61 protein-coding genes and 4 tRNA genes (1 of these 65 only partly in view) are annotated in these 54,933 nt (G+C 68.3%); 29 read left to right on the top strand and 36 right to left on the bottom strand.

Features of this window, described 5'->3' with window-relative positions; all coding sequences use genetic code 11:
• Positions 1 to 175: 175 nt before the first annotated feature.
• The 3 genes from A5705_RS08365 to A5705_RS28960 form a co-directional block, all read right to left on the bottom strand.
• Entirely contained in the window at positions 176 to 550 is a 375-nt protein-coding gene (locus A5705_RS08365; protein ID WP_067883731.1) for a limonene-1,2-epoxide hydrolase family protein, read from the bottom strand.
• A 61-nt stretch (positions 551 to 611) separates the two neighbouring features.
• The gene (meaB, locus tag A5705_RS08360; protein ID WP_067883704.1) at positions 612 to 1,487 is read right to left on the bottom strand and encodes a methylmalonyl Co-A mutase-associated GTPase MeaB; all 876 of its coding nucleotides are present in this window, start codon (positions 1,485 to 1,487) and stop codon (positions 612 to 614) included.
• A gap of 7 nt (positions 1,488 to 1,494) precedes the next feature.
• Positions 1,495 to 1,632, bottom strand: a complete 138-nt coding sequence (locus A5705_RS28960) for a hypothetical protein (RefSeq protein WP_304528554.1) — start codon at positions 1,630 to 1,632, stop codon at positions 1,495 to 1,497.
• 141 nt (positions 1,633 to 1,773) lie between these two features.
• Between A5705_RS28960 and A5705_RS08355 the strand changes: the two genes are divergently transcribed.
• On the top strand, positions 1,774 to 2,643 hold the full coding sequence (locus A5705_RS08355) for a proline iminopeptidase-family hydrolase (protein WP_369803393.1): 870 nt from the start codon (positions 1,774 to 1,776) through the stop codon (positions 2,641 to 2,643).
• A 16-nt stretch (positions 2,644 to 2,659) separates the two neighbouring features.
• On the opposite strand, the gene A5705_RS08350 is transcribed toward A5705_RS08355, so the two are convergent.
• From A5705_RS08350 to A5705_RS08335, 4 genes are read right to left on the bottom strand one after another with little or no spacing between them, the layout of a single operon-like run.
• Positions 2,660 to 3,427: an enoyl-CoA hydratase/isomerase family protein gene (locus tag A5705_RS08350; protein WP_067883703.1), complete on the bottom strand. Its 768-nt coding sequence runs from the start codon at positions 3,425 to 3,427 to the stop codon at positions 2,660 to 2,662.
• Positions 3,428 to 4,525 carry an acyl-CoA dehydrogenase family protein gene (locus A5705_RS08345; protein ID WP_067883702.1) on the bottom strand — a complete coding sequence of 366 codons (1,098 nt, stop codon included), beginning with the start codon at positions 4,523 to 4,525 and terminating at the stop codon, positions 3,428 to 3,430. It lies immediately after the preceding gene.
• Positions 4,512 to 5,417 carry an acyl-CoA dehydrogenase family protein gene (locus A5705_RS08340; RefSeq protein ID WP_067883701.1) on the bottom strand — a complete coding sequence of 302 codons (906 nt, stop codon included), beginning with the start codon at positions 5,415 to 5,417 and terminating at the stop codon, positions 4,512 to 4,514. The genes A5705_RS08345 and A5705_RS08340 overlap by 14 nt, the downstream gene beginning before the upstream one ends.
• Complete coding sequence (locus A5705_RS08335) at positions 5,395 to 6,798, bottom strand: class I adenylate-forming enzyme family protein (RefSeq protein WP_067883700.1); 1,404 nt, start codon at positions 6,796 to 6,798, stop codon at positions 5,395 to 5,397. Before A5705_RS08335 ends, A5705_RS08340 begins: the two co-directional genes overlap by 23 nt.
• Before the next feature lie 104 nt (positions 6,799 to 6,902).
• On the opposite strand from A5705_RS08335, the gene A5705_RS08330 reads away from it, so the two are divergent.
• Together A5705_RS08330 and A5705_RS08325 are read left to right on the top strand one after the other, a co-directional pair.
• Entirely contained in the window at positions 6,903 to 7,244 is a 342-nt protein-coding gene (locus tag A5705_RS08330) for a 2Fe-2S iron-sulfur cluster-binding protein (protein WP_067883729.1), read from the top strand.
• A 19-nt stretch (positions 7,245 to 7,263) separates the two neighbouring features.
• Positions 7,264 to 7,578: a DUF4286 family protein gene (locus A5705_RS08325; RefSeq protein ID WP_067883728.1), complete on the top strand. Its 315-nt coding sequence runs from the start codon at positions 7,264 to 7,266 to the stop codon at positions 7,576 to 7,578.
• Here the strand turns inward: A5705_RS08325 and A5705_RS08320 are convergent.
• Together A5705_RS08320 and A5705_RS08315 are read right to left on the bottom strand one after the other, a co-directional pair.
• Positions 7,575 to 8,345: an LLM class flavin-dependent oxidoreductase gene (locus A5705_RS08320; RefSeq protein ID WP_369803392.1), complete on the bottom strand. Its 771-nt coding sequence runs from the start codon at positions 8,343 to 8,345 to the stop codon at positions 7,575 to 7,577. The genes A5705_RS08325 and A5705_RS08320 overlap by 4 nt on opposite strands.
• 8 nt (positions 8,346 to 8,353) lie before the next feature.
• Entirely contained in the window at positions 8,354 to 9,247 is an 894-nt protein-coding gene (locus tag A5705_RS08315; RefSeq protein WP_067883699.1) for an SDR family oxidoreductase, read from the bottom strand.
• A 166-nt stretch (positions 9,248 to 9,413) separates the two neighbouring features.
• On the opposite strand from A5705_RS08315, the gene A5705_RS08310 reads away from it, so the two are divergent.
• On the top strand, positions 9,414 to 10,328 hold the full coding sequence (locus tag A5705_RS08310) for a LysR family transcriptional regulator (RefSeq protein ID WP_156763062.1): 915 nt from the start codon (positions 9,414 to 9,416) through the stop codon (positions 10,326 to 10,328).
• On the opposite strand, the gene A5705_RS08305 is transcribed toward A5705_RS08310, so the two are convergent.
• The 6 genes from A5705_RS08305 to A5705_RS08280 form a co-directional block, all read right to left on the bottom strand.
• A complete protein-coding gene (locus A5705_RS08305; protein WP_068276737.1) occupies positions 10,314 to 11,354 on the bottom strand; it encodes a CaiB/BaiF CoA-transferase family protein in 1,041 nt (346 codons plus the stop codon). The two genes, A5705_RS08310 and A5705_RS08305, sit on opposite strands and share 15 nt — an antisense overlap.
• Positions 11,351 to 12,307, bottom strand: a complete 957-nt coding sequence (locus A5705_RS08300; RefSeq protein WP_068276734.1) for an LLM class F420-dependent oxidoreductase — start codon at positions 12,305 to 12,307, stop codon at positions 11,351 to 11,353. The genes A5705_RS08305 and A5705_RS08300 overlap by 4 nt, the downstream gene beginning before the upstream one ends.
• Entirely contained in the window at positions 12,292 to 12,723 is a 432-nt protein-coding gene (locus A5705_RS08295; protein WP_068276731.1) for a cobalamin-dependent protein, read from the bottom strand. Before A5705_RS08295 ends, A5705_RS08300 begins: the two co-directional genes overlap by 16 nt.
• Positions 12,724 to 14,301, bottom strand: coding sequence for a methylmalonyl-CoA mutase family protein (locus A5705_RS08290; RefSeq protein WP_068276729.1), 1,578 nt, complete (start codon positions 14,299 to 14,301; stop codon positions 12,724 to 12,726).
• Between the two features lie 74 nt (positions 14,302 to 14,375).
• Complete coding sequence (locus A5705_RS08285) at positions 14,376 to 15,185, bottom strand: methyltransferase domain-containing protein (RefSeq protein WP_068276726.1); 810 nt, start codon at positions 15,183 to 15,185, stop codon at positions 14,376 to 14,378.
• 61 nt (positions 15,186 to 15,246) lie between these two features.
• A complete protein-coding gene (locus A5705_RS08280; protein WP_067883693.1) occupies positions 15,247 to 15,939 on the bottom strand; it encodes a M15 family metallopeptidase in 693 nt (230 codons plus the stop codon).
• A gap of 317 nt (positions 15,940 to 16,256) precedes the next feature.
• Here A5705_RS08280 and A5705_RS08275 point away from each other — a divergent pair, with 317 nt between their 5' ends.
• Together A5705_RS08275 and A5705_RS08270 are read left to right on the top strand one after the other, a co-directional pair.
• Positions 16,257 to 16,709, top strand: a complete 453-nt coding sequence (locus tag A5705_RS08275; protein WP_067883725.1) for a tautomerase family protein — start codon at positions 16,257 to 16,259, stop codon at positions 16,707 to 16,709.
• Between the two features lie 94 nt (positions 16,710 to 16,803).
• Positions 16,804 to 18,498, top strand: a complete 1,695-nt coding sequence (locus A5705_RS08270) for a PE-PPE domain-containing protein (protein ID WP_068276723.1) — start codon at positions 16,804 to 16,806, stop codon at positions 18,496 to 18,498.
• 9 nt (positions 18,499 to 18,507) lie between these two features.
• On the opposite strand, the gene A5705_RS08265 is transcribed toward A5705_RS08270, so the two are convergent.
• The 3 genes from A5705_RS08265 to A5705_RS08255 form a co-directional block, all read right to left on the bottom strand.
• A tRNA-Phe gene (locus A5705_RS08265) sits at positions 18,508 to 18,584 on the bottom strand.
• Between the two features lie 25 nt (positions 18,585 to 18,609).
• Positions 18,610 to 18,686: transfer RNA gene (locus A5705_RS08260), tRNA-Asp, on the bottom strand.
• Positions 18,687 to 18,717: 31 nt separating this feature from the next.
• Positions 18,718 to 18,790, bottom strand: a tRNA-Glu gene (locus A5705_RS08255).
• Between the two features lie 135 nt (positions 18,791 to 18,925).
• On the opposite strand from A5705_RS08255, the gene A5705_RS08250 reads away from it, so the two are divergent.
• Both A5705_RS08250 and A5705_RS08245 read left to right on the top strand, forming a co-directional pair.
• Positions 18,926 to 18,998, top strand: a tRNA-Lys gene (locus A5705_RS08250).
• A 151-nt stretch (positions 18,999 to 19,149) separates the two neighbouring features.
• Entirely contained in the window at positions 19,150 to 19,959 is an 810-nt protein-coding gene (locus A5705_RS08245; protein ID WP_067883691.1) for a TIGR04255 family protein, read from the top strand.
• On the opposite strand, the gene A5705_RS08240 is transcribed toward A5705_RS08245, so the two are convergent.
• A complete protein-coding gene (locus A5705_RS08240) occupies positions 19,949 to 20,857 on the bottom strand; it encodes a class I SAM-dependent methyltransferase (protein WP_068276720.1) in 909 nt (302 codons plus the stop codon). The two genes, A5705_RS08245 and A5705_RS08240, sit on opposite strands and share 11 nt — an antisense overlap.
• A gap of 88 nt (positions 20,858 to 20,945) precedes the next feature.
• On the opposite strand from A5705_RS08240, the gene A5705_RS08235 reads away from it, so the two are divergent.
• The 3 genes from A5705_RS08235 to A5705_RS29140 are packed head-to-tail and all read left to right on the top strand — an operon-like array spanning position 20,946 to position 22,138.
• A complete protein-coding gene (locus A5705_RS08235) occupies positions 20,946 to 21,446 on the top strand; it encodes a nucleoside deaminase (protein ID WP_068276717.1) in 501 nt (166 codons plus the stop codon).
• Positions 21,447 to 21,482: 36 nt separating this feature from the next.
• Entirely contained in the window at positions 21,483 to 21,893 is a 411-nt protein-coding gene (locus tag A5705_RS08230; protein ID WP_067883688.1) for a metalloregulator ArsR/SmtB family transcription factor, read from the top strand.
• Positions 21,894 to 21,934: 41 nt separating this feature from the next.
• Complete coding sequence (locus tag A5705_RS29140) at positions 21,935 to 22,138, top strand: zinc transporter Slc39a7 (RefSeq protein WP_082956362.1); 204 nt, start codon at positions 21,935 to 21,937, stop codon at positions 22,136 to 22,138.
• Between the two features lie 16 nt (positions 22,139 to 22,154).
• Here the strand turns inward: A5705_RS29140 and A5705_RS08225 are convergent, their stop codons facing one another.
• A complete protein-coding gene (locus tag A5705_RS08225) occupies positions 22,155 to 23,165 on the bottom strand; it encodes an oxygenase MpaB family protein (RefSeq protein ID WP_082956361.1) in 1,011 nt (336 codons plus the stop codon).
• Between the two features lie 67 nt (positions 23,166 to 23,232).
• Here A5705_RS08225 and A5705_RS08220 point away from each other — a divergent pair, with 67 nt between their 5' ends.
• The 5 genes from A5705_RS08220 to phoU all read left to right on the top strand — a co-directional run bounded on the left by A5705_RS08220 (position 23,233) and on the right by phoU (position 29,091).
• A complete protein-coding gene (locus A5705_RS08220) occupies positions 23,233 to 23,847 on the top strand; it encodes a TetR/AcrR family transcriptional regulator (RefSeq protein ID WP_067883687.1) in 615 nt (204 codons plus the stop codon).
• A 165-nt stretch (positions 23,848 to 24,012) separates the two neighbouring features.
• Complete coding sequence (locus A5705_RS08215; RefSeq protein ID WP_067883686.1) at positions 24,013 to 25,029, top strand: acyl-ACP desaturase; 1,017 nt, start codon at positions 24,013 to 24,015, stop codon at positions 25,027 to 25,029.
• 18 nt (positions 25,030 to 25,047) lie between these two features.
• Positions 25,048 to 26,181: a tRNA dihydrouridine synthase DusB gene (gene dusB, locus A5705_RS08210; RefSeq protein WP_067883685.1), complete on the top strand. Its 1,134-nt coding sequence runs from the start codon at positions 25,048 to 25,050 to the stop codon at positions 26,179 to 26,181.
• 158 nt (positions 26,182 to 26,339) lie between these two features.
• Positions 26,340 to 28,376, top strand: coding sequence for an LCP family protein (locus A5705_RS08205; RefSeq protein ID WP_067883684.1), 2,037 nt, complete (start codon positions 26,340 to 26,342; stop codon positions 28,374 to 28,376).
• A 58-nt stretch (positions 28,377 to 28,434) separates the two neighbouring features.
• Entirely contained in the window at positions 28,435 to 29,091 is a 657-nt protein-coding gene (gene phoU / locus A5705_RS08200) for a phosphate signaling complex protein PhoU (protein WP_067883683.1), read from the top strand.
• Between the two features lie 30 nt (positions 29,092 to 29,121).
• Here phoU and pstB read toward each other — a convergent pair whose 3' ends face one another.
• From pstB to A5705_RS08170, 6 genes are all read right to left on the bottom strand, one after another.
• Complete coding sequence (gene pstB, locus A5705_RS08195) at positions 29,122 to 29,898, bottom strand: phosphate ABC transporter ATP-binding protein PstB (RefSeq protein ID WP_067883682.1); 777 nt, start codon at positions 29,896 to 29,898, stop codon at positions 29,122 to 29,124.
• Between the two features lie 11 nt (positions 29,899 to 29,909).
• Positions 29,910 to 30,836, bottom strand: coding sequence for a phosphate ABC transporter permease PstA (gene pstA / locus A5705_RS08190; protein WP_067883681.1), 927 nt, complete (start codon positions 30,834 to 30,836; stop codon positions 29,910 to 29,912).
• Positions 30,833 to 31,885, bottom strand: coding sequence for a phosphate ABC transporter permease subunit PstC (pstC, locus tag A5705_RS08185; RefSeq protein WP_067883680.1), 1,053 nt, complete (start codon positions 31,883 to 31,885; stop codon positions 30,833 to 30,835). Before pstC ends, pstA begins: the two co-directional genes overlap by 4 nt.
• A gap of 44 nt (positions 31,886 to 31,929) precedes the next feature.
• Entirely contained in the window at positions 31,930 to 33,054 is a 1,125-nt protein-coding gene (gene pstS, locus A5705_RS08180) for a phosphate ABC transporter substrate-binding protein PstS (RefSeq protein WP_067883679.1), read from the bottom strand.
• 152 nt (positions 33,055 to 33,206) lie between these two features.
• Positions 33,207 to 34,130, bottom strand: a complete 924-nt coding sequence (gene mshD, locus A5705_RS08175) for a mycothiol synthase (protein ID WP_067883678.1) — start codon at positions 34,128 to 34,130, stop codon at positions 33,207 to 33,209.
• Positions 34,127 to 34,903: a response regulator transcription factor gene (locus A5705_RS08170; protein ID WP_067883677.1), complete on the bottom strand. Its 777-nt coding sequence runs from the start codon at positions 34,901 to 34,903 to the stop codon at positions 34,127 to 34,129. The genes mshD and A5705_RS08170 overlap by 4 nt, the downstream gene beginning before the upstream one ends.
• A 176-nt stretch (positions 34,904 to 35,079) precedes the next feature.
• Between A5705_RS08170 and lmeA the strand changes: the two genes are divergently transcribed.
• The 7 genes from lmeA (at position 35,080) to A5705_RS08140 (ending at position 38,982) form a co-directional block, all read left to right on the top strand.
• Complete coding sequence (lmeA, locus tag A5705_RS08165; RefSeq protein ID WP_068276714.1) at positions 35,080 to 35,892, top strand: mannan chain length control protein LmeA; 813 nt, start codon at positions 35,080 to 35,082, stop codon at positions 35,890 to 35,892.
• Positions 35,889 to 36,317, top strand: coding sequence for a thioredoxin family protein (locus A5705_RS08160; RefSeq protein WP_067883675.1), 429 nt, complete (start codon positions 35,889 to 35,891; stop codon positions 36,315 to 36,317). The genes lmeA and A5705_RS08160 overlap by 4 nt, the downstream gene beginning before the upstream one ends.
• Positions 36,318 to 36,345: 28 nt before the next feature.
• Positions 36,346 to 36,435, top strand: a complete 90-nt coding sequence (locus A5705_RS29135) for an Ms5788A family Cys-rich leader peptide (protein ID WP_369803391.1) — start codon at positions 36,346 to 36,348, stop codon at positions 36,433 to 36,435.
• A 104-nt stretch (positions 36,436 to 36,539) separates the two neighbouring features.
• Positions 36,540 to 37,004, top strand: coding sequence for a DUF4395 domain-containing protein (locus A5705_RS08155; RefSeq protein WP_067883674.1), 465 nt, complete (start codon positions 36,540 to 36,542; stop codon positions 37,002 to 37,004).
• A 34-nt stretch (positions 37,005 to 37,038) separates the two neighbouring features.
• Positions 37,039 to 37,872 carry a sulfurtransferase gene (locus tag A5705_RS08150; protein ID WP_067883673.1) on the top strand — a complete coding sequence of 278 codons (834 nt, stop codon included), beginning with the start codon at positions 37,039 to 37,041 and terminating at the stop codon, positions 37,870 to 37,872.
• Between the two features lies 1 nt (position 37,873).
• Positions 37,874 to 38,176 carry a DUF1416 domain-containing protein gene (locus A5705_RS08145; RefSeq protein WP_067883672.1) on the top strand — a complete coding sequence of 101 codons (303 nt, stop codon included), beginning with the start codon at positions 37,874 to 37,876 and terminating at the stop codon, positions 38,174 to 38,176.
• Positions 38,177 to 38,319: 143 nt separating this feature from the next.
• Positions 38,320 to 38,982, top strand: coding sequence for an FABP family protein (locus A5705_RS08140; protein WP_067883671.1), 663 nt, complete (start codon positions 38,320 to 38,322; stop codon positions 38,980 to 38,982).
• A gap of 249 nt (positions 38,983 to 39,231) precedes the next feature.
• Here A5705_RS08140 and A5705_RS08135 read toward each other — a convergent pair whose 3' ends face one another.
• Entirely contained in the window at positions 39,232 to 40,098 is an 867-nt protein-coding gene (locus tag A5705_RS08135; RefSeq protein WP_067883723.1) for an aminodeoxychorismate lyase, read from the bottom strand.
• A 56-nt stretch (positions 40,099 to 40,154) separates the two neighbouring features.
• Between A5705_RS08135 and A5705_RS08130 the strand changes: the two genes are divergently transcribed.
• Complete coding sequence (locus A5705_RS08130) at positions 40,155 to 41,252, top strand: folate-binding protein YgfZ (RefSeq protein ID WP_067883670.1); 1,098 nt, start codon at positions 40,155 to 40,157, stop codon at positions 41,250 to 41,252.
• Positions 41,253 to 41,399: 147 nt separating this feature from the next.
• Entirely contained in the window at positions 41,400 to 41,594 is a 195-nt protein-coding gene (locus A5705_RS27065; protein WP_067883669.1) for a DUF3073 domain-containing protein, read from the top strand.
• Between the two features lie 106 nt (positions 41,595 to 41,700).
• Here the strand turns inward: A5705_RS27065 and purM are convergent, their stop codons facing one another.
• The 3 genes from purM to A5705_RS08115 all read right to left on the bottom strand — a co-directional run bounded on the left by purM (position 41,701) and on the right by A5705_RS08115 (position 44,954).
• Entirely contained in the window at positions 41,701 to 42,795 is a 1,095-nt protein-coding gene (gene purM / locus A5705_RS08125) for a phosphoribosylformylglycinamidine cyclo-ligase (RefSeq protein WP_067883668.1), read from the bottom strand.
• Between the two features lie 95 nt (positions 42,796 to 42,890).
• The gene (gene purF / locus A5705_RS08120) at positions 42,891 to 44,426 is read right to left on the bottom strand and encodes an amidophosphoribosyltransferase (RefSeq protein ID WP_068276712.1); all 1,536 of its coding nucleotides are present in this window, start codon (positions 44,424 to 44,426) and stop codon (positions 42,891 to 42,893) included.
• Positions 44,427 to 44,552: 126 nt separating this feature from the next.
• Positions 44,553 to 44,954 (bottom strand): sterol carrier family protein, encoded by a 402-nt coding sequence (locus A5705_RS08115; RefSeq protein ID WP_068276770.1) that lies wholly within the window; start codon positions 44,952 to 44,954, stop codon positions 44,553 to 44,555.
• A 269-nt stretch (positions 44,955 to 45,223) separates the two neighbouring features.
• Between A5705_RS08115 and A5705_RS08110 the strand changes: the two genes are divergently transcribed.
• Positions 45,224 to 46,822: a stealth family protein gene (locus tag A5705_RS08110; protein WP_067883721.1), complete on the top strand. Its 1,599-nt coding sequence runs from the start codon at positions 45,224 to 45,226 to the stop codon at positions 46,820 to 46,822.
• Here the strand turns inward: A5705_RS08110 and A5705_RS08105 are convergent.
• The 4 genes from A5705_RS08105 to A5705_RS08090 all read right to left on the bottom strand — a co-directional run bounded on the left by A5705_RS08105 (position 46,767) and on the right by A5705_RS08090 (position 51,515).
• Positions 46,767 to 47,720, bottom strand: coding sequence for a phosphodiesterase (locus tag A5705_RS08105; RefSeq protein ID WP_068276709.1), 954 nt, complete (start codon positions 47,718 to 47,720; stop codon positions 46,767 to 46,769). The genes A5705_RS08110 and A5705_RS08105 overlap by 56 nt on opposite strands.
• A gap of 82 nt (positions 47,721 to 47,802) precedes the next feature.
• On the bottom strand, positions 47,803 to 48,414 hold the full coding sequence (locus A5705_RS08100) for a CPBP family intramembrane glutamic endopeptidase (protein ID WP_068276706.1): 612 nt from the start codon (positions 48,412 to 48,414) through the stop codon (positions 47,803 to 47,805).
• Positions 48,411 to 50,705, bottom strand: a complete 2,295-nt coding sequence (gene purL / locus A5705_RS08095; RefSeq protein WP_068276703.1) for a phosphoribosylformylglycinamidine synthase subunit PurL — start codon at positions 50,703 to 50,705, stop codon at positions 48,411 to 48,413. Before purL ends, A5705_RS08100 begins: the two co-directional genes overlap by 4 nt.
• 18 nt (positions 50,706 to 50,723) lie before the next feature.
• Positions 50,724 to 51,515, bottom strand: coding sequence for a helix-turn-helix domain-containing protein (locus A5705_RS08090; RefSeq protein WP_068276700.1), 792 nt, complete (start codon positions 51,513 to 51,515; stop codon positions 50,724 to 50,726).
• 124 nt (positions 51,516 to 51,639) lie between these two features.
• Between A5705_RS08090 and A5705_RS08085 the strand changes: the two genes are divergently transcribed.
• Positions 51,640 to 52,035, top strand: coding sequence for a nuclear transport factor 2 family protein (locus A5705_RS08085; RefSeq protein ID WP_068276698.1), 396 nt, complete (start codon positions 51,640 to 51,642; stop codon positions 52,033 to 52,035).
• Positions 52,036 to 52,043: 8 nt separating this feature from the next.
• On the opposite strand, the gene A5705_RS08080 is transcribed toward A5705_RS08085, so the two are convergent.
• Both A5705_RS08080 and A5705_RS08075 read right to left on the bottom strand, forming a co-directional pair.
• Positions 52,044 to 52,391, bottom strand: coding sequence for a VOC family protein (locus tag A5705_RS08080; protein ID WP_068276695.1), 348 nt, complete (start codon positions 52,389 to 52,391; stop codon positions 52,044 to 52,046).
• A gap of 14 nt (positions 52,392 to 52,405) precedes the next feature.
• Positions 52,406 to 53,662 (bottom strand): M18 family aminopeptidase, encoded by a 1,257-nt coding sequence (locus A5705_RS08075; protein ID WP_068276767.1) that lies wholly within the window; start codon positions 53,660 to 53,662, stop codon positions 52,406 to 52,408.
• Between the two features lie 10 nt (positions 53,663 to 53,672).
• On the opposite strand from A5705_RS08075, the gene A5705_RS08070 reads away from it, so the two are divergent.
• Positions 53,673 to 54,728: a Dyp-type peroxidase gene (locus A5705_RS08070; protein WP_197521248.1), complete on the top strand. Its 1,056-nt coding sequence runs from the start codon at positions 53,673 to 53,675 to the stop codon at positions 54,726 to 54,728.
• A protein-coding gene (locus tag A5705_RS08065; protein ID WP_067883660.1) for a family 1 encapsulin nanocompartment shell protein crosses the window boundary here: on the top strand, positions 54,725 to 54,933 show its start. Its footprint extends 589 nt past the window's final position; the window shows 209 of its 798 coding nt (coding positions 1-209); its start codon is at positions 54,725 to 54,727; its stop codon lies beyond the right edge, outside the window. Before A5705_RS08070 ends, A5705_RS08065 begins: the two co-directional genes overlap by 4 nt.

Below are 54,933 nucleotides of genomic sequence, written 5' to 3'. Positions count from 1 at the left end.
GACAACCGACTCGCCGAACAAGGCTGGACCACCCGCACCAACGCCCGCGGCGAAACCGAATGGATCCCGCCCCCGCACCTGGACCGCGGGCAGCCACGCACCAACAGCTACCACCACCCCGAACGATTCCTCCGCGACGCGGACGACGACGAACCCGATTGAGCCGGGTCCGTTTTCAGCCGAACGCTCTGGTGATGGCTCCCATGTCGAAGTAGTCACGCCACGCGACGATGCGGTCGTTGTGCACCTCGAAAACCCCCATCACGGGCAACGGCACGGCTTCGCCGTCCTTGCGGCGCATCACGTCGGTTCGCTCGTTCATCACCAGCGGCCCGTCGCTGATCTGCCGGTGCACGTTGAAGTCGATCCCGTCGAATGCGGCGAGAAAGCCCGCGATGAAATCCCTTATCGCTTGCCGACCTTGCACGGGCTGCATCGGGATGTTGTGGTAGACGGCATCTTCGGTGAAGTAACCGGCTAGCTCGTCAGGATCGGGTGATGCCCACCGTTTGCAGAATTCGGTTACCAGCTCATCGGCCGAACGTGTCATGTATTCATGCAACACAGCGCTATGCGGCAAATCAAGACCTTAAGGCCGTGGCGGTCTTGAGTTATTCCGGGTCAGGCGTGGGTGACAACAGCTTTGCGGCCGCCGAGTAGGGATCGTCGCGCCCGTCGGCCACCGCCTCGGCGAGCTTGTCGAGCTCCGGCCGGGTCCGCAGCAGCGTTTGCGCCAGCGACAGCATCTGCGCGCGGGCCCGCGCCACCCGGCGCTCCCGGCTGTCGGTGCGATGGTGATCGTCGATCGCGGCCACCAGATCGGCGATGCCCTCGCCGCGGGCGGCGACGAGACTGACTATCGGGGCTCTCGTTTCGGCGCGCAGGTCGCGCACCGTCTGTTCGGCGCCCTCCCGGTCGGCCTTGTTGACGGCCACGATGTCGGCGACTTCGAGCACGCCGGCCTTCGCGGCCTGCACCGCGTCGCCCGCCCCGGGGTTGAGGACGACGATGGTGGGGTCGGCGACGGCGGCGATCTCGATCTCCGACTGGCCCACTCCGACTGTCTCCAGCAGCACCACGTCGTATCCGATGGCGCCCAGTAGCCGGATGGCCGCCGGAACCGCGGCCGCCAGGCCCCCGACGTGACCGCGGGTGGCCACCGACCGGATCAGGACGTCGGAGTCGTTGATGTGGGCCGTCATTCGGATGCGATCGCCCAGCAGCGCGCCGCCGCTGAACGGCGACGACGGGTCCACTGCCAGCACCGCCACCCTGGAGCCGCGCTCGCGGTAGGCGCCGACCAGGGCACCGACCGTCGTCGACTTGCCCGCACCCGGCGGCCCGGTGATGCCGACAACTCGAACCGCCGACGGTCCGATGCTCGCCAGCACCTCGTCGCGGCGTTCGCCTTCCACCAGGCTGAGCAGCCGGCCCGCCGCGCGCGGAGACCCGTTGCGCGCACCCGCGATCAGGTCGGCGATGGTCATGTGCGCATTATGGCGCGGCGACCTCGATGACCGTCGCCGAACCCATTCCACCGCCGGCGCACATCGCCGCGACGCCTAATCCCCCACCGCGGCGGGCGGTGCCGATCGGGGTGCGCAGGGCGGACACGATGACGGCTTCAGACACGGGTCTTCTCCGGGTTCGGGCAGCGCATACTGATGAGAACACTATTCTCTCATTGCGAGAGTGGGAGTTGCAAGGAGCAGGAGCCGTTCGAACCCGCGCGTCACCGGCGCGGGATGGCCACATATTTGCGATGGTGGGGGGATGACCCACGGCATGGTCTCGGTCCCAGGCGGAAAGGTCTGGTTCAAGCGGGCCGGCGGCGGCCCCGGTCTTCCGCTGCTCGTCGTCCATGGCGGCCCGGGTCTTCCGCACAACTACTTGAGTTCGCTCGAACGGTTGGCCGACGAGCGGGAGGTGGTGTTCTGGGATCAGCTCGGCTGCGGAAAGTCGAGACGGCCGTCCAACACCGCGCTTTGGACGATGGAACGCTCGGTCGCCGAGATGGACGCGGTGGTGAAGGCGCTGGAACTCAACCGCTTTCACATCTTCGGCAACTCATGGGGTGGGATGCTCGCGCAGCAGTACGTGCTCGACGTGGCCTCGGGCGCGGTCAGCCTGACGATCTCGAACAGCATCGCGTCGATACCCGAGTTCTCGAACATGGTGGCGCGCTTGAAGTCCGAGCTGGACCCGGCGACGCAATCGGCCATCGACCGCCACGAAGCGGCGGGCACGACCTATTCGGCCGAATACCAGGCCGCCATCCGGACCTGGAACGAGACCTACCTGTGCCGGGTGCGTCCCTGGCCCAGGGAACTCGAGGAAGCGTTCAGGAACATGGGCACGGATGTCTTCGAGACCATGTTCGGCCCGAGCGACTTTCACATCGTCGGCAACATCCGCGACTGGGACGTGTTCGACCGGTTGGGCGAGATCGCCTTGCCGACGCTGGTTGTCACGGGGCGGTACGACGAGTGCGTGCCCGAGCACGCCTGGGAGATGCACCAACGCATCCCCGGGTCACGGTTCGAGTTGTTCGAGTCGAGCGCTCACATGCCCTTCATCGAGGAGCCGGACAAGTTCGATTCGGTGATGCGCGAGTTCCTACGGCACCACGACTCGCGAGCGTAGCTCGCGGCATCAGCGATCAGTTCTTGCCGGCATTCAGCTTGGCGACGATCGTCCGGAAGTCCTCCGTCGTGAACGACTGGTGCTCGGCGGACAGCGCATAATCCAGGCTTGCGAGAACCGCGCGCTCCAAATGGATGTTGAGCACCCGTTTGGTGCTCTCGACCGCCTGCTGGGGCAGCTCCAAAATCTTTTCGGCGCAGGCGATCGCCTCCGCGACGGGGTCGGCCGCCACGTGATTGGCCAGTCCGAGTTCGACGGCGCGCTGCGCGCTGATGCGGGTGCCGGTCAGCGCGTACTCCTTGGCGAGCAGCAGGCTGATGTGCAGCGGCCAGGTCAGCGGTCCGCCGTCGGCGGCCACCAACCCCACCTGCACGTGCGGGTCGGCGAGGAAGGCGTTCTCGGCGATGTACACGATGTCGCTCAGCGCCACCAGGCTGCAGCCCAGCCCGACGGCCGGCCCGTTGACGGCCGCCACCACGGGAATCCGGCAGCGCGCCATCCCCAGCACGATCTCGCGGCCGTCCCGGATGGTCTTGGCGCGCAGATCGGCGTCCTGGGACAACTCGGCGAGGTAGGCGAAGTCGCCGCCGGCCGAAAACGCCTTGCCTGCCCCGGTGATCACCGCGGCGCGGGCCGCGGGATCGTCGGTCAACCGCTGCCATAACCGCGCGAGGCCGACGTGCAGGCTGTCGTTGACCGCGTTGAGGTCGTCGGGGCGGTTCAGGGTGATGATTCGCAATGGGCCGTCGGCGCGGACGTCGATTTCGGCCGGCATGTCGTACATTCAGACTCCCAATCCCAAGATTCGCGACGCGATGATGTTTTTTTGTATCTGTGAGGTCCCGCCCATCACGCTCTGCGCGCGGCTGTACAGGTAGGCGCTGAGCAGGTCGGGGTCACGGGTCCCGGCCACCGCCAGCGCGGCGTGACCGACGGACTGCTCGACCCACGTCATCAGCAGCTTGTCCAGCGACCCCTCGGGGCCGTGCGAGACCCCGTCCAACTGCTCGGACAGCCGTCGCCGGACATGATGCGTCAGCATCTCCGACTCGACTGCCGCCCACGCGAGCTCCTCGGATATGGGGCCTCCAGAATCGCTGTTACGCGCGAACAGGTTTCGGACCAGCTTGCCGTAGCGGGCCGCGTAGCCCAGCGTGGAGGGTTCGCGTTCGTGGCCGACGACCGTCATGGCCACCGCCCAGCCCTCACCGGGCGCCCCGACCATCCGGTCCGCGGGCACGGTGGCGCCGTCGAAGAACACCTGGCCGAACTCGTTGGTGACCCCGTTAATCATGCGTAACGGCCGCTGTTGCACGCCAGGCTGTTTCATGTTGAGCACGAACGCCGACAGGCCCCGGTGGCGCTTGGCCCCCGGGTCGGTGCGGGCCAGCAGGAGACACCAGTCGGCGACGTCGGAGTAGCTGGTCCAAATCTTGTGCCCGTGCACCACATAGGTGTCGCCCTCGAGGGTGGCCGTGGTGGTAAGCGACGCCAGGTCCGAGCCGGCGCCCGGCTCGCTGAAACCCTGGCACCACCGCTCGGTGCCGTTGATGATGCCGGGCAGGAACCGCTTGCGCAGCTCGTCGCTGCCATGGCGACCAATCCCGTACACCAGGTAGCCCACGCTGGGGCGCGGCGGAGCGCCGGCCCGGACCAGCTCCTCGTCGACGATGACGTCGTACACGGGCGCCAACTCCTGGCCGCCGTAGTCGCGCGGCCACGACAGACCGAAGAAGCCGTTGTCGTACAGGTCCCGATGCCAGTCGGCCATGCGCTGCCAGTATTCGTCTCCGGAGCCGGCATATTGCTTGGCGTGCAACGCAAGCCAGGAACGAAGGCGTTCCCGGAAGGCGGCCTCGTCGGCCGAGTCACGAAAGTCCAAAGTCGATCTCCTTCAGCGTCACGGGCCAGAGTTCGGTTGATGTCAGCGCCCGGCGCAGGTAGACGTGGACCAGGCAGTCCCAGGTGTTGCCGATGCCGCCGTGGACCTGTACGGCGGTCTCGCACACCGTGCGGGCGGCGCGTGCGCAGTACACCTTCGCAATCTGTGCGGCCCGGATGGCTTCGGCGGGCGCGAGTTCGTCGACTCCCCATGCGGCGTGACGCAACACGCTGACCGAACCCTCGATCAGCGCAAGGCTTTCGGCCAGCAAGTGCGCGATCGCCTGATATGAACCGATCGTTTTGCCGTACTGTTCGCGGATCTTCGCGTAGTCGCAGGCGACCGCGTGCGCGCCACGGGCGATGCCCACCAGGTCCGCGGTGGTAGTGACCAGCGCGAGGGCCAGCCATCGCGCTGCGACGTCGGGGTTCACCTCGCCGAGCGTGGCCGGCGCTCCCGCCAGCTCCGCCTCGGCTCGCGTCAGGTCGGCGCCGGTGCGCGCCGCCGCCACGCCCGCCGCCAGAACGCCGGTGCCACAGAGCGACAAGGCCCGTCGCGCGCCGCGCGCGTCGATCGCCCGGTCGTCGACCGCGACGGTCGCTCCCGCGCTGTCGGCGCCGACGTGCCGGGTGAGGTCATCGGCCAGCACCGGCCCGAGGAACGGCGCGTCGACCAGCCGGCGCCCGAATTCTTCGGCGACGACGGCCACCTCGACGCCGGAGGCACCGTCGGAGCGCAGCGCCCGCCAGCCGGTCGTCTGAATCTGCTTGTCCAGCCTGCTGATTCGGCCCTCGTCGTCGAGATCCTGCACCGCCCCGAGCCCGAGGTCGTCCGCCAGCTTGGCGGCGGCGTCACGAAGCTGCCGCTGTTCAGACGTCAGACGTACATCCATAGGTCTCCTTCAACGCTCGGCGCAGCACCTTGCCCGAGGACAGGCGCGGTATATCGTCCACGAACACAACGCGGCTCAGGCGTTTGTACGAAGCTAGCCTCTCGTCCACCAGGCCGGTCAGCTCGGCCGCTCGCACCGGACCGTCGGCTGCCACGGCGGCCACGATCGCCTCACCGTTGACGCCGTCGGGAACGCCGAACACCGCACAGTCTTTGACGGCCGGATGGCTGTGCAGCACGGTCTCGATCTCGGCCGGTGCGACCTGGAAACCGCGCACCTTGATCATCTCTTTGAGCCGGTCGGTGATGTGCAGCCAGCCGTCGCTGTCGAGCGCGCCGACGTCACCCGTCCGGTACCACCCGTCGCGCATGGCCTCGGCGGTTGCGGCGGCCGGCAGGTATCCCGCCATCAGCGACAGCGAGCGGGCCTGGATCTCCCCCACCTCCCCCGCGCCGACGGGCCGGCCGGTTTCCGGCGAGACCACCCGCACGTCGACCCCGGGCACGGGGCGCCCGACCGAGTCGAGCCGGGCCCCCTGCACCGGATTGCACGCGATCACAGGCAGTTCCGTGGCTCCGTAGGCCGGCACCCAACCGACGCCGGTCCGGCGGGTCACGGCCTCGGCGACGCTGGGACTCACCGGCGTCGCCCCCCACATGATGAAGCGCAGCGACGACAGGTCGTAGGACTCGAGGGCGGGATGCGACGCGATCGCCAGCGCGATCGGCGCGACCGCCATTTCGACTGTGACGCGGTCTTTTTCGATGCATCGCAGCATCTGGTCGATGTCGAATCGCGGATGCAGCCGCATCCGGGCGCCGGTCCGCAACGCGGTGAGGATGTTGAGCAGCCCGAGTATGTGTGACGGCGGCGTGGCGACTTGAATCCGATCGTGCCGGGTCAGCTGCAGGGCCGCGCGCCAGTGGTCCACGGCCTCGTGCAAAGCGGCGTGGGTGTGCCGCACCGCCTTCGGGAGACCGGTGGTGCCGGAACTGAAGGCGAGCACCGCGTCGGCGCGAGGCGGCAGCGAACCGGAGACCGGCTCCCCGGCCGGGATCGGTTCGTCGAGGCTCAGCATGGGCAGCAGGCCGGCCAGCACCGGATGGTCGCCGACCGCATGCTCCGGATCGGTGAGCCCCAGCGCGTGGTCGACCTCGTCGCGCTTCCACGCGGGGCTGAGCAGGACGGCCGTGGCGCCGAGCCGCCAGATCGCCAGCAGGACGGCCACGAACTCCGGCCGGTTGGACGCCATGACCGCGACCCGGCGACCGGCGGTGACACCGTCCTTGGTCAAGGTTGCGGCCAACCCGTCGGCCATCGCGTCGAGCTGGGACAGGCTGAACCGCCGTTCCTCGAACACGAGCGCCGGCGGCTCGGTCACGTCCGTTCCTTCCAGCAGTCCACCACGTCTGAGAAGACCCTATCGCTCTGTGAGAATAGTATTCTCTATAGTGAAGAATGCAAATGCGAGAGGGGGCGGTCGAGGTGACGGTCACCATGATCATCGAGGAGACTCCACGGGTGGCAGATCCCGCATCCACGGACGGCGCCGAGGTCGGCACGGTGACGATCCACCTCGACCGCAAGAAGGTGACGGTGCCACGGGTTCCCGGCGAGACGCTGTTGGAGAGCGCGCGACGGGCCGGCCTCGAACCGCCCTTCAGTTGCGAGGCCGGCAACTGCGGCACGTGCATGGCCCGGCTCGAGGAAGGCCACGCGACCATGCGGGTCAACGACGCTCTCGACGAGGACGAAGTGGCCGAGGGCTACATTTTGACGTGCCAGGGCGTGCCCGATACGGATTCGGTCACGGTGCGCTACGAGTAGCTACGGAGAGGTGGCCGCGATGGCTAAGGGCATCATGCTTGTGGAGAGTCGGCCCAGTTCGCCCGAGCGCGAGCAGGAGTACAACACCTGGTACGACGAAGTACACATCCCCGAACTGCTGGCGCTCGACGGAATCGTCGCGGCACGCCGGCTGCGGCCGGTAGACGGGCAGGGCCCGTATGTCGCCATCTACGAGCTCGAGGGCGACGACCTGCAGGCCATCCTGGACAACATGATCGCCAACGCCGGCCAGCTGCACATGTCCGATGCTCTGCTGCTGGATCCCGCGCCCGTCCCGCGACTGCTCGAAACGACCATCGAGTGCGGCGGCTAGCGGCCGGGCAGCGCAGCGAGCGCAGGAGCTAACCGCTCGAGTTGCTCTATGCCAGAGCCGAACTCGATTCCGATCGGCGGCAGGAGCGTGACGTGGTCGGCGCCGGCGGTCAGCTGCTCATGCACTTGAGCGGCAATGGCCGCCGAGTCGATCGGGTCGCCGACTACGGACACGCCGACGACCAGGAGCTTGTCCGGCCCCAACGTCCGCCGGGCCTGTGTGGTGAACTGTGCGGGCAGCATGGCCGGCAGCGCCCCGTCGGCGATATCACCCGCCAGCGCAAGCATTTTCGGGCCGTTGGCGGCGATGATCTTCGGGTAGGGTGCGTCGGGCGCCGACGGCCAGGTGGGGCTGTCCATCCGGTTCACGTAGTCGCGCATGGTGGCCAACGGGCTGCCGAAATCCCGGCCGACGCTGGCCGCCTGTTCCGGGTAGCCGACGCCGAGGCCCAGCACGAACCGGCCCGGGTAGGCCTGAGCCAGTTGCGCGGCCGCGGCATGCATGGTCTGCGCCGGGCGGGCCCAGATGTTCGCGATGCAGGTGCCGAACGCCATCCTCTCGGTGGCGGACAGCAGCATGCCCAGTTGCACCAGGGCGTCCTTGCCGATGACCTCATTAGTCCAGACGGCGCGGTATCCGGCGTCTTCCAGCCGGCCGGCGGCCGCACGCTGCAGATCGGCGTGCGGGTTGTCGGTGAAGGAGACCGGGAGGCATACGCCAACCGGTCCCAACGCCGCGCGGGCGGCGTCGACCACGGGGTTAGCCACGGCGCCGCTCACTCGCCGAAGTAATGGCCGGCATCGAGATCCTCCAGCAGACCGGGCCATTCGGGCTTCCAGTCCAGCAGTTCTTGCGTCAACGCGCTCGACGTCGGGTTGTCCAGCGATGCGAAGAGTGCGAGAAAGCCGAAATGGCCGGCTTCTTCGGCGGGGATGCTGACGGCCGGGACATCCAGGTGGCGGGCGATGACGCCGGCGATCTCGCGGAACGGCACTCCCTGGTCGGCAACCCCGTGCAATCGCGTTCCCGCGGGAGCGTTTTCGAGGGCCAGCCGGTACAGGCGGGCGGCGTCGAGCGTGTGCAACCCGGGCCAGCGGTTGGAGCCGTCGCCGATGTACGCCGACTTGCCGCTGTCGCGGGCGGTCTTGATCAGGTGGTGGGCGAAGCCATGGTGGTCCAGGTTGCTGTGCACCAACGGCGAGAGCCGGATGACCGAGGAACGCACCCCGCGCTCGGCCATGGCGATCACCGCGTTCTCCGAGTCGATCCGGGGTCCTGCGGGCAATGTGTCGCGTTCGGTCGCCAGGCGCCCCGGCGCGGTAAAGGAGAGCAAGAGAGTTCCCGAGGTGCTCACGAACGGCTTGTCGGTGCCGACGAGCGCCTCACCCATGGCCTCGACGGCGCAGAGATCGGCCTGGGCGGCGCCCGCGAAGTCATCCCAGGCGTGCTTGAAGGCGAGGTGAATGACGCCGTCTGCCGACGCCGCGGCTTGCCGCAGGCCATCGAGGTCGTCGAGATCGCCCCGGTGCACGCTGACGCCCTTCGCCGCCAACGCGGCGGCGGACTCGTCGGAGCGGGCCAGGCCGGCGACATGATGCCCGGCTTCCAGGAGTTCGTCGACGACGGCCGAACCGATGTGTCCGGTCGCGCCGGTCACGAAGACATGCATGGATGGTCCCTTCGATTGCGTTGACATTCGCGACACCAAGTCAACGACCGGGCCGGGCCGGGCGTCCAAGACCTATTCCGGATGGCGCGATACGGAATAAGCATCACCGCACGTCAATTGGGCAATCGCGGCATTGGACGGGATGCCCGACGGTTACACTGTCGGCATGACCGCGCCGGCATCGCCAATGATCGATCTGGACCTGCGGCTGGTCGGATATTTCGTGGTGGTGGCCGAGCATCGGCACTTCGGCCGCGCCGCGAGCGCGCTGCGCGTCGCGCAGCCGTCGTTGAGTCGCCAGATCCGGCGACTCGAGCAACAGCTGGGTGTTCGGCTGTTGGATCGCACGCCACAAGGCACCCGCCTCACGGAGGCCGGAGAGGTGTTTCTGCCCCGAGCCAGGGCCCTGCTGCGCAGCGCCGCGCAGGCCGCCGCCCAGGCCCGGGCCGCAGGGCAGCCCAGCCGCATCACGATCGGCTACACGACCGGGATGATCGTCACTCCGGCGGTGCGCGAGCTGCGCCGCGAGCACCCGGACGCCGAAGTGCAAGTGTCGCACCTGCATTGGGGCCAGGCCCTCGATGCATTGCTCGGGCATCGGGTGGACGCGGTGGTGACCCGGCTGCCGTTTCCCACCGACGGACTGCACGTGACCATCCTCTACGACGAGCCCCGGATGCTCGCGCTGTCAGTCGACCACCGCCTGGCCGGCCGGGATTTTGTGACTCTCGACGACATCGCCGATGACCCGATGCCGCGGGTCCGCGATTCCGACCCGGCGTGGAGTGCCTTCTGGCGCATCGATCCCCGCCCGGACGGGCGCCGAGCGCCCGATGGGCCGTTCATCGACGCGCTCGAGGACAAGTTCGAAGTCATCGCCTCCGGGCAGGCGGTAGCCATCACGGCCGGCTTCCACGGCAACGCGTTGCGGCCTGACATCACCACGGTCCCGTTGAAGGGCGTCGAGCCCTGCCATGTCGTTCTGGCGACGCGCGCCGGCGACCGTGGCCGTCTCGTTTCGGCTTTTCGCAAACTCGCCGAGGCCCACCTCACCGGGCCGCCCGCTTCAGCCCTCGGCTAGTTCCGGCGGGGGCCGGTAGTCGGGCTCGTAGCCCGACACGCGGATCGGGCTGCCGACCAGGCGGAAATCACCCGCGGTCACAACCACTTCCGGTGTCGCCTTCAGCGCCTCGGGCAGCGTCCTGACGGCCGCGGCCGGAACGCCCAGGGGGCGCAGTCGCCGTTCCCAGCCGGCGGCGGTGTCGGTCGCCAGCATCGCCGTGACGACCGCCAGCACCTCGTCGCGGCGGGCAACCCGTTCGGCCATGGTTTCGAATCCGCCGATGCCCGCCTCGGCGGCGAACGACTTCCAGAAACCGTCGTGCGTGATGAACAGCGCCAGATACCCTTCCGCGGTGGGAAAGAGCTGTGCCGGAACGTAATACGAGTGAGCCCCGTTGGGCCGGCGCTGTGGCTCGACGCCGTTGTTGAGGTAGGCCGACGCGTGGTAGTTGAGCTGCGAGAGCATCACGTCGCGCAGCGACACGTCCACCTGGCCGCCAGTGCCGGAGACAATCTTGGCCAACAGCCCCAGTGCGGCGCACATTCCGGTGGAATTGTCGGCCGATGAATAGCCGGGCAGTGTCGGTGGGCCGTCCGGGTCGCCGGTCAGGGCGGCGGTGCCGACTCCCGCCTGAACCACATAATCGAAAGCCGGGTCGTCGCCGCCGTACAGGCCGAACCCGGTGATCGCAACGCAGACGATGCGCTCGTTGTGCCGTCGTAGCTCGTCGTAGGTGAGGCCGAGCCGCCGGATGGCCGACGGCTTCAGGTTCACCAGCAGCGCGTGCGATTCGGCGACCAGCTCACCCAGCTTTCGCTGTCCCGCTTCGGAATTCAGGTCCAACGTGACGCTGGACTTGTTGCGGTTGAGGCTGGCGAAGTAGCTGGCGCCGACGCCGCGGGAGATCTCCCCGCCGCGCGGCTCGATCTTGGTGACTTCGGCGCCGAGGTCGGCGAGCAGCATGGTGGCGTACGGACCCGCCAGCATGGTGCCGACCTCGAGGATGCGTATCCCCGCGAGCGGCCCGGTGTTGCTGCCAGTCAACGCAATTCCGCGGCAAGCGAGGCGATCATTTCGCGGGTGCGGCGCTTGGAAGCGACCAGCTCGTCCCGGTTGTCACCGATGGGCAGTAGCCGCACCGACAGGTCCGTCACCCCGGCGTCGGCGAAGCGGCGCATCCTGGCCAAGATGGCCTCCTCGTCACCGGCCGCACACAGATCGCCGACATCGCGGGCGTCGCCGCGTTCCAGCAGGCGCTGATAGTTGGGCGACACCTCGGCCTCGCCGAGGATGCGGTTGGCCCGCTGCTTGGCCTCGTCGACTTGTGCAGGCGCACAGAGGCATACGGGGATGCCCGCGACGATCCGCGGCGCGGGACGGCCGGCATCCGCGGCGGCCTTGGTGATCTTCGGCGCGATGTGATCACCGATCGCGCGCTCGTCGGCCATCCACAACACGGTGCCGTCGGCGAGTTCACCGGCAAGCTGCAGCATCACCGGGCCCAGCGCGGCGACCAGCACCGGCATCGGGCTGTCGGCGCCGATCGCCAACGGGTTGTGCACCGTGAACGAATCGTTCTCCACGTCAACCGGTCCCGGCCCGGCGATGGCGGCGCCCAGCACCTGCAGGTAGTCGCGGGTGTAGGCGGCCGGCTTCTCATAGGGCAAACCGAGCATGTCGCGGATGATCCAGTGGTGCGACGGTCCGACGCCCAGCGCCAACCGCCCGCCGGCCACCGCGTGCGTCGAGAGCGCTTGGCGGGCAAGGGCAACGGGATGCTGGGCCTGAAGCGGCACCACCGCGGTGCCGAGCTCGATGCGCGAGCTGTGCGCGGCCATCAGCGAGACCATGGTCAGGCAGTCGAAGTCGTCGGGCACCTGCGGCATCCATGCGGTGTCCAGACCCGCGGCCTCGGCCCATTCGATGTCAGACACCAGCTTGTGCACCTTGCGGGCCATGTCGCCACGCTCGGCGCCGATCATCACTCCGACGCGCACTGTTCCTCTTTTTCCGCAACGGGTTCGGGGGTGCCGGTCAGTGCGCGGATCTCGTGCACGAGTGCGTCGAGCGGTGTGCCGGTGGGGAACACCGCGGCGGCGCCGGCGGACAGCAGCTTGGGCACGTCGGCGTGCGGAATGGTGCCGCCGACGACGACGGCGATGTCGGCGGCGTCGGCGGCGCGCAACGCCTCGATGGTCCGCGCGGTGAGCGTCAGGTGCGCACCGGACAGGATGCTCAGCCCGACGACGGCCACGTCCTCCTGGACGGCGATCGAGGCGATGTCTTCGATGCGCTGCCGGATGCCGGTGTAGATCACCTCGAAGCCGGCGTCGCGCAGGGTGCGCGCGACGATCTTGGCGCCGCGATCATGACCGTCCAGGCCCGGCTTGGCCACCAGGATCCGCACCGCCATCTAAAACACCACCGGTTGCTGGAATTCGCCCCACACCCCTTTGAGCGCGGAAACCATCTCACCGACGGTGCAGTACGCATTGGCACAGTCGATCAGCTTGTGCATCAGGTTGTCAGTTCCTGCGGCGTCCCGCGACAACTCCGCGAGCGTGGATCGCACTGCGCTCGAATCCCTTTCGGCCTTCACCTTGGCGAGCCGCTTGAGCTGCAGGTCGCGGCCCTCGGCGTCGAGCTCGTAGCTGACCACGTCGGGTTCCGGTTCGTCGGTCACGAAGCGGTTGACCCCGACGACGGGGCGGGTGCCCGCCTCGATGTCCTGATGCACGCGGAAGGCCTCGTCGGCGATCAGGCCCTGCAGGTAGCCGTCCTCGATCGCGCTGACCATGCCGCCGTGGCGTTCGAGGTCGTCCATGATCTCGACGATGCGGGCCTCGGTGGCGTCGGTGAGCGCCTCGACGAAGTAGGAGCCACCCAGCGGGTCGGCGACGCTGGCGACACCGGTTTCGTAGGCCAGGATCTGCTGGGTGCGCAGCGCCAGCGTGGTGGACTCCTCGGTGGGCAGCGCGAACGGTTCGTCCCAGGCCGCGGTGAACATCGACTGGACGCCGCCGAGCACCGCCGCCATCGCCTCGTAGGCGACCCGAACGAGGTTGTTCTGCGCCTGGGGGGCATACAGGGAGGCGCCGCCGCACACGCAGCCGAAGCGGAACATCGACGCCTTGTCCGTCACCGCACCGTAGCGTTCCCGCACGATCGTCGCCCAACGGCGCCGTCCCGCACGGTATTTGGCGACCTCCTCGAAGAAGTCGCCGTGGGTGTAGAAGAAGAACGAGATCTGCGGCGCGAACTGGTCTATGGTCATCCGGCCGCGTTCGACCACGGTGTCGCAATAGGTGACGCCGTCGGCCAGGGTGAACGCCATCTCTTGCACGGCGTTGGCCCCGGCGTCGCGGAAGTGCGCCCCGGCCACCGAGATCGCGTTGAACCTGGGCACCTCGGCCGCGCAGAACTCGATGGTGTCGGCGATGAGCCGCAGCGAAGGCTCCGGCGGCCAGATCCAGGTCCCGCGCGAGGCGTATTCCTTGAGGATGTCGTTCTGGATGGTCCCGGTGAGCTTCGCCCGCGGTATCCCTTTCTTCTCGGCGGCGGCGACGTAGAACGCCAGCAGGATCGCCGCCGTCCCGTTGATCGTCATGCTCGTGCTGAGCTTGTCCAGTGGGATGCCGTCGAACAAGATCTCGAAGTCGGCCAGGGTGTCCACCGCGACGCCGACCCGGCCGACCTCCTCGCCGAAGTCCGGATCGTCGGAGTCATATCCGCACTGGGTGGGCAGGTCGAGCGCCACTGACAGCCCCGTCCCGCCCTGGTCCAGCAGGTATCGATACCGGCGGTTGGATTCCTCGGCGGTGCCGAAACCGGAGTACTGCCGGAAGGTCCACAACTTGCCCCGATACCCGGACGCGAAGTTTCCCCGGGTGAAGGGGAACTCCCCGGGCGGCGGTGGTTCCGCGGTTCTGTCCGCCGGCCCGTACACGGGCCGCAGCGGGATGCCCGACGGTGTCTGAGCAGCGTTATCCATCGATGAATAACGTACTTGCAAAAAAAGAGAATGCCAATACCACTTGCCTGAGCTGGGAAAACGGCGTTGTCGCCCTACGCTCGGCAGAGAATTTCGCCGTGGGGCATGGACAGCCAGCCGTCCCGGGCCGCCGCCCACGCCCGCCACGCCGCCGCAACCTCCTCGAGCTGGTCAGGAGTGGCCAGCCCCAGGGTCAGCAGGTCGCGGGCCACATTCGAATGCAGGATCCGGTCGGCCCACATGCCGCCCCACCAGTCGCGGGTTTCGGGCGTCGCGTAGCACCAGACGCTGCCCGTCGGCGTGACGTCGTCGAACCCGGCCGCCAGCGCCCACGACAGCAACCGCCGGCCGGCATCCGGTTCGCCGCCGTTGGCGCGGTGCACCTTGCCGTAGAGATCGAGCCATAGGTCCAGCCCGGGGATCCGCGGAAACCAGATGAAGCCGGCGTAGTCGGCGTCGCGGGCCGCGACGATTCCGCCGGGCCGGCACACGCGGCGCATCTCGCCCAGCGCCCGGACCGGATCGGCCACGTGCTGCAGAACCTGGTGCGCGTGGACGACATCGAAGGTGTCGTCGGGAAACTCGAGCCGGTGCACGTCGGCGGTCGCGAACGCGACGTTGGAGAGCTTGCGGCGCTCGATCTCGGCGCGGGCCACCTCGAGGACGTCGGTGGATTGGTCGACGGCCAGCACCGTTCCCGGCGCCACCCGCTCGGCGAGGTCGGCGGTGATCGTGCCGGGGCCGCAGCCGATGTCGAGCACCGACAACCCCGGCTTCAGGTGCGGCAGCAGGTAGGCCGCGGAGTCCTGCGCCGTGCGCCGCTGGTGGCTGCGCAGCACCGACTCGTGGTGCCCGTGCGTGTACTTGGCCGGCGGTGCGTTCATGACCCGAAGCTTAACCGGCTGACTCATGATATGAAACCGCTGTCTCGAAATATGAGAACAGCTAGTCCACCGGGACGTTGAGGATCGGTCGGTCGACGCCCGCACCCGGGCCGTCGAAATGCCACCACTCCCCCGAATACGGCGACAGCCCGCCGTACTTCATGGCGTCCCGCAGCCGTGCGCGGTTCGCCTGCGCGTCGACGCCGACGCCCTGCGTCGCGTATGCCGTTGCGCGCGAGGAGAAATCGTCGAAGTCGGTGCCCATGTCGGCCAGGCACAGCCCGTCGACTTGCCGCTCCGCCGAGCACTGCTCCTGCACGCTGGTGAACGTCACGTCCACCGAGCGCCCGGACTCGTGACTGTGCGCATACGGGCCGGGCCGGGCCACCCAGGCGGGATTCGGAACCGCGTTGAACAACGCGACCTGCACGTCGTGCGGCCGGTAGCAGTCCCAGAAGACCAGCACGTGGCCCTGGGGCCGCAGCGCCGTCGCGGCCGTCGCCAGCCCGGGAGCCATCGACTGATGGACCAGGCATCGGGCGTCGGAGGGATACAGCTGCGTGTGGGTGAAGTTGTTGGTCGTCGCGTAGCGCAGGTTGATGACGGCGTCGGGGACTACGGTGCGGACGTCGACGAATCCTGCCGCGCGCGCCGCGTCGCTGACCGGCGGCACGTCGGGACCGGCCTGCGCGGTGGCGGCGCCGACGAGCGCTCCGGTGAGCAGGAGCGGAGACAACAGCCGGAGGCGACGCATTCGATCATTGTCGCGGTGCGCCGGGTGGGATCACACGAGCCACACCAGCCACGGCAACAGTTTCTATGACTTGTTCCGTAAAGCGGTATCACCGGCGCTACCACTTTGTGGAGCGGTGACGACGCCATTGATGGACCGCGAGGCGTCATCTATCGTCCGAGTAGCCGATCGACTAGCCACTGGCCGGCGGCCCGAAGGAGCGACCACGATGCCGGTCTCGGAGTGGACGTCGTGCACCACGCGATCAATTCGGTTCCGCCGCGGTCGATGTGGGCGATCCCAATATGTCGCTGCAATTCCGGAACGAGGGTTTTGCCATGCCGATGATTGACTTGACGTTCGTGCGCGGCTCGCTGGCCGAAGAAGTGTTGAGCCGGCTGGCCGACGAGTTGGTGACCGTGCTCCTGCGCGCCGAACGCGCCCCGGACACAACGTTTTTGCGTGACAACACGTGGGTGTACCTGCATCCGATCGAGGCGGGCGAGCTCTCGGTGGGTGGCCGCGGCCCGGGCGCGCCGCGGTTCAGGGTCGACCTGACGGTCTTCCAGGGAGCGCTCGACCGGCACCGCAAAGAACGGCTCGTCGCCGACGTGCAGGACGCGGTGTGCGGCGCGGCGGGAATCGAGCCGCAGGGCTCCCGCGCGTTTCACGTGTGGACGCTGATCCATGAGATCCCCGAGGGCGACTGGGCCGGTGGCGGGAGGATCATCTACTACCAGCAGGTGAAAGGGATTGTGGCCGAGGATATGCCCGACGAACGTCTCGCCTGAAGGAGCGTTCGGCCGAAGGGGCCGCCCACCCCCGGTAGATCGCATTATGCTGGCCGGGAGCAGGTGGGGATGCTCGTCGTGAGGGGGAGACCGGATGCAGTACGTGCTAGCGCAGCCCCGGGTGATGGTGACCGCGGCCGCGGATGTGGCCGCGATCGGATCGGCGATCGACGAGGCCGGTGCGGCCGCGGCGGGCAGGACGACCGGTGTGGCGGCGGCCGCCGCCGACGAGATATCCGCCGCGGTCGCCAATCTGTTCAGCGCATACGGCCAACAGTGCCGGGCGCTGATCGGGCGGGCGGCGGCGCTGCACGGCGAATTCGCCCAAGCGCTGGCGGCGGCCGGCAACGCCTACGCCAACACCGAGGCCGCCGGCGTGGCCGCGCTCGCCGCGAACGGCGGTTCCACGACCGCGGCCCTGCAGAGCGCGGCGGACCCGCCCGTCACCTTCGTCCTGGGCGGCAGCGGAATGCCGTTCCCTCCGCCGGACTTCGTGACCAACGTCGTCAGCAAGTATGTCGCCCCCAATTTCCCCGTGGGCCTCGTCCAAGCCCTGTTCATGCCGGCGGGAGAATATCCGGACAGCGGCATCAAGGACCTGATGCAGAACATTTCGATAGCCCGCGGCGTCACGGCCCTGAACAACGCAATACAACAGCAACTTACGGCCGGAAATACCATCAACGTATTGGGCTACTCGCAGGGCGCCAACATCGCCGCGCTGGAAATGCAGTTTCTGGACCCCGCCGGCACGCCCAGCAATCTACCGATAAACTTTGTGCTGCTTGGCAATTCGATGAACCCCAACGGCGGCTGGGACGCGCGCTTTCCTGGTCTGAGCCTGCCGACGCTGGGCTTTTCGACCCTCGGCCCGATGCCGACCAACGACTTCCTGACCAAGGTCTACACAATCGAGTACGACGGCTGGGCCGACTTCCCGCAATACCCGATCGACGTCTTCTCCGACTTGAATGCGCTCGCGGGCATGGTGACTGTGCACACGAGCTACGACACCCTCAGTTCCAGCCAGATCAATTCGGCGGTCACATTGCCGACGCAGGGTGCCACCCAGACCACCTTCTACATGATTCCCAACCCGAACCTGCCGCTGTTGGATCCGGTGCGGTTCATCCCGTACATCGGGAACCCGATCGCGGATTTGGTGCAACCGGTTTTGACGCCCCTGGTCAACTGGGGCTACGGCAACCCGGACTTCGGCTGGTCCACCGGGCCGGCCAACGTGACGACCCCGTTCGGATTCCTGCCGCCGCTCAGCGACACCACCGCCCTGGGGCCCGCGCTGGTCAGCGGGATGCACCAGGGAATCGGCGCCGCGATCGCCGACTTCTCCGCCGAGGGACCCCCGCAGTTGCCGTCGCTGCAGGGCGTAACCGGGGCGCTGACGTCACTGACGTCGGGGCCGGGGACACTGGCGCTGCCCGCGGGGCCTCCCACGGTGACAGACCTCCTCATGGGCTTGGAGGCGGCCAACACCCAGATCGTCGGCACCGGGACGACGGCGTTCTCGACCGCCTACTCGACGCTGCTACCGACGGCAGATATCACGACGGCCGCCCTGGTCTCCCTGCCGTCGTACGACGTCAACCTGTTCCTCAACGGGATCACCCAGATGGTCAACGGCCAGCCCCTCGGCGGGCTGATCAACGCGTTCGGCTACCCCGTCGCCGCCGACGTCGGATTGCTCCCGATGCTGGGCGGTTTGGAAGTCGCGGTCCTCGGGGAGGCGGGTTATTCGATCCTGACGGGCGCGCCGTACGGGAGTTTCTGATCGTTCTGGTGGTGGCCAGGGGCGGGATCGAACCGCCGACCTTCCGCTTTTCAGGCGGACGCTCGTACCGACTGAGCTACCTGGCCGGAAGGCATGACTGCCTCGCCGTGCTGGCGACCCTGACGGGACTCGAACCCGCGACCTCCGCCGTGACAGGGCGGCGCGCTAACCAACTGCGCCACAGGGCCTCGCTATCGCTCCGCGTCATTGCGTCGCGCGTACCCCCAACGGGATTCGAACCCGTGCTACCGCCGTGAAAGGGCGGCGTCCTAGGCCACTAGACGATGGGGGCCAGAACCGAATCACTTCGGGGGCACTCGCAACGCAGTTACCGTTGGGAGCCACGTCAGCTTAGGTCACCGCAGGCCCAATCCTCAAACGAGCGCCGGTCGGGCGGTGTTCCGAACGCAGTATCCTGAACCTTCGCGCCCCTATAGCTCAGTTGGTAGAGCTACGGACTTTTAATCCGCAGGTCCTAGGTTCGAGTCCTAGTGGGGGCACCGAAGATGGCCCTGAAAATGGACGTTACCTCCCGAAACGGCGTCGGCACGGCCGCACCGTCGGCCGGAGTCGCCCTGCCCGACCCGGTGCGTTACGCGCGCCGGCCATCGCACGGTGTGGCCCTCGTTCGGCCACGGAACGGCTTGGCTTATGCTTCGGACTGTGAGTGTCGATGCGGCCTACCCCAACGCGCCCGTAGCCCTGGTAACCATGGAAATCCGTCACCCGGCAACGGATTCCCTGACCGATGCCTCGGCCAGCGAGCTCAGACGCCTGCTCGCGGACCTGCTGCCCATCGAACGCCAGGCTCAGGACGTGGCGTGGGCGATGGGCGCCGGCGGGAGTCCGCAACCGACCGCCGAGCGCTTCGTCCGTTACGTCAACCGGGATAACACCGTTGCCGCCTCGATGAAGACACAGGCGGTGGTCGTCGAGACCACCGCGTACACCAACTTCGAGTCGCTGGTCGACTTGGTGATGCGGGTCATCGACGCCCGCTCGCAGTTTTCGCCCATCGTCGGGGTGGAGCGCCTCGGCCTGCGCTACGTCCTCGAGATCCGGGTGCCCCAGGGCGTGGACGGCCGTATCGAATGGGCCAACTGGATCGCCGAGCCGTTGCTCGGCCCGCAACGCATCGCCCCCGCCGGCCTGACCCTGACCGAATGGCAGGGCGCCGCGGTCTACCGCGAGGCGAACCCCGGCAAGTCGATGATCGTGCGCTACGGCCCGGGCGTGGGCCAGGCGCTGGACGCCAGCTACCACCTGCGCCGGACGATGCCGGCCGCACAGGGACCGTTCTTCCTGATGGACATCGACAGCTTCTGGACTCCCCTCGGATCCATCCCCGAATACGACCGGAACGCGGTGCTGGCGACTTTCCAGGACCTCTACGACCCGGCCCGCACCGTGTTTCAGGAGATGCTCACCAACCGCCTGAAGGACGACCTGCTCAGCCGGTAAGCCCGGCGAACACAGCGCTGCTGTAGGTCACGTCGGCGAAGGCTTGGGCGATGTCGTCGTCGGGATAGAGGAAGCCGTTGGCTGCGTGCAACTCCTTGACGGTTTGCGACGACGTCCGCCAGCCCCGCTTGTTCAGATAGTCGAGGATGTGGCTGCGCCGGCCGTGATAGACGAGGTCGTTCAAGTCGATCTCGAACCCGAGTTCGCTCATCCGGTCATGGTGTGCGCGCCAGCGCTCGTCGGCGAAAACCGCGGTGTCGGGGACGAATTCGAAGGCCAGGCGGCTGCCCGGGGCGCTCAGCGCGGTGATGTGGTCGAACAGGGCGTCCTGGGCTTCGTCGGGCAGATAGACCAATAGGCCCTCGGCACTCCACGCCGCCGGCGCGTCCGCATCGAAGCCCGCCTGCTGCAGGGCGGCGGCCCAGTCGTCGCGCAGGTCGATGGCGACGGTGCGCCGCTCGGCGGTCGGCTCCGCGCCCAGGTCGCGCAGCGTCTCCGTCTTGAACTCGATCACCTCCGGCATGTCGACCTCGTAGACGACGGTGCCCGCGGGCCATGGCAGGCGGTACGCGCGCGCGTCAAGTCCCGACGCGAGGATGACCACCTGGCTGACGCCACCGCGTGCCGCGTCGAGAAAGAACCGGTCGTAAAACCTGGTGCGGCAAGCCATCCCGCGCGCCATCCGGCGCGGGTCGAACTCGGATTCGCCGCCGACCGGAATCTGGCCGTTCACCAACCGGACGTAGACGTCGATGCCCACCGCACGCACCAACGGGGCCGCGTAGGGATCCTCGATCAACTTTTCCTCGCTGGACAGCGCCCGCTGCGCGGCGACCATGGTGGCCGTCGCTCCGACACTGGTCGCCAAATCCCAACGATCACGATCGGTGCGCGCCATGGTGGTCCCTCATCCCGAGCCGAAAATATAGACTGTCTAGTTACTAGCACAGCGCGAGCTGCCGACCCGCGGCGCTACCCTCCGAGTTGTGACCGACTTCGCCCAGCGCACGATCGAATTGGCCCGCCAAAACGTCGCCGCGGGCGGTCGCCCGTTCGCGACGGTGATCGTCAGGGACGGCGACGTCCTCGCCGAGAGCGCCAACCAGGTGGCCCAGACGAACGATCCGACGGCACATGCGGAAATCCTGGCCATCCGCGAGGCGTGCCGGAAACTGGGCACCGAGCACCTGGTCGACAGCACCATCTACGTGCTGGCCCACCCGTGCCCGATGTGCCTGGGCTCGCTGTACTACTGCTCTCCCAGGGAAGTCGTCTTCCTCACCACCCGGGAGTCCTCCGAGCAGTACTACCTCGATGACCGCAAGTACTTTGAGGTTTCCACGTTCTACGACGAATTCGCCAAGCCCTGGGACCGCCGTCGTCTCCCGATGCGCTACGAGCCCCACCAGGCGGCCGTAAAGGTGTACCGGCTGTGGAACGAACGCAACGGCGGTCGGCGCGCATCGACCGTCGTACCCCCGGGTTGACTCAGCGGCATCGCCGCGCAGGGCTACTATTTGCGTATGCATGCAGATAATGGCGAAAGCCGCTTGCCCGACGACCAGGCAGGTCTCGTCGTCGAGGTTTTCCGGATGCTGGCCGACGCCACCCGCGTGCAAGTGCTCTGGTCGCTGAGGCATCGCGAGATGTCGGTCAACGAACTCGCCGAGCACGTGGGAAAGCCTGCGCCGTCGGTTTCCCAGCACCTGGCAAAGCTGCGGATGGCACGACTGGTGCGCACGCGCCGGGACGGAACCAGCATCTTCTACAGCCTGGAGAACGACCACGTCCGGCAGCTGGTCATCGACGCGGTCTGCAACGCCGAGCACGCCGGCCCCGGGGTTCCCCGTCATCACCGCGGCGAGAGCGATTTGAGGATGGCCGCCGGGTCGGGGTCGGGCAGGGGCGCGCGATCCCGTCGCGGTCAAGCCTGATCACTTGGAGCACAACACATTTCACGTCGAAAGGCGACACGATGACCGATCAGCACAGCTATGCGGCACCACACGCGCACGAACACCACCACGGCGACAGGGCCCACTCACACGCGCACACCACCCACCAGCACGACCATCTCAGGCACGAGCACCCGCATGCCCATGACGACGGAACCGAGCACACGCACCAGCACGTGCACCAGTCCGACCTCGAGGGCGCGCACAATCACGCCCACGGTTAGGGTGCTCCGCGCGGCCTCAGCGCACCTGCGGGCAATAGTGTTTCGGATTGTCGCGCTCGTCCAGCGGCGGCAGGTTGCGCGCAGGCGTTTGCACCAGCGGTGCGTCCGACGGGATCCGGCCGGCGACGCGGTCCCAACCGGCGCGTGCTCGGGGATGTTTACGGTATCGCCTTGGCACGCAAGCGAAGACGCCACGGACGAGGTCGCCGAAACGCCGGTGCAGCCACTCGTCGCGACGCGACCACGTGTAACCCATCAGGTCGCGCACCGGCGGATCGTAGAGACCGACGGTGAGCCACACAAAGAAGGGGGCCAGCAGCCTGCGCTGGGCGGCCCACAGCGGGTCCGGAAGCCATTGGGCGAAAGGCGGTTTGGGCAGCTCGGTCAGGTCGAGGACCGCGCGGGCAGCCCAGTTGTCCTCTAAGACGTTGCGGCACATGTGGTCCCAGTACACCTTGAAGTCCTCCCAGGACGCCGGCACCGGTCGCATGCTCATGCCGTACATGCGATACCACTCGACGTGCTCGTCGAAGAGCCGGCGCCGCTGCGCCTCGGTCAGACCCCCGCAAAACCGCTCGGCCACATGGATGGTGCCGACGAAGAAGGTGGCGTGGGCCCAGTAGAAGACGTCGGGATTCAGCGCGTGGTAGCGCCGGCCCTGTTCGTCGACGCCCTTGATGTCGGTGTGGTACTCGCGCACCTCGGCGCCGGTGACCGGGGCGCGCTCGCCGTCGAACACGACGCCGCCGATCGGGTACAGCGAGCGCAGCAGACGGGGCCACCGCTCCCGGAAGAAGGTGGAGTGGTCGATGACCGCCGCACCCAGTTGCGGATGCATGTTCTGCATGGACCCCGCCCACGGACCTTGCAACATGCCGCGCCAGTCCCCGAAGTAGCGCCAAGTCAGGGATTCGGGGCCGAGCGGTACCGGCGGAGCCTCGTAGCCCAGCGGCGACACCGGGCAGCCGTCGGCCAGGCCGTCGGAGCCGCTGGTCAGCGAGCGGGGTGCGGACGTATGTTGGGTCACTATTGGATTCCTGTAAGTTTCGACAAGTTTGACTACACGTGTTGTCAATTTAAAGCTTAGGAGCGATGTGCAGACCGGTCAACGACGGGGCCGTTGGACCGGCGTCCCCCTAGAGAGCCGACACGCCCTCCGTCGCGACAATCTCATCACCGCCGGCGTGCAGTTGCTCGGCAGCGATCGCGGTCCCGCGCTGACCGTGCGTGCGGTGTGCCGCAAGGCCGCGCTCACCGAACGCTACTTCTACGAAAGCTTCTCCGACCGTGACGAATTCGTGCGCGCCGTCTACGACGATGTCTGCACGAAAGCGATGAACACCCTCACCTCGGCGAAGACGCCGCGCGAGGCCGTCGAACAATTCGTCGAGCTGATGGTCGACGACCCCGTGCGCGGTCGGGTGCTGCTGCTGGCGCCCGCGGTGGAGCCGATATTGACCCAGTCCGGCGCGGAGTGGATGCCCAACTTCATCGATCTGCTGCAGCGCAAGCTGTCCCGGATCGGCGATTCGGTGCTGCAGAAAATGATCGCCACCAGCCTGGTCGGCGGCCTGACGAGCCTGTTCACCGCCTACCTCAACGGCCAGCTCGGGGCCAGCCGCAAGCAGTTCATCGACTACTGCGTCAACATGCTGTTCGCGGCGGCGGCGCCGTATGTGACCCCGGCCGAGCAAGCGAAATTCGAGTAGCGGTGCCCGGCCGCACCGCGCCGGCCAGCCCTGAGAAGCGGGGTTTCACACACCGGCGGTTTCACCTGACAAAAGGCGACGGCGCGCGGGCTGGAGAAACTTGATGCTACCGGCGGGCACAGATATATTGACTGCAACCCGTAGACACAGATAACTGGAGGGACTATGTCAGCCCAGCTGACCGACCGACAGCTGCTGCACGAGCTGGAGCCGGTGGTCGAGAAGTACCTCAATCGGCATCTGAGCGTGCACAAGCCCTGGAACCCGCACGACTACATCCCGTGGTCGGACGGTAAGAACTATTACGCTCTCGGCGGGCAGGACTGGCACCCCGAGCAGAGCAAACTTTCCGACGTCGCCCAGGTGGCGATGGTGCAGAACCTCGTCACCGAGGACAACCTGCCGTCGTACCACCGCGAGATCGCGATGAACATGGGCATGGACGGGGCCTGGGGGCAGTGGGTCAACCGCTGGACCGCCGAGGAGAACCGGCACGGCATCGCGCTGCGCGACTACCTGGTGGTGACCCGCGCGGTCGATCCGGTCGAACTGGAAAAGCTGCGCATCGAGGTGGTCAACCGGGGCTTCAGCCCGGGCCAGAACCACCAGGGTGAGTACTTCGCGGACACCCTTTGCCACTCCGTCCTCTACGTCAGCTTTCAGGAACTAGCCACCCGGATTTCGCACCGCAACACCGGCAAGGCCTGTAACGACCCCGTCGCCGAGCAGCTGATGGCGAAGATCTCGGCCGACGAGAACCTGCACATGATCTTCTACCGCGATGTCAGCGAGGCCGCGTTCGATCTCGTCCCCAACCAGGCGATGCAGGCGTTACACCTGATTCTCAGCCACTTCCAGATGCCCGGCTTCCAGGTGCCCGAGTTCAGGCGCAAAGCCGTGGTCATCGCAATGGGCGGCGTCTACGACCCGCGCATCCACCTCGACGAGGTCGTCATGCCGGTGCTGAAGAAATGGCGCATCTTCGAGCGCAACGACTTCACCGGAGAGGCAGCAAAGCTGCGCGATGAGCTCGGCGTGCTGGTCAAGGAGCTCGAGGCGTCCTGCGACAGGTTCGAGGTGTCCAAGCAGCGTCAACTGGACCGGGAAGCACGCACCGGCAAGAGGACCACCGCCTACGAGTTGCACAAGACCGCGGGCAAGCTGGCGATGAGCCGCCGGTAGTCCGGCTCGGGACACCAAGTGCGCATCGGTCCGATCACGCTCGCCAGCCCCGTCGTGCTGGCCCCGATGGCCGGCGTGACCAACGTCGCGTTCCGCACGCTGTGCCGTGAGATCGAGGAGGCCAGGGCGGGAACCGTCAGCGGCCTCTACGTCTGCGAGATGGTGACCGCGCGGGCGCTCGTCGAGCGGCATCCGGTCACCATGCACATGACGACGTTCGCGCCCGACGAGTCGCCGCGCTCGTTGCAGCTCTACACCGTCGACCCGGCGACGACCTACGCGGCCGCCAGGATGATCGCGGACGAGAACCTCGCCGACCACATCGACATGAACTTCGGCTGCCCGGTGCCCAAGGTCACCAAGCGCGGCGGCGGGGCGGCGCTGCCGTTCAAGCGGCGGCTGTTCGGCCAGATCGTCGCCGCGGCCGTGCGGGCCACCGAGGGCACCGGAATACCGGTGACCGTCAAGTTCCGCATCGGCATCGACGACGAACACCACACGCACCTGGACGCCGGCCGTATCGCGGAGGCCGAGGGGGCCGCCGCGGTCGCGCTGCACGCCCGCACGGCGGCGCAGCGTTATTCCGGCACCGCCGACTGGGAACAGATTGCGCGGCTCAAGCAGCGGGTGGGGACGATCCCGGTGCTCGGCAACGGCGACATCTACGACGCCAGCGACGCGCTGGCGATGATGGCCAGCACCGGATGCGACGGCGTGGTCATCGGCCGCGGCTGCCTGGGCCGGCCGTGGCTGTTCGCCGAGCTGTCGGCCGCCTTCACCGGCAGGCCGGCGCCGACCCCGCCCACGCTGGGGCAGGTCGCCGACATCGTGCGCCGGCACGGCCGGCTGCTGGCCGCGCATTTCGGCGAGGACAAGGGCATGCGCGACATCCGCAAGCACATTGCCTGGTATCTGCACGGCTTTCCCGCCGGATCCGAACTGCGCCGCGCGCTGGCGATGGTCAGGACCCTGGATGAACTCGACGCGCTGCTCGACCGGTTGGACCGGGCGGTGCCGTTCCCCGACGCCGCGACCGGCCCCCGCGGCCGGCAGGGCTCGCCGGCCCGCGTGGCCCTTCCCGAAGGCTGGCTGACCGACCCGGACGACTGCACAGTGCCGGCCGGAGCGGACGTCATGCATTCGGGTGGCTGAGCCTTAACACTCTCGAAATCGCATCGACGCGGATAACTCAGTACGATGTGGACCTTGCTGCATTGCGCTTCGGTGGGGGACCGTTCGGTGCCGCTGCAGGAGCGCCTCGAGATTGCGCAAGAGCACCTGTAACGCCGAGCTTCGGAGGCCGATAGGACATGAGTGATGGCGGCACTGACGCCACTCTTGACCATCGGCGCACCCCGCAGGCCATGCCCGGCTCCGCCCCGTGGGAACGGTTCGCCGAGCCGCCGGCCCGTCGCGGCGTTCACCGGTGGCAGGCCGAACCGGCCGTGATCGAGCCCGCCATCGCCGAGGCCGAGCAGGCCGGTTGCCACGCCGACGGCGGCCTCACCGTCGCCGATTTGATCGCCAAGGTGGGGGCCCCGACCGCCGCCCGGCCCAGCCACCATCGCGCCGCAGCAGACGAAGAGCCGCCGGACTCGGTACCGGGCCTGCCGGTCGAGTTGCAGGACACGCAGGTGATCCCGGCCTATTCGCTCGACGCCACCGCGGAGCTGCCCGACCTCGAAGCCGCCAACTATCCGAACGACGACGAATTCGACGCCGCTGAACCCGCGGCGCCGACGCGCGCGCCCAAGACGCGCGAGCCCAGGCCGAGGCCCCGCCGGCGGCCGATACTCCTCGCCGCGCGCTCGGCGGCGGCGTTTTCCGCCGTGCTGGCGCTGGTCCTGACCGGTGGCGCGTGGCAATGGAGCGCGTCGAAGAACAACCGCCTCAACATCGTCAGCGCGCTCGACCCGAACTCGAGCGACATCCGAGATCCCGGCGGGCAGTACGGCGACGAAGACTTCCTGATCGTCGGCATCGACTCGCGCGCCGGGGAAAACGCGGACATGGGCGCCGGCACCACCGACGACGCCGATGGCGCGCGATCGGACACGGTCATGCTGGTCAACATCCCGGCGAACCGTAAGCGCGTCGTCGCGGTGTCGTTCCCCCGCGACCTGGCGATCACCCCGATCCAATGCGAGGCCTACAACCCCGACACCGGCAAGTACGGGCCCATCTACGACGAGAAGAAGGGGACCTGGGGCCCTAAGACGGTCTACACCGAGACCAAGCTGAACTCCGCTTACGCGTTCGGCGGCCCGAAGTGTCTGGTCAAGGAGATCCAGAAGCTGTCCGGCCTGAGCATCAACCGGTTCATCGCGGTCGACTTCGCCGGCTTCGCCAAAATGGTCGACGCCCTCGGCGGCGTCGAAGTCTGCAGCCGCACCCCGCTGCACGACTACGAACTGGGTACGGTCCTCGACCACGCGGGACGCCAGGTCCTCGACGGCGCAACCGCGCTGAACTATGTGCGGGCCCGCCAGGTGACAACCGAGACCAACGGTGACTACGGCCGCATCAAACGCCAGCAGTTGTTCTTGTCGTCGCTGTTGCGATCGCTGATCTCCGAGGACACGTTGCTCGACCTCAACAAGCTCAACAACGTCGTCAACATGTTCATCAGCCTGACCACCGTCGACAACGTCAAGACCAAAGACCTGGTGCAGCTGGGTCAGTCGTTGCAGGGCATGGCGGCCGGGCACATGACGTTCGTCACCGTGCCGACCGGCGTCACCGACCAGAACGGCGATGAGCCGCCGCGGATGGCGGACATGCGGGCGCTCTTCGACGCCATCATCAACGACGATCCGCTGCCCGAGGAAAACGACCAAAACGCCAAACCGTTGGGCGGGACGTCGGCAACCTCGACGCCGACGAAGGCGCCCACCACCAAGAAAACGCCGACGCCGACGCCCGAGGCCCAGCACCAACAGGTGACGACCACGTCGCCGCAAGAGGTCACGGTGCGGGTGTCCAACGCGACGACGCAGAGCGGCCTGGCGGCCACCGCGACCAAACAGCTGAAGAACAACGGCTTCAATGTGATGACGCCCGACGACTACCCGAGTTCGGTGAACACGACGACGGTCTTGTTCTCGCCCGGCAATGAACAGGCCGCCGCCACGGTGGCGTCCTCGTTCGCCAACGCGAAGGTCCAGCGGGTCTCGGGCTACGGGCAGGTCATTCAGGTGGTGCTGGGCCCGGACTTCAACTCCGTCGCCACTCCCGCGCCCACGGGCTCGTCGATCAGCATGCAGATCGAACGCGGTTCGGGCAACGCGCCGACACAGCTGCCCGACGACCTGACGGTGACCAACGCGGCCGACACCACCTGCGAGTAAAGAATTTTGGCGGGACGGCAGCACCCGTTTCCTGCGTCGAGAACGTAGGCTGGGCAGCATGCGGACGGCCTACCATGAGCAGCTCTCGGAGTTGTCCGAGCGCCTCGGCGAAATGTGCGGGCTGGCGGGGATCGCGATGGAGCGGGCAACCCAAGCCCTGCTGCAGGCCGATCTGGTGCTGGCCGAACAAGTGATTTCCGACCACGAAAAGATAGCGGCGCTCAGCGCGCAGGCCGAGGAAAGCGCCTTCGTGCTGCTGGCCCTGCAGGCGCCGGTCGCCGGCGACCTGCGGTCCATCGTCAGCGCCATCCAGATGGTGGCCGACATCGACCGGATGGGTGCGCTTGCGCTGCACGTCGCCAAAATCGCCCGCCGACGGCATCCCCAGCATGCGCTGCCCGAGGAAGTGAACGGGTATTTCGCCGAAATGGGCAGGGTCGCAGTCGAATTGGGCAACAGCGCGCAAGAGGTGGTGCTGTCCCGCGACCCGGAGAAGGCCGCCCAGATCGCCGAAGAAGACGACGCCATGGACGATTTGCACCGGCATTTGTTCTCGGTCCTGATGGACCGCGAATGGAAGAACGGCGTAGCGTGCGCCGTCGACGTGACCCTGCTGGGCCGGTTCTACGAGCGCTTCGCCGACCACGCCGTCGAAGTCGCGCGGCGCGTCATCTTCCAGGCGACCGGCGTCCTGCCCGAGGAAGACAAGCGGTAGGCCGCCCCGGCCTGCCGCCGACCGGCCGGGCTAGCCGAAGCGGCCCGAGATGTAGTCCTCGGTCGCCTTCTCGGTCGGGTTGGAGAAGATCTTCTCGGTGTCGTCGATCTCGATCAGCCGGCCGGGTTTTCCCGTCGCTTCCAGGTTGAAGAACGCCGTATGATCGCTCACCCGGGCGGCCTGCTGCATGTTGTGGGTGACGATGACGATGGTGTACTGCTGCTTCAGCTCGCTGATCAGGTCTTCGATCGCCAGCGTCGAGATCGGATCCAGCGCGGAGCAGGGCTCGTCCATCAGCAACACGTCGGGTTGCACGGCGATCGCCCGCGCGATGCACAACCGCTGCTGCTGCCCCCCGGACAGTCCACCGCCGGGCTTGTCCAGGCGATCCTTGACCTCATTCCAGAGATTCGCGCCGCGCAGTGAGTGCTCCGCCGTCTCGTCGAGCATCTTGCGGTTGCGCACCCCCTGCAGCTTCAGGCCGGCGACCACGTTGTCACGAATCGACATGGTGGGGAACGGGTTCGGCCGCTGGAACACCATGCCGATCGAGCGGCGCACCCCGACCGGGTCGACCCCCGGGGCGTAGATGTCCTGATCGTCGAGCAGCACGCTGCCCTCGACCCGGCCACCCGGGATCACCTCGTGCATCCGGTTGAGCGTGCGCAGCACGGTCGTCTTGCCGCAGCCCGACGAACCGATGAACGCGGTCACGCTGCGGGGCAGGATCGACATCGTCACATCGGCGACCGCTTTGAACGACCCGTAGTAGATGTTGACGGATTTGAGGTCCAACCGCTTGGCCACTGATCTCCTGACTACGCCTTCTTGGGGGCCTTCTTGGGGGCATACCTTCTCGCGATCACCCTGGCCCCGACATTGATGACCGCGATCACCAGGATGAGGGTTAACGCCGCACCCCACAACCGATCCGTGGGCGCCGGGCTGATGCCCGCCCCCGCCGCTGTCTGGTTATACATCATGCCGGGCAGCGACCCCATGAACCCGCGGAAAACGTTGAAGTTCATCGACTGTGCATAACCGACCAGGATCAGCAGCGGCGCCGTCTCGCCCATCACCCTTGCCACCGCCAGCATGATCCCGGTGACGATGCCGGACAGCCCCGTGGGAATGACCACGCTGGCGATCGTCTTCCACTTCGGGATCCCCAGCGCGTAGCTGGCCTCACGGAGGTCGATCGGAACGATTCGCAGCATCTCCTCGGTGGCGCGCACGATCACCGGAACCATCAGGATGACGAGGGCCAACGACACCGCGAACCCCGACCGGGGCAGCCCAAGCGTCGCCACCCACAGCGAGTAGACGAACAACGCCGCCACGACCGAGGGCACCCCCGACAGGATGTCCACCATGAACGACGCGAGCCTGCCCAGGGGGGTGCCGCCGCCGTACTCGACGAGGTAGATCGCCACCAGGATGCCGATCGGGACCGAGATGACGGCGCATACCAGGCCCAACAGCACCGTGCCGACGATCGCGTGGTAGGCGCCGCCGCCCGCCACGAACGTCGTCATGCCCGCCTGGGAATGCGTCCACCACGCGGTGGAGGTGATCACCTTGAACCCCTTGGCAACAACCGAGTAGAGCACCAGCAGCAGCGGTGTCACCGCGATCGCCACCGACAACGTCACCAGCGCGGTCGCCAGGTTGTTCGCCAGCCGACGACGCCGGCCGAGCTCCGAGAAGCCCCGCGTCTTGAGCGGACGGTCCAACATCGAGGTCATCGGCCGGCCCGTCCGCTGCGTGCGCCGACGCCCCTGGTGGCGCCGCGCGCCAGGGCGTCGACGAGGAAGGTGAGCAGGAACAGGACCAGTCCCGCCGCGATATAGGCGCCCGCCTTGTACCGGTCGTCGAGTTCCGAGGCGGTGGCCGCGATCTTGGTCGCGAAGGTCGAGCCACCGTCGAACAGCGACCAACCGAACGCGGCCTGGGTGCCCCGCAGGATGATCAGCAGCGCGACCGTCTCGCCCAACGCACGACCCAGGCCCAGCATCGCGCCGCTGACGTACCCGGACAGACCGAACGGCAGCACGGTCGTCTTGATCACCTCCCAGCGCGTGGCGCCCAGGGCCAGCGCGGCCTCGATCTCTTCGTGCGGGGTTTGGACGAACACCTCGCGGGTGACGGCGGTGATGATCGGCAGGATCATCACCGCCAACACGATCCCGCCGGTGAAGACGGTGCCGCCCCCGGCGATCGACGCGTTGCCCGTGGCGAACAGGAAGCACCAGCCCAGGGTGTGATTCAGCCAGGTGGCGACCGGCCGCAGTTGCGGCGCCAGCACGTGCAGGCCCCACACGCCGTAGACGATCGAGGGAACCGCGGCCAGCAGGTCGACGGCGTAGGCCAGCGGTGCCGCGACCCGCCGTGGCGCGTACTGCGTGACGAACAGGGCGACGCCCAGGGCGATCGGCATGGCCAGCACCAGCGCGAACAGCGACACGAACACGGTGACCTGGAGCAGTTCGAAGATTCCGAAGTGCAGGGCCGAGCTGTCGGTGGTGACCCAGTTGCCGCCATAGCTGAAGAAGTTCTCTTGGTTGCGCTTCAGGGCCGGGATCGCGCGCAGCAGAAGGAAGCCGCCGATCGCGGCGATCAGGACGATGATCAGGACCCCGGAACCCCGCGCCAGCCAGCGGAAAAGCCTGTCGCCCGGGCGTGGCTGGGCGCGCCCCCACGGGCTGATCGGCACGACGGGCGACTCGGGAAAGGGCGCAGCGACGACCGCACCCGACCCCGCAGCGGATGGGTCTGGCCCTGAAGACACCGTCACGTCGGTCCCGCCACAGTTCTGCTGCCGCTCTGTGCGCCGACCGGTTACTGCATGGCGTTGATCGCGGTAACCAGTCGCTCCTTGACTTTATCGGGCAGCGGCACATAACCGGCGGACGCCAGACCGGCCTGCCCGCTGGTGGCGGCCACACCCAGGAACGACTTCACCGCCGCCGCCGTGTCCGTGTCGTAGCCCTTGGAGCACACGATCTCGTAGCTGGCCAGCACCAACGGGTAAGTATCCGGCCGCTGGGCGGCGTACATCGGGTCCAGATCGAGGACCAGATCGTTGCCGTCGGCCACGAAGCTGGCCGCCTGGATGGCCTTGCCGGCCGTGTCGTTGGTCAGCGGAACCACCCCATTTCCCGTGTCGATCAGGGCGTACGGCACACCGGCCTGGTCGGCGAACCCTTTCTCGACATAGCCGATCGCGCCCGCGGTGGTCCGCACGGCCTGAATCACGCCCGCGGACTTCGCGGCCCCCTCGCCGACGCCGCCCTGGAATTCCGTGCCCACCCCCCGGGTCCAGCTCTGGGGCGCCGCGGCCGTCAAGTACTTCTGGACGTTGTCGGTCGTTCCCGACGAATCGGCCCGGTAGATCGGCACGATCTTGGTGTCGGGGAGCGCCACGCCCGGATTGAGCGCAGCCAGGATCGGGTCGTTCCAGGTGACGATCCTGCCGCTGAACACCTTGGCCAGCGCGTCGCTGCTGAGGACCAACCGCGGCACGCCGGGCAGGTTGTAGACCAGCGCGACCGGACCGAAGACCAGTGGCAGGTCCCACGCCGGGTTGCCGTCGCAGCGTTTGGCGGCCGGGCCGATCTGGTCGGCGACGAGCGGCGAGTCGGATCCCGCGAAGTCGACGTGACCCGCGATGAACTGCTCGCGCCCGGCGCCCGACCCGGTCGGGTTGTACGCCACGGTCTTGCCCGGACAGGTTTGCCCCCACACCTGGTTGAACGACGACATCGCGTTTTGCTGGGCGGTCGAGCCCTCCGCCGTCAGCGCGTTCTTGCCGGCGCAGGCCGCCGTGCCGGCCAAACCGGAGATCGTGGCCGTCGGCGCGCCGCGGCGGTTGTCGTCACTGCCGCATGCGGTCGCCGCGGTGCCGCAGACCGCCAGGGCCAGCGCCACGACCGTCAGCGCCCCGGCCTTTCCGTCGAGCCTCACCGATCTCGCTTTCTGACGCACTCCCCCCGACGCATGCGGGCGCTGCCGGCGGTCTTCCCAGGGGAAGGTAGCCAAGCCGCCGCGAAAGTATTCGTCGGTGCAACCCACAGAAGCCGGTGGAAATGAATGCCGGGTGAACAATCGGCCGGCGGTCAGGCGGCGGGCAACCCGTAGGCGGTGTCCACGCTGTAGGTGCTGAAACCCAGGCCCTGGTAGGTCCGCAGCGCGGCGGCATTGTCGGACTCGACGTAAAGCATCACGGTGGGTTCGGCCGAATCGGCCAGCCGGCGTGCCAGCGACTGAATTCCGATGGCGGTCAACGTGTGCCCGAGCCTGCGGCCCTGGGCCGACGGGTCGACCCCCAGGACGTAGACCTCGCCGAGGCCCGGCTGATCGGGGTGCACCTTGGTCCAGTGGAAACCCAGTAGCCTGCCCGCCTGCTCGCTGTCGGGGGCGCCGAACGCCAGGAAAAGTCCCGCCGGGTCGAACCAGGGTTCGCTGCGCCGTTCCGCCAGATCGGCATCGGTCCACCCGCCCTGTTCGGGGTGCTCGGCGAACGCCGCGTTGTTGACGCGCAGCAGCTCCGCGTCATCGGCGGTCCCGCGGTAGGTGCGAACCTGCACCCCGACAAGGGGCGGCACCGGGTCGAGCGCGTCACGCAGCGACCGTCGCATCTGGACGAGTTCGCGCGCCGGGACCAGACCGAGCGCCGAGGCGGTCGCCCGGGCCGGCTCGAGGGTGCCGTGCGCCCAGAATTGGTTGCGGCCCGCGGTTTTGGCCATCGCCGCGCGTGCCATGGCGGCGCCGATCCCGCGCCGGCGGGCCTCGGGGTGCACCACGAATTCCGCCATGCCGGCGCCGCCGTCCCGCGGCGGGCTGAGATTCAGGTAACCCGCTATCGTGCCCGGTTCGGCCCCGGCGACCAGCAGATGTTCGGTGCGGTCGTGACCGAGTTCGCGCAGCACCTGCTCGCCGACGGGTGCCACCGCATCGAATTCGGTTGCGGCCGAGACAAGTTCGCGCACGCCCCGCTGCTCGGCGCCGGTCAGATCAGAACGCCAGGTCGGCGAGGTCACTGACTGCGCAGCGGGTCGCCCAGCGATTCCTCCAGATTCGCGGAATCGGGCTCCGCATCTCCGGCGGCTTCGTCGTCGGCGGGGCCCGCGATCGGAGCGCGGCCGCGGGCCGGCCGGACGGCCTTGTAACCGACGTTGCGCACGGTGCCGATCAACGCCTCGTATTCGGGGCCGAGCTTGGCCCGCAGCCGACGGACGTGCACGTCGACCGTGCGGGTGCCGCCGAAGAAGTCGTAGCCCCACACCTCGTGCAGCAACTGCGCCCGGGTGAACACCCGGCCGGCGTGCTGGGCGAGGTACTTGAGCAGCTCGAACTCCTTGTAGGTGAGGTCGAGCGGGCGACCCCGCAGCCTGGCGGTGTAGGTGCCCTCGTCGATGACCAGCTCACCCAGGCTGACCTTGCCCGCGCTTTCCTGGTCGGCCAGGCCGCCGCGGCGGCCGACCACCAACCGGAGCCGGGCGTCGATCTCGGCGGGCCCGGTGCTGGGCAGCAGGATCTCGTCGAGTCCCCAATCGGCGCTGACCGCCACCAGCCCGCCTTCGCTCACCACGGCCAGGACGGGCACCGACCGGCCCGCCGTGCTCAACAGCCGGCACAAGCCGCGCGCCGACGACAGGTCGGTGCGCGCGTCGACGAGCACCGCATCGGCGGTCCCGGCCTCCAGCAATGAGGATGGTTCTGGCGGCGCCGTCCGGACGGTGTGGGGAAGCAGCGACAACGACGGCAGCACCGGGTCGGGATGCAGCTCCGACGTCAGCAGTAATAGCTCCAACTAGCCCCTCCAGCTCGGGGGGAAGGCGTCTCCCAAATTCGTAACGCAACGACGCGTTAGTTGCCAGGTCATCTAACGATAACGTGCCACCTGCCATTTCGGCGTGGGGTATCGGCCAGTGTGAGCCCCGCCACCGGACGGTCGGCGGCGCGGCGGCCACGGCGTTACGGGACAATGTGCGGATGCGCAAGGTGCTGATCGGTGCGGCGGTGGCGGCGATCGCCGTGGCCGTACCGGTCGTCGGCGCCGTCGGCGTCGACTACGGGGCCAGCATCTACGCCGAATACCGCCTGTCAACCACGGTGCGCAAGGTGGCCAATCTGGGGTCCGACCCGTTCGTCGCCATCGTGGCGTTCCCCTTCATCCCCCAGGCGCTGCGCCACCACTACAACCAGGTGGAGATCAAGGCCAACGCCGTCGATCACGCGATGGTGGGCACGGCCACCCTCGAGGCCACGATGTATTCGGTCGACCTGACCCACGCGTCCTGGCTGATCGGACCCGACGCCAAGCTCCCGGTGGGCAGGCTGGAGAGCCGCATCATCATCGACTCGACGCACCTGGGCCGCTACCTGGGCATCAGCGACCTGATGGTCGAGGCACCGCCCAGGGAAACCAACACGGCCACCGGCGGCGTCACCGCGTCGGGCATCTCCGACAGCCACGGACTGGTGTTCAGCGGCACGCCCCACTCGGCCGGCTTCGAGCACCGGGTCAGCATCTCCGTGGACCTTTCCATCGCGCCTGACGACCCGGCGACGCTGGTGATCACGCCCACGGGTGTCCTGACCGGGCCCGACACCGCCGATCAAACCGTCCCGGACGACAAGCGCGATGCGGTGCTGCGCGCGTTCGGGACCAGGCTGCCCAATCAGCGGCTGCCGTTCGGGGTGGCGCCGACCTCCGAGGGCGCGCGCGGCTCCGACGTCATCATCGAAGGCGTCACCCGGGAAGTAACCGTCACCCTGGAAGGGTTCAAGCAGTCATGATGACCGTCCTCATCGCGACCGTCGCCGCCCTGTTGGTGGCGACCGTCGCAGGCTGGTGGCTGACAAGCAGGTCCGGAAGGATCCGCGAAGTTGCTCCCGACCCGGACGCGCGGCCAGCCGGCGCCGACCTGGCGCTCTCTCGCAGCGGGCCGACCATCGTGCATTTCAGCGCCCCATGGTGCGGGCCCTGCGATCGGGTGCGCCGGGTGGTCGGTCAGGTGTGCGCGGACATGGGCACCCCGGGATCTCCCATCGCCCACCTCGAGGTCGACCTGGACGCCGACCCGGGGACGGCACGGCGGTTTTCGGTGCTGTCGCTGCCCACCACGTTGATCTTCGACGTCGAGGGGCGACAGCGGTACCGGGCGTCGGGCGTGCCCAAGGCCGCCGAGCTGCGCTCGGTCCTGCAGCCTCTGTTGGCTTGAGCGCTACGTCATTGGGTAAGCTGACCGCGTGTCAACCCGCCTCGAGCCCACGCTCACCAAGCGCCGCGCAGTCGATCTGTGCCGCATCGCGGGTTGTTGTTGTCGCTGTAGCTGCTGAATAGCCGCGCTCTGCGCGCATTCGGAGCAACTTCGGAGCCTTGCTCGGGCCCCCAAGGCGTGCCTGAATCCCTTCCGCGCAGCCAGATTTCTAGGAGTAGTACCGTGCCGAGCAGCAACACCGCCCTCCTGCCCGACCGCGTCGACGTGCGCGGACCCAGGTTCGCCGCCTGGGTCACGTCCGCGGTCCTGGTGCTCACGCTTGCCGTATCCGCCGCCAGCCCGGCGGCGGCCGCAGTGATCCTCGGCGCGCAAGCCGTGATCTTCGCCGTCGGCGCCATCGGCGGTCCCCGCCGCCACCCCTACGGGCGGGTGTTCGCCCGCGCCGTGGCGCCGCGGCTGGGACCCGTCAAGGAGCGCGAACCGGTGGCGCCGCTGAAGTTCGCCCAGCTCGTCGGACTGATCTTCGCGGTCGCCGGCGTCGCGGGATTCGCTGCCGGGGCCTTTGTGGTCGGCGTCGTCGCCACCGCGGCCGCGCTGGTGGCGGCCTTCCTGAACGCCGCCTTCGGCATCTGCCTGGGTTGCCAGCTCTACCCGTTGGTCGCACGCTTCCGACCGACTCCCGCATAACTTCCCTCAGAAGCAATCGAAAGGAACACCCAACATGGCACGCTCCGACGTCCTGGTCTCCGCGGACTGGGCCGAGAGCAATCTCGATGCCGCGAACGTCGTCTTCGTCGAAGTGGACGAGGACGCCAGCGCTTACGACACCGGCCACATCGCCGGCGCGGTCAAGCTCGACTGGCGCACCGATCTGCAGGACCCCGTCAAGCGCGACTTCGTCGACGCGCAGCAATTCTCCAAGCTGCTGTCCGACCGCGGCATCTCCAACGACGACACCGTGGTCCTCTACGGCGGCAACAACAACTGGTTCGCCGCGTACGCCTACTGGTATTTCAAGCTGTACGGTCACGCCGACGTCAAGCTGCTCGACGGCGGCCGCAAGAAGTGGGAGCTGGACGGGCGCCCGTTGTCCACCGACACCGTCAACCGGCCGGCCACCTCCTACACCGCGGCCCCGCCGGACAACAGCATCCGCGCCTTCCGCGACGAGGTCATCGCCGCGATCAACGTCAAGAACCTGGTCGACGTGCGCTCCCCCGACGAGTTCTCGGGCAAGATCCTCGCGCCGGCGCATCTGCCGCAGGAGCAAAGCCAGCGGCCCGGGCACGTCCCGGGCGCGATCAACGTTCCGTGGAGCAGGGCCGCGAACGAGGACGGCACCTTCAAGTCGGACGAGGAGCTGGCCAAGCTGTACGCCGACGCCGGCTTGGACGGCACGAAGGAGACCATCGCGTACTGCCGGATCGGGGAACGCTCGTCGCACACCTGGTTCGTGCTGCGGGAATTACTCGGCCACCGAAACGTCAAGAACTACGACGGCAGTTGGACGGAATACGGCTCCCTGGTGGGTGCCCCGATCGAGTTGGGAAGCTGATATGTGCTCTGGACCGAAGCAAGGACTGACGTTGCCCGCCAGCGTCGATCTGGAGAAGGAAACGGTGATCACGGGCCGGGTCGTGGACGGCGCCGGCCAGGCGGTGGGTGGCGCGTTCGTCCGCCTGCTGGACTCCTCGGACGAGTTCACGGCCGAGGTGGTCGCGTCGGCCACCGGTGACTTCCGGTTCTTTGCCGCACCCGGGTCCTGGACGCTGCGCGCGCTGTCCCCGATCGGCAACGGCGACGCCGTGGTGGCGCCGTCCGGTGCGGGCATTCACGAGGTCGACGTCAAGATCGCCTGACGCACCGGCCGGTCTCGGGCCGACCGCGGGACGAATAGACTCGTCCCCGTGGTGCTGTTTTTCGAGATCATGCTGGTCGTCGCGGTCGTGGTCATCTCATGGTTCGCGCTGTACACCCTCTACCGGCTCATCACTGACGAGTCGTGACGTCCGACGAGGGCCCGGTCGGTCCCGCCGCTTCCGGTGACCGCGCCGTGGCGGCCGCCGCCGAACGCGCCAAAGTGACCGCCTCCCGCAACATCCCGTCTTTCGACGATTTGCCGGTGCCCGCCGACACCGCGAACCTGCGCGAAGGAGCCAACCTCAACGACGCGCTGCTGGCCCTGCTGCCGCTCGTCGGGGTGTGGCGTGGCGAGGGCGAGGGCCGCGGGCCCGACGGCGACTACCGGTTCGGCCAGCAGATCGTGGTCTCGCACGACGGTGGCGACTATCTGAATTGGGAAGCTCGGTCCTGGCGGCTCGACGAGACCGGAGGGTACCGCGAACCCGGCCTCCGCGAGACAGGCTTCTGGCGCTTCGTCAGCGATCCCGACGACGATCCCACCGAGTCGCAGGCCATCGAATTGTTGCTGGCCCATTCGGCCGGCTACATCGAGCTGTTCTACGGGCGGCCCCGGACGCAGTCGTCGTGGGAGCTGGTGACCGATGCCCTGGCCCGCAGCCGGTCGGGCCTGCTGGTCGGCGGCGCCAAGCGGCTCTACGGGATCGTCGAGGGCGGCGATCTGGCCTACGTCGAGGAGCGGGTCGACGCCGACGGCGGCCTGGTGCCCCATCTTTCGGCGCGGCTGTCACGATTCGCGGGATAGCGGCCCGCCCAGGGGCCCCTGACATGGAGCGGCCCCCGAGCGAATGTCCGGTTGGACAGACCGGAACTCGGGGGCCGGGTGGCTACGTGGGATTCGCCAGCGCGTTGAACGCCGGCTCTTCCGAGCCAGTGCAGCTAGCGCGTAGCCACCTCACATGTCCATGAAGCTATCAATTTCGCGGACCACCTCCTTCCTTGTGTACCGCCGACCGTACCGGCTGATTCGCGAGCCGACAACAGAATTCAGCGCTCAGCGATCGCTGACGATCGCGGCGTCGACCAGTTCGGCGAATTCGGTGGTGATCGGCGATCGGAGCAGTCGGCGGCCGTCGAGCGTGTGCACGCGGGCCGCCAGCGTCATGCTCGAGATCAGCCAAATCCCTTGGGCCGCCTGCAGATCGGCGACCCGTAGCGCACGATAGTCGCAGTCGTAGCCCTTGGCCCGGGCCACCTCGAAGAGGGCCTGCTGCGTGGTGCCGCGCAGGATCGGGTACCACGGCGGCGGTGTCAACAGGCACGGGTTGCCGTCGGCGCCGGTATCGCTGGCGATCACCACCGTCGAGCGCGGGCCTTCCAGGATGTGGCCGTCGGAGCTGACGAAGATGACGTCGCCGGCGCCCTGCCGGGCGGCGTGCCGCAGGGCGGCCATGTTGACCGCGTACGAGAGCGTCTTGGCGCCGGCCAGCAGCCACGGCATGGTGTCGGCGGCGTCGGCCGGCAGCCCGCGATCGAGGGTGATCGCCGACAGCCCGTCGCGGCGAACCGCGGCCACCCGTTCGGGGACGGGGTTGACCATCACGTAGGCGGTCGGCCCCGAACCGCTCTCGCGGCCGCGGCTGCAGATCAGGCGCATCGCGCCCTCGTCGGCGGTGTCCGCGGCCCACCGGCGCGTCGCCTCCCCGATGGCGTGCCGCCAGCTGGGCAGATCGGGCGCGGGTAGGTCCATCAGCTTGGCCGAGTGGGTCAGCCGCTGCAGATGCGACTCCACCAGGCAGGCCCTGCCGTCGCGGACCAGCAGCGTCTCGAAGATGCCGTCGCCGCGGACGGCGGCGAGGTCGTCGGCGTGCAGCAGTGGCGTGTCGGGCTGGTGGGTCGCGCCGTCCAGCGTGACGATCACACCCTTCTCGGCCATGGACGGTAAGCCTAGCCGCGGCCCGTCCGTAGAGTTGAGGCGTGACCCGCGCAGTACCCGCACCCGATCCCGGACCCGACGCCGGGGCGATCTGGCATTACGGCGATCCGCTGGGCGAGCAGCGTGCGGCCGAGACCGAGGCGGTGGTGGTCGACCGCTCGCACCGCGCGGTGCTCACCCTGACCGGTAAGGACCGGCAGACCTGGCTGCACAGCATCTCCACCCAACACGTGAGCGAACTGCCGCAGGGCGCCAGCACGCAAAACCTCAGCCTCGACGGCCAGGGCCGCGTCGAGGACCACTGGATCCAGACCGAGTTGGGCGGCACCACCTACCTCGACACCGAGCGCTGGCGGGGCGAACCGCTGCTGGACTACCTGCGCAAGATGGTCTTCTGGTCCGAGGTCACCCCGGCCGCCGCCGACATGGCGGTGCTGTCGCTGCTGGGTCCGCGGTTGGCCGACCCGGCGGTGCTCGCCGCGCTCGGCCTGGACGCCCTGCCCGCCGAGGCGACCGCGATCCCGGTCCCCGGCGGCGGCTTTGCGCGCCGGATGCCCGCCACCCCCGCGGCCCAGGTCGAACTGGACCTGGTGGTGCCCCGGGGCGAGTCGGCGGCCTGGCGCGACCGCCTGACCCGGGCCGGCCTGCGCCCGGCCGGAGTGTGGGCCTATGAAGCCAACCGGGTGGCGGCGCTGCGCCCGCGACTCGGCGTCGACACCGACGAGCGCACGATCCCGCACGAGGTGGGTTGGATCGGTGGCCCAGGCGAGGGGGCCGTCCACCTGGACAAGGGCTGTTATCGCGGGCAGGAGACCGTCGCGCGGGTGCACAACCTGGGCAAGCCGCCGCGGATGCTGGTGTTGCTGCACCTCGACGGCTCGGTGGAGCGGTCCTCGACCGGTGATGCGGTGCTCGCCGCCGGTCGTGCGGTCGGGCGCCTCGGAACCGTCGTCGAGCATGTGGACCTCGGGCCGGTGGCCCTGGCACTGGTCAAGCGCGGACTCCCGGCGGACACCCCGTTGACGACGGGTCCCGAGGCCGCGGTCGCCGCGGTGATCGACACCGATTTCCTGCCCGCCACCGAACACGTCGGCGCGGGGCGGTTGGCCGTTGAACGGTTGCGGGGCGGTGCGAGATAATCGTCGATGAAGTCCGCCACAGCGGGCAGGGGTCGCCGACACCCGGCCATGCGGCACGGTAAACTGTCGGCAGGACAATAACGACACCAAGAGATCGGAGCCGCCTACTCGTTAGGCCGCTCCGTTATTGCGCGAGGGGGTCCCCCCATGGGCCGCGGCCGGGCGAAGGCAAAGCAGACCAAGGTTGCTCGAGAACTCAAATACAGTTCCCCGCAGACCGACTTCCAGCGGCTTCAGCGCGAGCTGTCAGGAACGGGCGCCGACGAATCCAGCGACCTGGACGACTCGGACGGTCCAGGCCCAGACAATTCTTGGGACGAAAACGACGACTGGCGTCGCTAGGTTTTCAACCACTGTGCCGATGCGCTGAGCATCGGCACAGTGTTCGTTTCGGGGTTCGTTTCGGACCGATGCGCCCAGCATCGAGGCAGTGGTTCGTTGCGGGCCGTCAGAACCTCGGGTGTTGCCCGACCAGTGTGGCCCGCGGGCCGTCCTTCTCGCCTTTGCCGACGGTACCCAGCACCCAGCAGTCCAGGTGTCGCGCGGTGAGAATGGCCCGGGCGCGGTCGGTGTCCTCGGGCGCGACGACGGCGATCATGCCGACGCCCATGTTGAACGTCTTCTCCATCTCCTCCCGCGTCACCCGGCCGCGCTGGGCGATCATGGCGAAGACCGGCGCGGGCGTCCAGGTGCCGCGGTCGACCTCGGCGACCAGCCCCGGCGGGATCACACGTTGCAGGTTGCCGGCCAGCCCACCACCGGTGACGTGGCAGAACGTCCGGACATCGGTCTCGGCGGCCAGCGCCAGGCAGTCCTTGGCGTAGATGCGGGTGGGTTCCAACAGCTCTTCGCCCAGGGTGCGGCCGAACTCCTCCACGTAACCGGCCAGGTTCATCCGGTCGATCTCGAGCAGCACCGTCCGGGCCAGCGAATACCCGTTGGAATGCAGACCCGACGAGCCCATGGCGATGATGACGTCGCCGGGCTTGACGCGATCGGAGCCCAGCACGTTGTCGGCCTCGACGACGCCGACTCCGGTGGCCGAGATGTCGTAGTGGTCCGGCTCCATCAGACCGGGGTGCTCGGCGGTTTCGCCGCCCAGCAGCGCGCAGCCGGCGCGCACGCACCCCTCGGCGATGCCGCCGACGATCGCGCTCAGCCGTTCGGGCACCGTCCGTCCGACGGCGATGTAGTCCTGCAGGAACAGCGGCTCGGCACCGCACACGACGAGGTCGTCGACCACCATCGCGACCAGGTCGAGGCCGACGGTGTCGTGCTTGTCCATCGCCTGAGCGACCGCCAGCTTGGTACCGACCCCGTCCGTGGACGCCGCCAGCACCGGCTCGCGGTAGCCGCCGCGCAAGGCGAACAGTCCGGCGAATCCGCCCAGACCCCCGCGCACCTCGGGTCTGGTCGCCTTGGTCGCCAGCGGCTTGAACAAGGCCACCGCGCGGTCACCGGCTTCAATGTCCACCCCGGCCGACGCGTAGGTGATGCCCTGGCTGCCCGGGTTGCGTCCGGGGCTTTTTCCGGGATCCGTCATCGCGATAAAGGCTACCGGGCGGCGCACTACGCCGGTATCGAAGCCGGTATCGAAGCCGGTATCAAACGTCTTTGAAGCAACGCGAACCCATCGGGTCAGCGCACGACGGGCACTTCGTCGGGCGTCAGGTCGTCGAGCGCGGCTCCGCGCGCGGCGTTGGCGAGCATGTGCTCGATGACGTTCTTGCCCAGCGCGCTTTCGCCGGGCAGCTCGATCGGGTACTTGCCGTCGAAGCAGGCCGTGCACAGCCGCGACGCGGGCTGCTCGGAGGCCGCGACCAGACCGCGCAGCGACACGTAGCCGAGCGTGTCGGCCCCGATGGCATGCCGCACCGCCTCGAGCATCTCCTCTTTGTCCTCGACGGCGTTGGCGATCAACTCGGCCGGCGACGGGAAGTCGATGCCGTAGAAGCACGGCCACTTCACCGGCGGCGAGGCGATGCGCACGTGCACCTCGAGGGCGCCCGCTTCGCGCAGCATCCGCAACAGGGCCCGCTGCGTGTTTCCGCGCACGATCGAATCGTCCACGACGATCAGCCGCTTGCCGCGGATCACCTCTTTGAGCGGGTTGAGCTTCAGCCGGATGCCGAGCTGGCGGATGGTCTGCGACGGCTGGATGAAGGTGCGCCCCACGTAGGCGTTCTTCATCAGGCCCTGCCCGTAGGGGATGCCGGACTCCTGCGCGTATCCGACGGCGGCCGGGGTACCCGATTCGGGCACGCCGATCACCAGGTCGGCTTCGACGGGGCTTTCGCGCGCCAGCCGCCGACCGATCTCGACCCGGGTGGCGTGCACCGACCGGCCCGCGATCGTGCTGTCCGGCCGCGCCAGATAGACGTATTCGAAGACGCAGCCCTTGGGCTCGGGGTTGGCGAAACGCGTCGAGCGCACGCCGTCGGCATCGATGGCGAGCAGCTCGCCCGGTTCGATGTCGCGCACGAACGAGGCGCCGACGATGTCGAGCGCCGCGGTTTCGGAGGCCACCACCCAGCCACGATCGAGCCGTCCCAGGCAGAGCGGCCGCACCCCGTAGGGGTCGCGGCAGGCATACAGCGTGTTTTCGTCCATGAACGTCAGGCAGAACGCCCCGCGCACGGTCGGCAGCAGTTCCAGCGCCGCCCGCTCCAGCGTGGAATCGGCCGCGCCGTGGGCCAGCAGGGCGCCGAGAATGTCGGAGTCGGTGGTCGCCGGGGCCGGGCATCGGGTGCCGATCAGGCCGGCGTCGCGGGCGCGGGCGGCAAGTTCGGCGGTGTTGACCAGATTCCCGTTGTGCCCCAACGCGACTCCGGTGCCGGCCGCGGTGTTGCGGAACACCGGCTGCGCGTTTTCCCATGTCGTGTCGCCGGTGGTGGAATAGCGGCAATGGCCGATCGCGACGTGGCCCTGCATCGCGGCCAGCGTTTGCTCGTCGAAAACCTGGCTGACCAGGCCGAGGTCCTTGAAGACCAGCACCTGGGATCCGTCGGCGACGGCGATACCCGCGGCTTCCTGCCCACGATGCTGCAACGCGTACAGGCCGTAATAGGTGAGCTTGGCGACTTCCTCGCCGGGGGCCCACACCCCGAATACGCCGCACTCTTCGCGGGGGGAATTCAGGTCCTGCTCGGGTGCTTCGGCTCCAGCGACGGTCACGGTTCGGCGGCTCCCTGGGGAACGATTGGTGACGTAACGGAGTCTACGGGCACAACGGCCGCCGCGACGAATCCGTCGGGCGTGTTGGGCGGCGAAAAATCCAACGAATAACTCTAAACCTGCAGTTCAGACTTCTATTTCGCCCACATCGAACAGGGGCAGCCAGTGGCCGATCTCACCCGCTCGGGAGCCCGACAGGGTCAGCGCGCCGGTGCGCTTCGCCTCGTCGAGCGGCACCAAGCCCGTCGCCAGCAGCAACCAGGTGCGCGGATCGGCCTCCACGACGTTGGGCGGTGTGCCGCGGGTGTGCCGCGGTCCGGCGATGCACTGCACGGCGGCGAAAGGCGGGACCCGGACCTCGACGCTGGATCCGGGCGCCACCGTCGCGAGGGTGCGCGCCGTGAGCCGGACCGCGGCTGCCAGGGCGTCCCGGCCGGGCGCCGGGCGGGATCCGTCGCGCAACCAGTCCAGCACGGCCAGCACCGCCTGGCGGGTCAGGGCGGGGTCGGCGCTTCGGCTTTCAGCCATGCCCCAGGGTCTCAGAAGCACGTCGTCCACGGGACACGGCCACCGCCGAACGCCGGCGACGCCGCGGCTGAACCCGGTGTGACGGGGTTGCAACGATGAGGTTGCCCTCAGATGTCCGAAAAATCGCTAAATGGGCCACCTTGCAACCACTGTCGACGCACCGGCACCATGGACTGATAACCCCGTCGGCCAAGGGCCCTCAGCCATGTCCCCGCTTCGACGTCGAACTCCTACCGTTCCCGTGACGACTGTGAAAGGCGGTGTTTCAGATGGCGAAGATCGTTGCGACCAATGGCAGCCGGTCGGCCGGTCGGTCGCTCGATCCCATCGTCGTCACCCGGCGCGGGAAGATCGCACGCCTGGAAACCAACCTGACCCCGCATGAAGCGCAGATCGAGGACCTGGTCTTCGTTCGAAAGGTGCTCAATCGCGCCGATATTCCGTTTCTGCTCATCCGAAGCCACAAGAACCGGCCGATTCTGGCAATCAACATCGAACTGCGCGAGGCGACCCAACGCGCCCTGGTCGCAGCATGCGCCACCGAACCCATGTATGCCAAAACAACTGACGAGAAGGGGCATTCGCCTGTCCTCCTGGCCAACGGCCGATTGTCGGAGCTGCCGGATCCGCGGATCGTGCGGCTGTACCGGCGGCGGATCGCACCGGGGGGCCTGCGGTACGGCCCGGCCTTCGGCGTGGAGCTCCAGTTCTGGGTTTTCGACGACACCGTGATCCGGTGCCCGGTGGAAAACTCGCTTACCCGAAAACTTCTGCCCTCCAGCGAAATTCAGCCAGCCACCGTCAAACTCTATGGCTACAAGTGGTCGACAATCGCGGGAATGTTCGCTCCGCATGCCAGCGACGTGACGTTCGACATCGACATGGTTTTCTCCTGGGTCGAGGGCAGCGACCCCGACTTCCGGACGCAACGAGCCAAGCAGATGTCGCGGTACGCGGTGGGTGAAGGGGATGACGCCGAAGCGCGCATCCGGCAGATCGACGAGTTGAGGTACGCGCTGCGGTCGGTGAACATGTTCGCGCCGTGGATACGCCGAATCTTCATCGCGACCGATTCCCGACCACCGGCTTGGCTGGCCGAGCACCCGAAGATCACCATCGTGCGGGCCGAGGAGCACTTCTCGGATCCGGCAGCCCTGCCCACCTACAGCTCGCATGCGGTGGAAAGCCAGCTGCACAACATCCCCGAGCTCAGCGAGCATTTCCTGTATTCCAATGACGACATGTTCTTCGGCCGGCCGCTCAAGGCCACGATGTTCTTCTCCCCCGGCGGGATAACCAGGTTCATCGAGGCGAAGACCCGCATCGGGCTGGGTCGCAACGATCCGGCGCGCAGCGGGTTCGAGAACGCCGCCCGGGTGAACCGGCAGCTGATCCTCGAACGGTTCGGGCAGGTCATCACCCGGCATCTCGAGCACACCGCTGTCCCGTTGCGCAAAAGCGTGCTGCAGGAGATGGAACGCGAGTTCCCGGACGACTTTGCACGCACCCAGGCGAGCCAATTCCGTTCCAGCACGGATATCTCGGTGACGAACTCCTTCTACCACTACTACGCGCTGATGACCGGGCGCGCCGTCCAGCAGGAGAAGGCCAAGGTGCTGTACGTCAACACCACCACCCGGGAGGGTCTCGAGCTACTTCCCGTGCTGCGAAAAAGACGGGGTTACGACTTCTTCTGCCTGAACGACAGCAGCTTCCCGGACGTTTCGCCGGCCGAGCGCGCGGCGCGTGTCACCAGCTTCCTCGAGCGCTACTTCCCCATCCCCGCGCCCTGGGAGAAGGTGACGGCGGACCTCAGCCGCCCGGCCTTCGCCGAGCCGATGGTGTCAACACCATTGGAGGGTGGCTGAACAGCGAATCCCGTTGTGAAGGCTCAATGAACAGGCCGATTTCGGCCAGCTTCTGACGCGCCTCCACGGGGGACACGAAGGTGCCGACGGTCTCGCCGCCGCCGAGTGGGATCACCGAGTGCACAACGGTGTCCTGATAAACGTGCACCAGGTTGCACGCCTGAGCTCCGTTCCTGCCTCGCGTTCCCCCGGCGGCCACCATCAGGTCCTGCGTGTAGCACGTGGCGGACGCCACCGACACCGGGATGCCGACGAAGGTCGCGTTGGTCGAGTAGTGCAGGTGCCCGGCGAGGATCGCGCGTACGTCGCTGCCCTTCAGAACCCGCGCGAGCGAGGCCTGGTCGCGCAGTTCGACCGTGACCGCCAGGTCCAGCACGCTCGGGATCGGCGGGTGATGCATGGCCAGGATGGTGCCGTTCGGCGATCGCTCCGCCAATTCTTCTGCCAGCCAACCCAATTGGGATTCGCTGAGTTCACCGTAGTGGTGGCCCGGGACCGAGGTGTCCAACGAGATGATCCGGAGGCCGTCGATGGCGCGCACCCGGTCGAGCGGGGCCATGGACGGCGCTTCGTCCAGAAGCACACTGCGCAGGGCGGCTCGGTTGTCGTGGTTGCCCATCACCCAGACGAGCTCGGCGCCCAGCTGGGCCGCAAACGGCTCGACGACGGCGCGAAGCTTTTGGTAGGCCTGCAGCTCGCCGGCGTCCGCCAGATCGCCGGTAAAGACGATCGCATCGGGACGCACCCCAGAGCCTTTCAGCTGCTCGAGCAACTCGCTGAGCTTGCCGTCGGCGTCGACCGCCCCGTAGAGCGACCTGTCGGAAATGAGATGGGTGTCGCTGATGTGGAGAAGAACGTAATCCGGCCGCGGGTGCTCCGCGGCCCTAAGTCTGTGCACCTGAGGTGCCAACCCTCTCGTAGATCGGTTCAAACAAAACCTCGCCAATTGTAGCCGGGTCACCAGGCGCAACCGGCATTCATTAGGCCGCACGTCGCACGGCCAGCGCGGCGATCGCGCCGGCCTCGTTGATCGCCAGATGCGCCAGCATCGGCGCCGCGAGGCTGCCCGAGCGGTCGGCCAGCCAGCCGAACACCCAGCCGGCGAGACCGGTGACCAGGACCGTCGCCGCCACCGGCTGACCCGTCGCCCGCGCGTCCGGGATGTGGGAGAGGCCAAAAGCCGCGGCCTGCAACAGGCTTCCACCGGTTCGGCCGAACGCCCGGGTACCGGCGGTGGCCAGGGCGGCGCGAAAAGTGGCCTCCTCGGCCCAGACTGTGCCGACGGGGATTCGCACCAGCAACCATTCCGGCGCCGACGCCGGCGGCTCACCAACGGCCATCGCCGCCCGGACCATCGGCGCCGCGGACGTCGCGGCGATCGCGCCCGCGACGCCCGCCCCGGCCGCCGACCCCAGCCGGGCACCCGCCCACAATCGCGGCGGGCGCAGTCCCAGCGGCGCGCGGGTCGCCGCCACCAGCAGCGCGCCTACGGCCGCCTGCAGCGTGACGCGCCACGTGGGCGGCAGCCGCGGACTGACGAAGCTCCAGCCCACCACGGCCGCTGCCAACAACAGCGCCCGCTGCCGCCTCATCCAAAGAAGCGGGGCAGCACCGATTCTGAGGTCTCGCGCAGCTCCGCCAGGGTCACTGTGAACAGACCCTGCACCTCGACCGTGTCCGAGGCCTGATCGACGACACCGATGCGGACCGCCGGCAGCCCGCGCGCCTCGCACATCGCACGGAACCGGCTCTCCTCGGTACGAGGCACCCCCACCAGCACCCGGCCCGCCGACTCCGAAAACAACATCACAAACGGATCCGAACCCTCGGGAAGCACTATGCGGCAACCGGTTTCGCCCGCCAGCGCGGATTCCACGACGGCCTGGGCCAGGCCGCCCTCGGACAGGTCGTGCGCGGCGGACACCAGCCCGTCGCGCGATGCCGAGGCCAGCACGTCGGCCAGCAGCTTCTCGCGCGCCAGGTCGACCTTCGGCGGCAGCCCCCCCAGGTGGTCGGCGGTCACCTGCGCCCAGACGGAACCGTCGAACTCGTCGCGCGTGTCGCCCAGCAGCATGAGAGTCTCGCCCGGTTCGGTACCCAGGCCGGTCGGGATGCGCCGGGCGACGTTGTCCAACACGCCGAGCACGCCGACCACGGGCGTGGGCAGGATCGCCGCCGAACCGGTCTGGTTGTAGAAGCTCACGTTGCCGCCGGTCACCGGAATGCCAAGGGCCACACAGCCATCGGCCAGGCCGCGCACCGCCTGCGAGAACTGCCACATCACCCCGGGGTCCTCGGGCGAGCCGAAGTTGAGGCAGTTGGTGACCGCGACGGGGGTGGCGCCGGTGACGGCGACGTTGCGGTAGGCCTCGGCCAGCGCGAGCTGAGCCCCGGCGTACGGATCCAGCAGTGTGTAGCGACCCGACGCGTCCGTCGACACGGCGATGCCGCGGCCGGTCGACTCGTCAACGCGCAGCACGCCGCCGTCAGCGTGCTCGGCCAGCACGGTGTTGCCGCGCACATAGCGGTCGTACTGCTCGGTGATGAACGCGCGGCTGCACAGGTGCGGGCTGCCCAGCAGCGCAAGCAAAGTCGCGCGCAGCTCGTCGCCGGTGGACGGACGCGGCAGGCTCGTCGACCGGTCGGCGTTCAGGGCGTCCTGCGATGCGGGGCGCACAACCGGCCGCTGGTACACCGGCCCCTCGTGGGCCACGGTGCGCGGCGGCACGTCGACGACCGTCTCGCCGTGCCAGGTGATCCGCAACCGGTCGCCGTCGATGACCTCGCCGATGACGGTGGCCAGCACCTCCCATTTGCGGCACACCGCCATGAAGGCGTCGACGTTCTCCGGTGCCACCACCGCGCACATGCGTTCCTGCGACTCGCTGCACAGCACCTCGGCCGGCGTCATCTCCTTGGCCCGCAGCTTCACCGCATCCAGCCGGATCGCCATCCCGCCGTCCCCGGCCGACGCCAATTCCGAAGTGGCGCAAGCTAATCCTGCCCCGCCGAGGTCCTGGATGCCGATCACCAGGCCGCCCGCGTACAGCTCCAGGCAGCACTCGATGAGCACCTTTTCCATGAAGGGGTCGCCCACCTGGACCGAGGGCAGCTTCTTGCGGGATCCGGTGGTGTCGAACGTGTCCGACGCCAGCACCGACACCCCGCCGATGCCGTCGAGCCCCGTCCGCGCGCCGAACAGGATGATCTGGTTGCCGGTGCCCGAGGCGAACGCCAGATGCAGGTCCTCCTGCCGCAGCACGCCGACGCACATCGCGTTGACCAACGGATTGCCGGCGTAGCAAGCGTCGAAGACGGTCTCGCCGCCGATGTTGGGCAGTCCCAGCGAGTTGCCGTAGCCGCCGATGCCGCGCACCACGCCGTCGACCACGCGGCGGGTGTCCGGGGCGTCGGCGGCGCCGAACCGGAGCTGGTCCATGACGGCGACCGGTCGCGCGCCCATGGCCATGATGTCGCGCACGATGCCGCCCACGCCGGTCGCCGCGCCCTGGTACGGCTCGACGTAGGAGGGGTGGTTGTGCGACTCCACCTTGAAGGTGACCGCCCAGCCGTCGCCGATGTCGACGACGCCGGCGTTCTCTCCGATCCCGGCGAGCATCCCGGCGCGCATCTCGTCGGTCGTGGTCTCACCGAAGTAGCGCAGGTGCACCTTCGAGGACTTGTAGGAGCAGTGCTCGCTCCACATCACCGAGTACATCGCCAGCTCGGTGTCGGTGGGCCTGCGGCCCAGGATCTCGCGGATGCGCTGGTACTCGTCGTCCTTCAGGCCCAGCTCGTGAAACGGTTGCGGCTGGTCGGGCGTGGTCGCGGCCTGGTCGACGGTGTCAATCTGGGTCCGCGCCCCTGTTCCGGAGACAGTCACCCGAACAGTGTAAGAGCGCTACCTGCCCTGCAGCAGGGCGGCGCTCGCGGCGTCGGCCGGATAGAACAGCTCGACGGCAAGTTCGGCGAGCGTGACGTCGAGCGGGGTCCCGAACGTCGTCAGTGTGGTGAACATGGACAGCGGTTGCCGACCGCCGACGTCCAGCACGAAGGGGACGAGCAGCGCGTCGGCGTTGTCCGGCGGCGCGCTTCGCGCTTTGGCGGCGCCCGCGACTCCGGGGTACCGGCGCACCTCGTCCTCGAGCGCCTGCAGCCCCGGGTCACCGGTGATTGCGATCGTGCGCCGGAGTTGGTGGAGCAGGTAGCCCGCCCATTCGGGAAAGTTCAGGGTCCGCCCGGCGAGGCCGTCGGGGTGCAGCGACAGCCGGTAGACGTTGGCCGGCGGGCCGAGCAGCTCCGCGGGCAGCCCGGCGGTGAGCGCGGAGGCCGCCGCGTTGGTGCCCACGATGTTCCAGCAGCGATCGATCACGATGCCGGGGTAGGGGTCGTGGGCGTCGAGGAGGCGCTGCACCGCGTCACGGGCCGGGGAGAGCGCGGCGTCTTCGAGCGGGCGCGCCTGATAGCGGGGCGCGAAGCCGGCCGCGAGCAGCAGCGTGTTGCGCTCGCGCAGTGGAACATCGAGACCCTCGGCCAGGGCCAGCACCATCTCCGGGCTGGGGCGCGAGCGGCCCGTCTCGATGAAGCTCAGGTGGCGCGCCGACACGCCCACCGACAACGACAGGTCGAGTTGGCTCACCCGTCGCCGCTCGCGCCATTCGCGCAACAGGGCGCCCACCGCCGCATGGCTCACCAAGCCACGGTAACCACGCCGCCGTACGCGTGGCGATGACCTCGGAGGTAATTGTGCCGCTGCAACCGCCGCGACACGCTGGGCACGAAGCGCTCGATCGAAGCGCCCGACCCGAGGAGAAACGATGACCGACATCCAATCCGCCCCGAAATTCAGCGCCGAGGTGTTCGCGGCGTACTGGGCCGCGCCCACCATGTCGCGCGGCTTCGACGTCCTGGCCGACGACATCGTCGGCTACTGGCCCGGCGACACCGAGCCGGTCCGCGGCATCGCGCCCTACACGGCGAAGATCGGCGAATTGCTGGATGCCGCACCGGATTTGACGCTCGAGGTCATCGACAGCGCCACCGTTCCCGGCGCCGCCGCGGGCGAGGAACTGGTGTTCCTGCACTACGTCGGCCGGGGCACCGGGCCCGACGGGCCGTTCCAGATCCGGGGGATCGACCGGGTTCGCACCCGCGACGGGATCGTCGTGGAGAACGTGATCCGCTACGACCCGCCGATCCTCCAGCGGGGCTGACCGGCGAGCTACTGACCCACCACGCAGAAGACGTTGCCCTCGGGGTCGGCCAGCACCACCCAGCGGAAGTTGTCGCCGAACTGGTGCCGGCCGACCTCGCTGGCCCCGGCCGCCGTCAGCCGAGCCACCTCGCCGTCGACGTCGGCGGCGCTGAAGTCGAGGTGCACGCGGTTTTTCCCGGGCGTCGGGTCGGGCACCTTCTGGAATCCGAGCTTGGGTCCCTCCGACAGCGTCACCGCCGTGAACTCGTCGGCGAGCAACTCCTGCGTCGTGCCGCCGAACTGTGCGGCCCACCAGCCCGCCAGCGTCGCCGGGTCGCTGCAGTCGATAGTGACCATTTCGATGTTGAGCGTCATGCCCGGATCGTAGGTCAGGGGGGTGACAGAAACGCTTGCAGCGCCGCCGAATAGGCGCCGACGTCGTGCGCGCCCATCAGCTCGCGCGCGGAGTGCATCGCCAGCTGCGGTGCGCCGACATCGACGGTCGGGATGCCCGTGCGGGCCGACGCCAGCGGCCCGATCGTCGAACCGCACGGCAGGTCGGCGCGGTGCTCGTAGCGTTGCAGCGGCACCCCCGTCTGCCGGCACGCCAGCTCGAACGCGGCGGCGGTGCGCCCGTCGGTGGCGTACCGCAGGTTGGGATGCACCTTGAGCACCGGGCCGGCGTTGACCTCGATCGGATGACCCGGCTCGTGCCGGTCCGGATAGTTGGGGTGGGTGGCGTGGGCCATGTCGGCCGAGGCCAGCAGCGACGCCGGCAGCCGGCGCAGGTAATCCTCCCTCGTGCCGCCGGCGGCCAGCACGATCCGTTCGAGGACGGTGCTCAGCAGGTTGGACTGCGCGCCGCGGTCGGAGGCCGACCCGACCTCCTCGTGGTCGAAGAGCACCAGCACCGGCACGCATCCGCGCGGCTCGGCGCCAAGAAGTGCCTCCAATCCCGCGTAGCAGCTGGCCTGGTTGTCCAGCCGGGGCGCGCTCAACAGGTCGGCGTCGGCCCCGATCACGGCCGACGGGGTCAGATCGTGCGTCATGAGGTCCGCGCCCAGCACGTCGCCGGGCGCCACCCCGGCGCGCTCGGCGACGTAGGCGACGAACGAACCCTGTTGTTCCCCAACGCCCCAGACCGCGTTGAGGTGTCGCTGCGGGTCCAGCGTCACCGACTTGCGGTCCTCGGCCAGGTGGATCGCCAGCTGCGGCACCCGCAGGATCGGGTCGTCGATCCGCACCAGGCGATGGGCGATCCCCGGCCCGTCCCGCACCGACAGCCGCCCGCTGATGCCCAGGTCGCGGTCCAGCCAGGAGTTGAGCCATGCGCCCCCGTACGGCTCGAGCGCCACCACTCGCCAGCCGGCGACGATGCGGTCCGGGTGCTGCTTGACCCGCAGGTTGGGGCTGTCGGTGTGCGCGCCGACGATCCGGAACGGACCGCCGGTCTCCTCGGAATGCCAGGCGACCAGCGAACCGGCGCGCACGACGAAATAGCGGCCGGATTGCTGCGGCCAGCGGTCGGCCTCGCCCAGTTCGGCATACCCGGACGCGGCCAGCCGGGCGGCCACCGTCGCGCAGGCATGAAACGGCGACGGGGACGCATCGATGAAGTCGCAGAGGTCTGCGGCGCTGGCCGGCATGGTGAACATCATGGCTGTCGGCGACCGCCGTCGCCACGATAGGGTCGACAGAGTGCCTCCGGTTCAGCCGCAACCCATCCTCCAGCCGTTGACACCAGCCGCCATCTTCCTCGTCGTCACCATCGACGACGGCGGAGAGGCGACGGTGCACGACGCGCTGGCGGACATTTCCGGGCTGGTGCGCGCGATCGGTTTCCGTGAGCCCCCGAAGCGGTTGTCCGCGATAGTCTCGATCGGCTCCGACGCCTGGGACCGCCTGTTTTCCGGGCCGCGTCCCGCCGAACTGCACCCGTTCGTCGCGTTGAAGGGCCCGCGGCACACGGCCCCGGCCACGCCCGGGGACCTGTTGTTGCACATCCGGGCCGAAAGCCTGGACGTCTGCTTCGAATTGGCCGACCGCATCCTGCGGGCGATGGCGGGCGCCGTCACCGTCGTCGACGAGGTGCACGGTTTCCGCTACTTCGACAACCGCGACCTGCTGGGCTTTGTCGACGGCACCGAAAACCCCGACGGCCCACTGGCCGTCAGCGCCACCACCGTCGGCGATGAGGATCCCGACTTCGCCGGCTCGTGCTATGTGCACGTGCAGAAGTACGTGCACGACATGTCGGCGTGGAACGCGTTGTCGGCCACCGAGCAGGAACTGGTGATCGGCCGGACCAAGCTGGACGACATCGAACTCGGGGACGACGACAAGCCGGCCAACGCCCACATCGCGCTCAACGTCATCACCGGCGACGACGGCACCGAGCTGAAGATCGTGCGGCACAACATGCCCTTCGGTGAGCTGGGCAAGGGGGAATACGGGACGTACTTCATCGGGTATTCGCGCACACCGCGGGTCACCGAACAGATGCTGCAGAACATGTTCCTCGGCGACCCGCCCGGCAACACCGACCGTATCCTGGACTTCTCCACCGCGCTCACCGGCGGGTTGTTCTTCTCGCCCACCGTCGACTTCCTCGACGACCCACCGTCGTTGCCCGCGCCGTCGCTGGCGGCGCGGCCAGCGGCAGCTGATGACGGCTCACTCGCGATCGGCAGCCTGAAAGGAACCACTCGATGAACAACCTCTACCGCGACCTGGCACCGGTCACCGAAGCCGCTTGGGCCGAAATCGAATTGGAGGCCACCCGAACCTTCAAGCGCCACATCGCCGGGCGGCGAGTCGTCGACGTCAGCGAACCGGGCGGACCGGTCACCGCGGCGATCAGCACCGGCCGGCTTCGTGACGTCGAGGCGCCCACCGACGGCGTGGTGGCCCACCTCCG

Origin of the sequence: Mycobacterium sp. E787, assembly GCF_001668725.1 — a bacterium.
Lineage (GTDB): Bacteria > Actinomycetota > Actinomycetes > Mycobacteriales > Mycobacteriaceae > Mycobacterium.
The sequence above is the reverse complement of the archived record's forward strand: the minus strand, read 5'-3'. Positions and strand labels throughout refer to the sequence as shown.

What these genes read in the sequence shown, in the direction of transcription:
- A5705_RS08295 (WP_068276731.1), bottom strand. Translation starts at nt 12,723, where the DNA reads ATGGCGGTGCGGATCCTGGTGGCCAAGCCGGGCCTGGACGGTCATGAT.
- purM (WP_067883668.1), bottom strand. Translation starts at nt 42,795, where the DNA reads ATGACGGATCCCGGAAAAAGCCCCGGACGCAACCCGGGCAGCCAGGGC.
- A5705_RS08145 (WP_067883672.1), top strand. Translation starts at nt 37,874, where the DNA reads ATGTGCTCTGGACCGAAGCAAGGACTGACGTTGCCCGCCAGCGTCGAT.
- A5705_RS08110 (WP_067883721.1), top strand. Translation starts at nt 45,224, where the DNA reads ATGGCGAAGATCGTTGCGACCAATGGCAGCCGGTCGGCCGGTCGGTCG.
- A5705_RS27065 (WP_067883669.1), top strand. Translation starts at nt 41,400, where the DNA reads ATGGGCCGCGGCCGGGCGAAGGCAAAGCAGACCAAGGTTGCTCGAGAA.
- A5705_RS08115 (WP_068276770.1), bottom strand. Translation starts at nt 44,954, where the DNA reads ATGGCTGAAAGCCGAAGCGCCGACCCCGCCCTGACCCGCCAGGCGGTG.
- A5705_RS08350 (WP_067883703.1), bottom strand. Translation starts at nt 3,427, where the DNA reads ATGTACGACATGCCGGCCGAAATCGACGTCCGCGCCGACGGCCCATTG.
- A5705_RS08340 (WP_067883701.1), bottom strand. Translation starts at nt 5,417, where the DNA reads ATGGATGTACGTCTGACGTCTGAACAGCGGCAGCTTCGTGACGCCGCC.
- A5705_RS08240 (WP_068276720.1), bottom strand. Translation starts at nt 20,857, where the DNA reads ATGGCGCGCACCGATCGTGATCGTTGGGATTTGGCGACCAGTGTCGGA.
- A5705_RS08355 (WP_369803393.1), top strand. Translation starts at nt 1,774, where the DNA reads ATGACCCACGGCATGGTCTCGGTCCCAGGCGGAAAGGTCTGGTTCAAG.
- A5705_RS08150 (WP_067883673.1), top strand. Translation starts at nt 37,039, where the DNA reads ATGGCACGCTCCGACGTCCTGGTCTCCGCGGACTGGGCCGAGAGCAAT.
- A5705_RS08315 (WP_067883699.1), bottom strand. Translation starts at nt 9,247, where the DNA reads ATGCATGTCTTCGTGACCGGCGCGACCGGACACATCGGTTCGGCCGTC.
- A5705_RS29140 (WP_082956362.1), top strand. Translation starts at nt 21,935, where the DNA reads ATGACCGATCAGCACAGCTATGCGGCACCACACGCGCACGAACACCAC.
- A5705_RS08160 (WP_067883675.1), top strand. Translation starts at nt 35,889, where the DNA reads ATGATGACCGTCCTCATCGCGACCGTCGCCGCCCTGTTGGTGGCGACC.
- A5705_RS08280 (WP_067883693.1), bottom strand. Translation starts at nt 15,939, where the DNA reads ATGCGTCGCCTCCGGCTGTTGTCTCCGCTCCTGCTCACCGGAGCGCTC.
- A5705_RS08275 (WP_067883725.1), top strand. Translation starts at nt 16,257, where the DNA reads ATGCCGATGATTGACTTGACGTTCGTGCGCGGCTCGCTGGCCGAAGAA.
- pstA (WP_067883681.1), bottom strand. Translation starts at nt 30,836, where the DNA reads ATGACCTCGATGTTGGACCGTCCGCTCAAGACGCGGGGCTTCTCGGAG.
- A5705_RS08365 (WP_067883731.1), bottom strand. Translation starts at nt 550, where the DNA reads ATGACACGTTCGGCCGATGAGCTGGTAACCGAATTCTGCAAACGGTGG.
- meaB (WP_067883704.1), bottom strand. Translation starts at nt 1,487, where the DNA reads ATGACCATCGCCGACCTGATCGCGGGTGCGCGCAACGGGTCTCCGCGC.
- A5705_RS08325 (WP_067883728.1), top strand. Translation starts at nt 7,264, where the DNA reads ATGGCTAAGGGCATCATGCTTGTGGAGAGTCGGCCCAGTTCGCCCGAG.
- A5705_RS08290 (WP_068276729.1), bottom strand. Translation starts at nt 14,301, where the DNA reads ATGGATAACGCTGCTCAGACACCGTCGGGCATCCCGCTGCGGCCCGTG.
- A5705_RS08215 (WP_067883686.1), top strand. Translation starts at nt 24,013, where the DNA reads ATGTCAGCCCAGCTGACCGACCGACAGCTGCTGCACGAGCTGGAGCCG.
- A5705_RS08075 (WP_068276767.1), bottom strand. Translation starts at nt 53,662, where the DNA reads ATGCCGGCCAGCGCCGCAGACCTCTGCGACTTCATCGATGCGTCCCCG.
- A5705_RS08080 (WP_068276695.1), bottom strand. Translation starts at nt 52,391, where the DNA reads ATGACGCTCAACATCGAAATGGTCACTATCGACTGCAGCGACCCGGCG.
- A5705_RS08070 (WP_197521248.1), top strand. Translation starts at nt 53,673, where the DNA reads ATGGCTGTCGGCGACCGCCGTCGCCACGATAGGGTCGACAGAGTGCCT.
- A5705_RS08245 (WP_067883691.1), top strand. Translation starts at nt 19,150, where the DNA reads ATGCTTCGGACTGTGAGTGTCGATGCGGCCTACCCCAACGCGCCCGTA.
- A5705_RS08100 (WP_068276706.1), bottom strand. Translation starts at nt 48,414, where the DNA reads ATGAGGCGGCAGCGGGCGCTGTTGTTGGCAGCGGCCGTGGTGGGCTGG.
- A5705_RS08085 (WP_068276698.1), top strand. Translation starts at nt 51,640, where the DNA reads ATGACCGACATCCAATCCGCCCCGAAATTCAGCGCCGAGGTGTTCGCG.
- phoU (WP_067883683.1), top strand. Translation starts at nt 28,435, where the DNA reads ATGCGGACGGCCTACCATGAGCAGCTCTCGGAGTTGTCCGAGCGCCTC.
- A5705_RS08230 (WP_067883688.1), top strand. Translation starts at nt 21,483, where the DNA reads ATGCATGCAGATAATGGCGAAAGCCGCTTGCCCGACGACCAGGCAGGT.
- A5705_RS08270 (WP_068276723.1), top strand. Translation starts at nt 16,804, where the DNA reads ATGCAGTACGTGCTAGCGCAGCCCCGGGTGATGGTGACCGCGGCCGCG.
- A5705_RS08205 (WP_067883684.1), top strand. Translation starts at nt 26,340, where the DNA reads ATGAGTGATGGCGGCACTGACGCCACTCTTGACCATCGGCGCACCCCG.
- A5705_RS08285 (WP_068276726.1), bottom strand. Translation starts at nt 15,185, where the DNA reads ATGAACGCACCGCCGGCCAAGTACACGCACGGGCACCACGAGTCGGTG.
- A5705_RS08310 (WP_156763062.1), top strand. Translation starts at nt 9,414, where the DNA reads ATGACCGCGCCGGCATCGCCAATGATCGATCTGGACCTGCGGCTGGTC.